Here is a 57671-nt window from a genome sequence, read left to right as displayed (position 1 = left end):
CAATTTATAATATGCGGGGAAACGATTGACAAATCTGTATCATGTACCCAAACATAGACATCATAGCCACGCAGATTTACGTAGGCTTGGATTAATACGTAAGTCGAGTAGCGTGATTTCTGCATAACGAATATTATGTTACTTAGGATAGTCGTCAACGTGAATTAAAATTATTGGTATTCACGTTGACGATCTGTGGCAACAATAGCGTTGTGTAGCCACAGCCTTTGGTATCTTATTTAACATAATATACATTATGCGAAATTATATTGATTAACAATTTGATATATATAGTTTTTTTTAAAAAATATCTATCTACTAAAGTGTTTTATGTGGTCGTGTTCATGAGCTTCAAATTTCTCAGGCAACACCAACTGCTGACACATCCAACAAAATTTATACTTGGACTCTATTTTTTTCATCAACCTAACAGCCGAATCTTCAGGACGATTAAGTAAAAATAAATAAATTTGATTTAATTCTTTTAATGTAAATTCCATACCTCACCTAAGAAATTTGTTTCAACCAAAGGAAAATTGCTGCCTCGTATCATCTACGCGAAAAGATGCCCCATTAAAAATGGATTTTATCCCGATTCATTTCAACAATATTCAACCATGCTTTCGTTGCCGGACTCATCGCTACAGTAATATTCCAAGCCATACTCAGTGTCCAATGTAATTTAGGTTCATTGAGGATTGCTGAACAAAACTTTTCTGAATCTAACTGATCACAATAGATTTTAGGTAAAATTGCGATCCCCATATTGAATTCTACCATTTTGGTAATAAAGTCCCATTGACTGCTTTTACAAACCACTTTGGGTTCAAAACCTACAGAGTTTGCAGCCTGAATAATCATTTTATTTAAGGTAAATGAATCCGCATAAAGTAAAAATTTTTCTTCTTTAAGTTCATTTAGATGAACAGTATTTCTTTGATTCCAATGAGAATTTTTCTTAGCCAATAAACACATTGGTGAATCTATAACAGGAATTGCCGCAAAACTTGGTCTCAAATTTCCCAGTAAAATGCCGACATCAATACTTTTCGCTGCAATTGCTTCTTCAATTCCATTGGCGCCAACTTCAAGAAATTTGAGTTGAATATCTGGGTAATTTTGGTGAAATAAAGCAATTAATGGACTGAGCAATACTGAACCTAATGGTGGTAAACCTATGGTTAATTTACCTTTTTTTAACTCTTGAACTTGATCAATATTATCGAATATCTGTTTTTGTTCATTTAAGATATTTAATGCATGTTGATAGACTAATTCTCCAATATAGGTGAGCACAACTTCCCTTTTTCTGCCCGCTTCACCCTTTTTAAACAATGCTGTTCCAAGTTCTTCTTCTAAATGTTTGATTGATTTACTAATGGTGGGTTGAGTCATAAACAATCTGTCGGCTGCAAGCGTAAAGCTTTCACAATTGACAATTTCCACAAAGATTTTAAGGTTTTTAATATCCACAAATTATTCCAATTCAGCATAATTATGGTTTAATTATTCATAATATGCAGCAATCTTTGCAACTAAAATAACACATCTTTTTAAAATATCAGCTTATAAATGTCTACGTATACGCAACACCATTCATTATCATCAATTTACAAAGTCATCTTACAGATTGGACTTTTGATCTTGATTTGGTGGATGGGTTCCATCATTCAAAAACAATTTAATCTACCGATCTCTGCCGCTGTGATTGGTTTGTTTATGGTTTTGATTGGACTCATGACAGGTATGTTTAAATTGAGTTGGATCAAATCTGGTTCAGATTTTATACTCGGTGAATTGGTATTATTTTTTATCCCATGTTTTATCGGTTTAATGAGATACAAAGACTTATTTATGACTGAGGGATGGCAACTTATTGTCGTCGTGGTATTGGGCACAATCTGTGTGATGGTCTTCACTGCATATAGTGTTCATCTTGGCTTTAAGTTAGAGAAAAAACTCAGCCAACGCACTGCTGTTAAAACAACACAAGTCGTACATGGAGAAAAATAATGTCTATTATTTCAATATTTTGTTTTATAATAACATTGCTTGCCTATGTACTGGTTAAACGACTTTATCAAAAGTTTCCTTATCTTGTTCTATCACCTGCAATTCTGGTTCCTACTGTTTTAATTGCAATTTTACTGACAACCCATATTTCTTATGATGCCTATATGCGGGACAGTCAATGGATCATATGGATGCTTGGACCTGCGACAGTGGCTTTTGCAATTCCCATTTTTGAATATCGAAAAATCATCAAAGCGCATATCATCTCGATTTCTATGGGTGTAATCATCGGTATGCTTGCAGGAATGCTCAGCGCTTTTTATCTAGCCAAGTTATTTAACTTCGATCAAACCACAACATATAGTTTAATGGCCCGTTCGATTTCCACACCCTTTGCCATGGAGCTGAGTACTCATATTGGAGGTTCAGTTGAACTGGTAATTCTATTTACCATGATCACTGGAGTCACAGGTATGCTCATTGGGGATGTGGTTTTAGGTTGTTTAAGACTTAAATCAAGTTTCGCACAAGGCGCTTCTTTGGGAAATGCAGCGCATGGATTTGGAGCCAGTAAAGCATATATGCGCCATAAAGATGAAGGTGTTATCGCAAGTTTAACCATGGTGTTAGCTGGTATTTTTATGGTATTGGTTGGACCGTTTATGGTTCACATAATCGTACATTTACTTGGCTAGCATTTTAAGAGAAATGGATTCCTCTCATGGATAAAAGGGATCCATTTTACTTTGATACTGCTTGCAAAGTTTTGGGTAAGTATTGAATCAACAATAATCCGAGCAATGCTGACAGCCCTGCAATGATAAAAACATATTCACCTGTCAATTGTTCCCAATAATGTCCAGCGAGAATACTTCCTGAGGCAACGCCAAGTCCCCAGATTGTGCTATATACAGCCTGCCCTCTGCCTTGTTGCTGTGCAGCAAAGTTTTGTAGAATGACTCGCATTGCGATGATATGAAATAGCCCAAAGCTGAATGCATGAAAACTTTGTGAAATGAATTGAAGTAAGAAACTTTCGGAAAATAGACCAGCGAATACAAAACGAATACTGGTCATGACCAAACATAAAGCCACTAAACTTCGCCATGAAAAGCGAGTGAGAAAAAAATTGGCGTAATTAAACATGATAATTTCAGCAATAACACCAACAGCCCACAAAAAGCCAATTTGTGTGGTATTAAATCCTGCGAGTTTTAAGTAATTACTGTAAAAGCTGTAGAATGGTGCTTGCGCAAAAAGCATAATGAATTCAATTGTAAAGAATGCGAGCACAACAGGTCTTTTAATTATAGGCCATACAGGGTCCAATATTTTTTGTGCACTTGGAGCAGAATTCGGTTCTTTAATTGAAAATGACCAAATAAAAGCACTAAAAGCGATACATAACAGCATGATAGGTAAATATTTAACATCAATAACGTCAAGAATTGCCCCTATACTGAATACACCTACGATAAACCCAATAGACCCCCACTTTCTTATTTTCCCATACTCTGCCGTGTGTTTATTTCCCAGCCAAAATAAAGTCACTCCTTCGAATTGTGCAAGAATTGCATTTTGAAAAAAGCTAAAAATCAGCATAAGCAATGCAATGGATTGCATATTGTTGGGAATAATGAAAATCAGCAACCAAATTGTCGCTTCCATCCAGGTTGCAATACGAACTAAAAGCATTCGCTTCCCTGTCTTATCGGCAATAAATCCCCAGATAAAAGGTGCAAATATTCGTGTTAATATCGCAATGGAAGACAATAAGCCTATTTCTTTGTAACTAAACCCTTGATCTTGAAGATATAAACTCCAATATGGTAAAAAAGTACCGACAATTGAATAATACCAAAAGTAAAATCCACTCAGTCTGTATTGAATAGGAAAAGCGCGCATATGTTTAGATTGCTATCTATTTTCAATATCTTAGCACAATCTAGTTTTGGCAAATTCAGTTAATGCTGTTCTTTTTGTAGATCCATATTGTCTGGAGCCTGCAATCCAAAATTAGCTGTTCAATGAGCATTCTCTCATCTTTTATCAACCAGCTTAAAGATCAATTGAAGTATGGGTACATGAATCATAGAATAAAAAACAGGGAAAATAGTGAATGCCATTGAGAATATCAGAATCAAATATGAATCAATGCGGTCATACCGTTTTTCTTAAAAACAAAATAACAAACATTTTTTACACCTGAGTCACTTAAATTTTTTTACATTACTGTTTTGTTTAATATGAATATATGAAAAGCCTTGAATAATTGGAGTCATAATAAAAATGATGAGCATTGAATCTAGCCCAAAGAAAGGCAGTGTGTGCCAGACATGTTTAAGAAATTTCTTCGTCCACTTTAGACGTCCTTATAAGATTGGCGAGCCTGTTGCAGCAGACTACAATGGTGAATTTGGTTTTGATTGGATTCGTGATGAGTATATATATCCATTAACTATTATCGATGCTGATGAAAATAAAAAAGATACTGTAATCAAAGATTATGATGCTGTTGTGCGACGCATACTTAACAGACAATTCGATGGTGGTAGAAGTGTATTTATTAATGAAGGACTTTATTTACCTGCTTGGCTATCCATTTTTGCAACAAATTGTCCAGGAACATTAGGCAGTGATCAAATCAATCGTCAAGGTGCCAATCTCGATATAGAGATTCATCAAAGTCCAGATGATGATAATAGTGCTTTGACTGATGATGGCACTATTTTAGTTTTTAAATCTTCAAATCCATGTCTAAAAATTTCAACTTTTGAAAAAAATCAACAGTCTCAAATAGTCGAAGAACCACTGGCTAATTTTATCAATTCAGGTCGAACCTCAGAACAGTTGGCAACACAAAAACGTTTTTCTTATAAAAAGAAAAAAGCCATTAATATTATTTGTTCTGGAGGTGCATTGAGCCAAAATGAATATATTCTGGTACAAGCAAAAAAGTCTGGAACAATAAAAGATGTTGGTATGCTTTTAGTTGCCAAGAATAAAGAAATTTTTGTGATTAAATTAATTATGGTTGATGTCAAAGTAAATGGAAAAATTCTAGAAAAGCCGAAAAACTATGAATGGGAATTAAAAAATAGGATATTTAACCAATGTTTAATGATTGCAGATGTGGTTAAAAAAGAAGTATTTGATTTAGATCGACTTGCTAAAACTGATTCCGAAGTTCGTGCATTTGTAAAAAAATGGTGGTCAACTAAAATCAAAATTGAAGATGAAACTAAAATTGGAGATAAAAAGCAGCAATATGTTCCAGTGAATGAATTTCATAAAAAAAATACAAAAAATGGAGAAGTCACTTATTTGGTTGAGGACAATAGTGAAAAATTCAAAGCTGAATTATTGAAGTTATATGAGACAAAAAACTTTAAATTATTGCCTATAAATTCAACCTACGAGTCCCACAGATATGTATTTTTTGCACCGATCGCAATGAGATATGAGCCTATTTATGAAAAGGTTTATGATCCTGTCCTCAAGAAAGATGTTATGACAATGGTTGAACCAGGATCAGTTATTGAAGGATCAGCAAGTTTTGAGGCTGATACTCGACTTTATAAACGGGAACCTGAAACAGAGCCGCTGTACAGAACAAAGGATATAGAATGGGGGAAATCTGTCGTTATATACGCTGATGCTCCACCCTACATGGATGTGATGGCGCATGAATTAAGCCACACATTAGGCTTATTACATACTTTTCAAGATTATGAAATGAAATTTCATAAAGGTTTTACGGACAATATTATGGATTATTCCAATACTGAAGATAAACGGGTTTCAAAATTTAATACCTATCAAACCATTTTTAGAAAAATTCAAGCAGATCAAATTACAACCCATCTGTTTACCCCGTCCAAACTATTTAAAAAATCGCCTTATTGAAGCTAAAAAGTTAGCTATTCAATATAGACTATCGAATATTCTTTAGAAATTATTTTTTGAGACTGGTAGTTTGATCAATTTTTTATTTTATTGAACATCTACCTGTATCTTGCAATATTTCCACTCAATAAGAGGCGTGTAAAAGTTTATGTGGCGAAATGTGAACTGGTGTCTAATTGAGTAAATGATATATGGATTAACAGCTTAAACTCCAACTTCATCTCACATTTATTGTCATTCTCAGCTGTAAAACCTCACTTTATTGTCTTAATTTCACAGCACAAGACCACTTTAGTGCTTCAATTAAAATGAAGTTTAGTTTTGTCAAAACTTCGACAAAAGTGTTAATATTTATAAAAATAACCAATAAAAACAATATACTAGTCAAGATAAATAATGTCATGTTTTTTATTTCAAGACATTACCATGTATCTATTTTTAAACCTTAGGTAAGTGTTTAGATGGTCTTGTAGTGTTTCCTTTTCATTTCGAGACTGACAGAAATCTTTAAGCTATGGTGAATACTCAAATCACATTTCAATAGGAAAGAATCAAATGACTTCTATCAATGTTGAGAGTATTAAAAATCATGCTGATGTTATCGCTGCGTGCGGAACTAAAGTCGGTGAAGTAGACCATCTCGTAGGTACAGATCAAATTAAGCTGACTAAACATGGAGATGGACATCATCATCTCATCCCAACCTCATGGGTGGGGCAAATCCAAGATCAAAAAATTATTCTGACCAAAGACTCTCAAGAAGTAAAAGATACTTGGGTAGAGGTTTAGGAGAACGGTATAAAGTTCTGTATAGTTAGGTATTTAATTAAAATATCTAACTATATGATCTACCCCCATAAAGTTGGACGGTTTGATTAAGCAAGTTTTAAGGGCTGAGTTCTGAAATCTACAGGGCTTAGTCCTTGTTAATTTAACCATGATTCCATCATGGCTGTAATAGTGAATGTAATCTTCCACAGGTACACCCTTTTCAATTTAATTTTTTATATTGGTCAGTAAAACACCGCTAAAACTCAAGATGCCTCCAATGAGCATTGACAGTGTGATTGGTTCATTTAGAAGCAGAAATGCCAGCAAAACAGCAAATAAAGGAACGAGATTGTTAAAGATGATTGTTCTCGATGTGCCTATTTTTGAGATGCCTTGTGCATACCAAACAAATGCCAATACCGTTCCTAAAGCCCCTAAATATAGAATACTCAGATAAGTACGAGCATGAAACGTAAATATTTGCCATGTCTGTATTTCAGCTATAAAACCTATCAGCAAGAAAACTAGTCCCCAAAGTGTTGAATAGGTTGTCATGATCAGTGGTGATAAACCTGTAGTTTTTTTACACAGTAGTGTGTATGCAACCCAACTGAGTACAGCACAACTCATCATTAATTCACCAGTTCCAAAAGAAGCATTCAACTGGGAAAAAATATGACCTTTGGTTACAACCAGCAGAGTTCCAAAAAATGCGAGAATAACACCCCAATAGTTAAGCGTAGAAAGTTTTTCTCTGAAAAGAACTCGTGCTGCAATAATGGTCAATATAGGTGAAAGGCTGACAAATAAAGCTGTTCGTCCTGCTTCCATATATGATAAAGCGCCAAAGAAAAAAATGTTATATGTACATACGCCTGTTAGCCCCATACTTGCAGTGAGTAAATGTTGCTTAAAATTGATCTTTTTAAATGATCCTTCGACTTTTATCAAAATTGCGACCAATAAAACCGAGGCAACGATAAAACGCATCAAAGCGGCAATTTGAGCGGGTACTTCAGAGACAGTCAAACGTCCTGCGATAAAGGTTCCTCCCCATAATACCGCTACACAGGTCAGTTTTAAATAAATTACAAAATCTGACCATACGAGTTGTTTTGAGTTCATGTGCAATGTTCAATTCAAATAAGCATTTTTGAATATTAGAACTAATAGTAAATCATGGCATAATGAGTATTTACTCATTATGCTAAGCACAATGATTCATGAAGGCAGATAAAAGAAGTGCAATAGAAAAGATGAAATTTTGTCTGATCATTTCTCAATAAAGGCTGAAATCAATTGATTTACTTCAGCAGGTTTTTCTGCATGCAACCAATGACCAGCCTCTTGTATGATTTCAACCTGACTGTGACTAAATTGTGATTGGATTGCATTAAAATGCGCCGGCTTTGAAATATAGGGAGAATTTCCACCTTTAATAAATAACGCAGGAACTGTATTTACGGGCTGATTTTGCCAATCTAAAATATCAGCATAATGATTAAATAATGCTTGCACATTGAACAGCCACTTCCCTTTATTGAAAGATTTCAATAAAAATTGAATAACCATTTCTTCTTCTAAATATTCGCGCATAAGTTCAGTGGCTTCTTTTCTTGACTCCAATTGCGCATTTTCAACGGCAAATAATGCTTTAAAAATTTGATCATGGTGATGTTCTTGATATGCAAAAGGTGTCATATCTAAAACTATCATTTTCAACATACGGTCCTGTGCAAGTTTCGCAAGTTTCATTGCAATTTTGCCACCCATTGAGTGACCGACAGTCACAAAAGTGTCAATATTGAGGTGGTCAAGTGTTTCCAAGACATCAGATGCCATGAATGTATAGTTCATTTCTGTTGAATGTTCGGAATGTCCATGGTTACGCACATCGAGTTGCAATATATTGAATTTTTCTTGAAAGGCACGGGCAATAATACCCAAATTACTTAAACTGCCAAACAAACCGTGAATCAAAACGAGTGTTTGTTGATTTTCAGTTGTAGATTGAACTTGATCGTATTGATAATTGAGTAACATTGAATCATCCGGAAATTTAGTATCTTGCCTTGCACTATCATGACAAGAACATAAATACAGAACAATTGTTTTATGTTCAGCTGAGAACAAGATGACTTAAAAAAGCAGATCATATTTTAAAATATTTTGTGCCTGGCATTCACCACCATAAATTACTTATTTTTGACCTAGCTTGTGTCTTGACGGCAAATTCAGTGCTAAATATAAACAAATAAAACTCATCTGCATCTAAAGTTGAATAAATAATAAAAAATAAACTTCATTCTGCTGTTGAGTCCGACTTGGAATTACCTATATGATCAGACACGAATATCTTCGTTTGATTTAGGACTTAAAACCATGTTCCAACATGTAGATCCTTATGCAGGTGATCCAATTCTTTCTTTAATGGAAGCCTTTGGTAAGGATGAACGGACACACAAAGTAAATTTAAGTATTGGTCTTTATTATAATGAGGACACTATCGTTCCTCAGTTAGATGCTGTAAAAGCGGCATTAAAGAATATTGAACCAAACAATAATCAGGTAAAGCTTTATTTACCGATGGATGGTTCGAAGTCTTATAATGAAGCAACCCAAAAATTAGTCTTGGGCGAAGACAGCCAAGCACGTAAAGATGGTCGTGCAGTCACTATTCAAACATTGGGTGGTTCTGGCGCGCTTAAAGTGGGTGCGGATTTTCTAAAAAAATATTTCCCTGAATCTGATGTTTGGGTCAGCCAACCGACCTGGGAAAACCATATTGCAATTTTCAATGGCGCAGGAATCAACTCGCATTTCTATCGTTATTTTGATGCTGCAAGCAATGGTGTTGACATCGAAGGCATGCTGGAAGATTTACAAAAAATTCCGGCAAAAGGTATAGTCCTTCTGCATCCGTGTTGCCATAACCCAACAGGCGCAGATTTAACTCCTGCTGAATGGGATCGTGTTATTGAAGTGTTGAAAGCACGTGATTTAATTCCATTCCTTGATATTGCCTATCAAGGTTTTGGTCAAGGTTTAGAAGAAGATGCTTATGCAATTCGCGCTTTGGATAAATCTGGATTAAATTTCATTGTCAGCAATTCATTCTCTAAAATCTTCTCGCTCTACGGTGAACGTGTTGGGGGGTTGACATTTATTTGTGACGATAGAGATACAGCACAGAAAGTTTTAGGTCAGCTTAAAGCCACTGTACGCCGTATTTACTCAAGCCCACCAACTACTGGCGCATTGGTTGTCGATAATGTATTGAATAATCCAACGCTGACTGAACAATGGCATGCTGAACTTAAAGAAATGCGTGAACGTATTATTCAAATGCGCGAACTATTGAAAGCAAAATTATCTGCTGCACTACCTGATCGCAATTTTGATTATCTCACAGCTCAACAAGGTATGTTCAGCTACACGGGTTTAACTGCTGAACAAGTGGATATCCTGAAAAATCAATATGCAATTTACTTGGTTCGAAGCGGTCGTATGTGTGCTGCAGGTTTAAACTTAAAAAATATTGATTATGTTGCAAGTTCTGTTGCAGAAGTGATTAAAGCAACGTCTTAATTTAAGGGTCAATGCACTGAGTCTGAAAATAAATCTCTGGTTTTTTAAAAAGCTGGGGATTTATTTCCAGCCTTCAGATGTAGTCATTTTGCATTGGCAGGTTGACATCTTGCTTTAATTTTATAAAATAGCTTTTCTAAATCCTGCTTTGAAAGAGTAACGCCAATGAAGTAAGTCATTTTCTCATCATTATTATTTTTAATTTTTGATGTGCAAAATAGATTCTACTCAAGGCAAAACTTATCTTTTGGTGCTAATACCACATTCACGATAAATAGAATAACTCCGTTATTTATAGCTTTATTTCATACTATTTTGCGCATCCTCAATATGAGGGTTCATACCATGCAACAGGCATGTATTATTTCCAATCTGAGTTTGGCATTCCCTGCTCAAACCATGTTTGATCAATTTAATTTTGTGCTTTATTCAGGTCAAACTTCAGCTTTAATTGGACGAAATGGTTTAGGTAAATCATTACTTTTTCAAATTTTACATTTACAGCGTCTTTCAAATATAGCGTATAGCGGTCAGATTTCGTGGCATATACAATATGACTACCTAGCACAATTACAACGTCTGGATACAGAAACTATTGCGCAAGCATTAGAAGTTGATGAGTTATATCATGCTTTTCAGCGTATTGAAGACAATAATGCCAGTTTTGAAGATTATGATCTGGTTGAAAATGCCTGGGATCTGCCACAGAAATGGCAGCAAATTTTGCAAAATGCACAATTACCCCTAGATTTAAATTATCCAATACAGCAATTGAGTGAAGGACAAAAAACCAAACTCGCCTTATGTCGTTTATTCTTAAAACCAGATCATTATTTGTTGTTAGATGAACCGAGTAATCATCTAGACGAGCAATCCAGACACTGGTTAATCGAATCAATCTTGGCCCATCCTGCCGGTGTGTGCTTGATTAGCCATGATCGACAATTGCTTGATCAAGTTCAGCATATTTATGCATTGACAGAATTGGGACTGCAACATGTTCATGGCAATTATACGGACTACTTCGAACTGCATCAGCAACATGTCAATGCCTTAACCCAGTCGATTCAACAAGAAAAACGTGAATTGAAACAGTTAAAACAACAGCAACATGCAAGTTTAATGAAAGCTCAGAAGCGTCAGCGTAAAGGCATACAACTGCGTGACTCAAACTCTCAAGCTAAGATTTTACTCGATTTTAAAAAGGAGCAAGCAGGACAAAGTTTTGGAAAATTACGTACTCAACAACTTCGTCAAATAGATCAATCGCAACGTGATTTACAAGACAAGCAAATCACTTTAGAAAAAATTAAACCACAAAAGTTTGACTTTCAATTGACCAGCAATCGACATGGTGAGATTTTGCGAATCAATCATTTAATATTGCCCTATGCATCGACACAAAAAATCAAACTGTCGCTGCGAGCAGGTGAAAAGCTTCAGCTTAAAGGTGCAAATGGAATAGGCAAATCAACCTTGTTAAAAATGATTGAACATCATCAAAATCATGACATCTTCGTGAATGGTGACTGTCTATATCTCGATCAGAACTTCAGTGTGTTAAAGGATGATCTCAGTGTAATAGAAAACCTAGCCATGTTTAATCCTGATATTTCAGAAGTTGAATGGCGAAAACTCTTGGGTCAATTGCGTATTCGCCGTGAAAAAGCACTGTTAAAATTGGCACAATTAAGTGGTGGTGAAAAGCTTAAAGTCGCATTATTAGCGATCAGCCATACAGCCAGAAGTATTGATTTACTTTTATTGGATGAACCTGAAAATCATTTGGATATCGAATCCAGAGCACTTCTTGCACAAGCGATTGCGCAGTTTCAGGGTGCAGTCATTTTGGTTTCACATGATGAATCCTTTGTTGAACAATGTGGAATAGAAACATCCTATTTACTTGATTCATGAGTTTTGGTTTTGAATCAGTAATTGGCAGATACAAAACGTTGATAAATTCTCCGCCAATGGCTTTTGCCATATGGCGGAATAGATTCAAGATATTTTAAATAATGTGCAAAAGCCAATTTAAAATTTGAAGTCGAGTTTCAAGTACATTGCACCAGATAAGCACTTACCTGTGATTGATCACACCAAAAGACATGACAAATTCAATTACTTACTAAATATACTTCTCCATTCCCCATATCTGGAAGGTCGCTATCAAAAGGCTATATATCTCGTATCAACACCAATACCCTCTTTATTAAAACATAGTGGTAACACAGAACTGTCTCTTATAGAATTTTTCTGAGATTAAATCTTTGAGGCATAAATTCATTGTTTTTGATTTTAATTGTCTCAAATATTTTTTTTCTCTTGAATATAATCAAATCTCATCTGAATCTATAATAATTCCCAAATGACCATCCATTGCAAATAAAACAGGTGAACTTTCAAGTTGATGGTATTTTTCTGTGTAATCTAAATCGATAATTTTACGTTCATCCTGAGACAGCCATAAAATTTGATCACCTTATACTTCACCCTAGGAAAAAAAGGCAGTTATATTTTCATCTATACAAATTGCAGACAAGACAGGAGCTCTAAAACCGATTTTTTGACCAATTCAAGTTTCATAAAATCACGCTTTGTTGATATTTTTTGTAATTTAATTAAGAACATGATTATTAAGTATGCATCTAATTGATAAGTAATATATCAAAATAAAAGGATGCATTGATCTTTCGAATATAAAATCTGACTATTTCCCTGAATTACTTTCGCTTTGATTGAGAAGTTCAAAACATAATTTATCAATATTTTTCGTTTTAGGATGAAAAGCAGAAAGATTGGATAAAACAATCACAGCAGTCTGATCTTTAGCATTAACAACCATAGATGATGAATAACCTCCTGTTCCTCCATTATGCCAGATTAAATCACTACCATTCGGTGATTTCAACAAATGCCAAGCTAAACCAATCTTCATATCTTGATTGATCTCAAAAGTCGGTATCCGGGTCAAAGCCAGTTCAGTATTTTTAGGGTCGAATTGCGCCATGGCAAAGTTTGCCAAATCTGATGTTGTAGATAATATGCCTCCCGCCCCGAATAAAACATCAAAATCCCAATTAGAAACAGTTTTTCCATCAGGATTTTGTCCTTTAACCAACTTATCTCCAAGATTATTTGAGCTTACAAATGAATTTTTCATTTGATATTGATCAAAAATTTTCTGCTGTAAAAGTGCCTGAAAACCGGTTCCTTGTGATTGTCCAAGTGTATAACCGAGTAATCCTGCTCCTAAGTTTGAATAAGCATATTTTTTTTGCGCTGTATTTTTGACTGCTAAGGAATCTTGAAGATATTGCTCAATCTGACTTTTCCCATAATTTTTATACGGATTATTTTCATCGCTTAGATCTATATTTTTAGGTAATCGCGCTAACCCAGAGGTGTGATTGGCTAAGTCGATAAAGTTCAGTTGAATATTATTTTTAAATTTTAAAGATGGATAAAATGAATTTATTTTATCCGTTAATTTAATTTGTCTTTCTTCCACAAGTGAGGCGAGCACTGTAGAGGTAAAAACTTTGGTAATAGAACCTATTTCAAATACTTTATTTTGATTTTCAATCTCTTGGAGTTTGTCATTGGTTTTAATTACACCATAATATTTGACTTTATCCTTTTCAATGATTGCAATCGAAAGCTGAGTATTATTCGGAAAATTTTGGGTATTGCTAAAGATAATATCTGAAATCTCTTTAGGGCATGTGTTCAGTACATTAGCCGTATTGCTTTTGATCTCTTTTAGCATGTCATTCGCTTTAAAAAGTAGTCCATTGATGTGATTTTGATGATCAAGCGAAATTTTGACAGTTAACTCCATTTTTTCAAACTTGGTTTTATAAAGTGCATAGCCGTCCTGCTGATCATTGAGAAACGCTTTGCTTTCAATTTTTCCCGCCTTGGCTTTCAATCCTGAAAAAAACTGTTGGTTTTTTTCCAACGGCAGCGCTTGTTGCATTTCAGCAGAATAATCATTAAAAATTTTCTCATACTGATCGGCATTATAGTTGTTTATAAGATTGTCCATGACAATTTTATAGTTTTCATTTTGTGCAAATATTGAAATTGAAGTCAAAATTAACAATAAGGTTAAAATAAGTCTCTTCATAGTGAGGAATAATAATAGTGAATATTTAGAGAGATGTTTATTAAAACATACTAAATAATGATTTCAAATCAAGAGATCTATTAATTTAATAAAAATTTTTAATTTTAATCATGATTATTATATATAATTATTTCATGTGAATTAAATAATATATTTTATTTAATAAATATCAACATGGTTGAATAATACAATATTTACTCAACCATAGCGCTATTTTAAATTTTGCGATTACCCACAACTTGCTTGAGTAATTTTTTTAGTCACTGGATCGACAGTAACTGTCACACGTTCTACACGATAATCCATTGTTACACCTTGATTTGGAGCAACTTTACGAACTATTGTGGCTTGTGTAAGCTGTTTAATTTTAGCTTCAGACATATCATTTTGACCAATCAATTGCGTCGCACGTTCAGCAATACAGGTGCTTTGCATATTTTGTGCTGATTGATCTTGCACAGCATTGGTCTGAATTGAAGAGCATGCAGAAATTGCTAAACTTGCAATACCCAAACCTATAATAGCGATATTTTTCATAAAGTGATCACTCTGAGTTGTTTGAATTAAAGGCATAACATAACAAAAAAAGATAAGTTTAGAATATTTTTATATAAAACTCATACATTTATCATGCAAATAAAAACCAGTAATACATCACGTATTACTGGTTTTTTTATTCAAAGTTATGGTTTTGTGCTTAGAAGTTAATTACGGTACGAATTGATTTTCCATCATGCATTAAATCAAATGCTTCATTAATATGATCCAAACCCATGGTATGCGTAACAAATGGTGCAAGTTGAATATCACCTTTCATTGCATCTTCTACCATGCCAGGCAATTGCGAACGACCTTTTACACCACCAAATGCCGTACCTTTCCAAGTACGTCCTGTCACCAATTGGAAAGGACGGGTGGAGATTTCTTGACCTGCACCTGCAACACCGATAATCACAGATTGCCCCCAACCACGGTGAGCACACTCCAGCGCAGAGCGCATCACGTTGACATTTCCAATACATTCAAACGAGTGGTCCACGCCCCAACCAGTCATTTCAACAATCACTTCCTGAACTGGTCTGTCATAGTCTTTGGGATTAACAAAATCAGTTGCGCCAAATTCTTCTGCAAGTTTAAATTTTTCGGGATTGGTATCAATCACGATGATACGCCCAGCTTTGGCCTGGCGTGCACCTTGTACAACGGCAAGACCAATACCTCCTAAGCCAAAAACGGCAACAGAGTCACCTGGCTGAACTTTTGCCGTGTTGTGTACGGCACCAATGCCCGTAGTTACACCACAGCCCAACAAACATACATGTTCAGGATTTGCCTCTGGATTGATTTTCGCCAAAGACACTTCTGCAACTACCGTATATTCGCTAAAGGTTGAGCATCCCATATAGTGATAAATCGGCTCTCCATTATATGAAAAACGTGTCGTTCCATCCGGCATAACACCCTTACCCTGTGTCGCACGGACTGCTGTACACAAGTTGGTTTTTCCTGATTTACAGAATAAACATTCACCACATTCGGCAGTATATAAAGGAATTACATGATCTCCTGGTTGAACTGAGGTCACACCTTCACCGACTTCGACCACAATACCAGCACCTTCATGCCCTAAAACCGCTGGAAAAACACCTTCAGGATCATCACCAGATAATGTAAACGCATCTGTATGACAAACACCTGTATGTGTAATCTTAACTAATACTTCACCTTTTTGTGGTGGGGCGACATCAATTTCTACAATCTTTAAAGGCTGTCCTGGAGCAAATGCAACTGCGGCTCGTGATTTCATCGATAAATTTCCTTATGGGTTTGCATCTTAACAGTTAGACTACAGTAACCTTTTTCACTTTACAGATTCAACCATTAACTTGATGATATGATTTAGTAAAATACAAATGATATTTTAAGAATGAATCATTTAAGAACGTCTATATCTACTGCTGTATTGGCTTTTTTAATTACTGGATGTAGTTTGCCTATGAATCAATCACAAAAAGACCTCCAACATACCCAAGTATATTTAGACCATTGGATTAAAGAACCTCAAGCAAAAAATATGCTGAGTCAAGGTTTAACCGCCTATCTCGCAATGAATGACGCTTTTCAAAGCATCGCCTCACGCATACACCTAATTAGAAAAGCAAAGTACACACTTGATTTGCAATATTATATTTGGGCTGATGACTTTATTGGCAATCTCATGCTACATGAATTACTCAAGGCAGCTGATCGTGGTGTAAAGGTCCGTTTATTGATTGATGATCAAAATGGAACCAAAATAGATCGACAATTAAGCGCACTGCAGACTCATCCCAATATCTCGATCAAACTCTACAACCCTTATAAGTTCAGACACTTCCGTGTAATGGACTACCTTTTTAGAGCACAACGTATCAATCATCGCATGCACAATAAATTGATTATTGCTGATGGCGCGATCGCCGTGACTGGTGGACGAAATATCAGCAGTGAATATTTTGATGCCAGTGAGTCTTTTCAATTCACTGATATGGATGTTTTGTTTTTTGGTCGCTCAGTGAATCGCGCCAACGAAGTCTTTACTGAATTTTGGAATTTTGAGCTGAGTTATCCAATCGAGCAATTTATTTCAAAAGGCACTGCACAGGATTTAATTGATTTAAGAAAAAGTTTTGAAAAACTTGAACAAGCTGAACACTCAACAGATGAAAAGGTAAACTTGGAGCAGAAAGAACTTGCCAATGAGTTGAATCAAAACAAAATCAATTGGGCTTATGCTGATTTTTTAGCAGATTCACCAAAGAAAAGCCTGGGACAAGCACAAGGCAATGAATTGATTTCTCATCAAATCCATCAACATTTGGGTGATCCAAAGCAAGAAATGGATTTGATTGCTGCCTATTTCGTTCCGACTCAAAATGGAACAAATTTCATCAATCAATTTCCAAAGAAAAATGTCAATGTTCGGATCTTGACGAACTCCTTTGTCGCAAATGATGTTGCTTTAGTTCATGCTTTTTACCAAAAATATCGTGTTGATCTATTAAAAAACGGTGCCAAACTCTATGAGTTTAAGCCCTATATAGAACGAAAGCGACGTACATGGTATGAAGTGATGACTGGAAATATCATTCCCAAAAAAGGCAAGAATAAATCCAGTTTACATGCAAAATTTATCAACATCGATGACAAAGTTTTTATTGGTTCCTTTAACTTAGATCCACGATCATTCAATATCAATACTGAGGTCGGTTTAGTGCTCAAGTCTGATCCATTACAAGAACAAATTTCTGATTTACTAGATCGCACGCTACTGACTGTCGCCTATGAGCTTCAACTGGATTCTCAAGGGAAACTGATTTGGCTGGACCACCAAGCCGATGGTAAGGTGATAGAACATCATGTTGATCCGGAAACCACCAGATTCCAAAGATTTATGATGTATAGTGTCTCCTACCTGCCACTTGAATGGATGATGTAAGTTTCCTGTAATGACATAATCATTACCTCAACATCTACAAAAGTCACTTTTATAAATAGCATTCAAACAAACACAGCCCTTTAATCTCTTTGACCAGTTCGATATCCGTATATCCTGCTTGTTTTATACATTGAAAATGCTCATGTTTAGACATATACAGTTCATTGTTCTGCATAGCTTCCTCGGCAAAGATATGATCACAGACCAGATAAATTGCATCATACTTTAATAGTTTTTTAATTTGTTGATGAAACTGGCTGGCATATTCTTTGTGACGTAATTCATGTAAAGCCTGATGGATTATGACTGCGTCGAATTTACCCAGTGAATTGTTCCAGTCATCTTGCTTAAAATCCTGTATCAGATATTCTGTTCTGCCCAACTCATCAGCAGATAGCCTACTTTTAGAAAGCTCATGCATTGGTTCTGAAAAGTCTAAAGCAGTATATAGAATATCTGGGCACTGACTTAATAAATGCTTTGCAAAGAAGCCTGGACCTGAACCAATTTCTAGAACATGAAAGCTTGACTCTTGCTGACCTTTAAACTGCTTTTCTTTGTATAAGTTCTGAATAAGACTGACATAATAATCAAAAAACTCATATCGCCATGGGCGTTTCTGATTCACCTCTTCAGCCCATCGTAAAGCATCTTGTGGATTTCTTAAATCAATTGGGCTTGGAACATCCTGAACACTCATTGTCCCTATATCCTTAAAAAATATGCAATTACTTTTTATTTAGGCATATTTTTCAAAGATAAGAAAAATAATTCTAAATAAGTTTGTAATAGTTCTTATCCAAGCGATTCAAAATTTTCGAAGTTATTTATTCAGCCTGATGCCACTATGAAATCAACTGTTTAATATGAACAGCATGAGTTAAAACTTATGGTTCATTATTCAAGGTTTAACTTTGAGCCTAGTGAATTTTTAATTGCTGGATTGCCATTTCTAAAGTATCAAAAACTCTTTTATCTACACATTGAGTGACATTAAAACGCATAAATTGCCCTGCTTCATCCATCTGACTAAATGAATTTCCTGGTGCCAGGATTACACCATGCTTTAAACAAAGCTTGGAAAGTTCAGCTGCCTGTATGCCTTTGGGTAAGGTACACCATAGAAAAATCCCAGCAGTAGGAATGATCCATGGTCGTATTCCCAATCGGGATAACTTCGGAATCACCTCATTAGTTAATTTAAGCAAATGTTTCTTAAGCCAATCCAAATGCTTTGGATAACTGCTGTCCATCAGAGCCTGATAAATAATTTCTGCGTTTAAAAAACTATGACTAAAATTAGTGGCTATTCTAAGATCGATTAAGCTTTCAACCAATTTCGGGTCAGCAATGATATAACCACAACGGACTGCTGCTGAAAGTGTTTTGGTAAAACTGCCGATTTGAATGACATGTTTAAATCCTGCAAACGACGCATATCTTGGTGCAGGTGTATATTCAAAATCCGCAAAAATTTCATCTTCAATAATCATCAGATCTGTTTGTTCTACTAACTTTGAAATTTGATACACCGTTTGTAATGAAATCACAGTACCTGTTGGATTGTGTATACCTGAGTTGGTTAAATATATTTTAGGTTTTAGTCTTAATGCTTGTTCAAATTTTTCTACATCTGGGCCATTTTTTGTAAACGGAATAGCAACTGCTTTGAGATGATGTGCTTTAATTAAAGCTCGAAAGTTAAAATAGCAGGGATCATCAATTAAAATTACATCACCTGCTGTCAGTAGGTATCTGAAAATAAGATCAATGGATTGCGTTGCTGAATCTGTAATCATAATTTGATTCAGTTGAGATTTTAGTTGATAAAGTTCCTTTTTCCTTGCGATGAGTTTACGTAATTCAAGGTGTCCATGAGGTATCGCATAATCAATTAACATCACTGCATCAGACTTTGCCGCCTGTTTTAAAGCCTTACGTACAGAATGCTCAGGCATCCAACTGGTTGGCAACCAACCACAACCCGGTTTGAGCACTTCATTTTTTGCCTCAAGGGATTGCCTTGAAATCCATAAAGGATCTATCTCACGTTGGTATTGCGTTTCAGGTTCTACAAATAAAATTTCATCTGTTTTCCCCAGCACATAATAACCTGAGCCAAGACGTGATTCCAAAACACCTTCCGCAACAAGTCTTGCATAAGCTTCTACAATAGTTGAAACAGAACAATTGAGTTGAGCTGCAAGCTGTCGTACAGATGGCAGACGTGAACCTGCAATCAAACTTTTATTGGAAATTTGATCTTTAATAATTTGAATGGTTTGTTCTATTTTGGTTTTAGCCATTGAGTAACCATGTAATTGATAGATTTATATTCAATATCTTTAAAACTGTACTGCTTTAAATAGCATAACAGTTTTTTAAAATTGTATGGTAGTGTCTATGGGTTTATAGATTAAATCAGCGTTAAATCATCATAAACTTAGTGAGTGATTTATGATGGATAAAACAAATATTGGCTGGATCAATGGCTTTATCGGCGTTGCAATTTTCGCTGGATCTTTACCTGCTACACGTATTGCGGTTATGGGATTTAGTCCAGAATTTTTAACCACAGCCCGTGCTGCAATTGCGGGTTTAATTGGATTACTTTTTCTTTTGCTTTTACGCCAAACCAAGCCCAATTTTGAACAATTTAAATCTTTAATCATTGTTGCCTTTGGTGTGGTGATTGGATTTCCATTATTTACAGCACTCGCACTGCAAACAGTATCCTCAGCACATGCGATTGTATTTGTTGGATTGCTTCCCTTATCTACAGCCATATTTGCTGTAATACGCGGCAATGAAAGACCTGCTCTGCAATTCTGGCTATTTGCCCTTATTGGCAGCGCCATTGTGATTGGATTTATGTTTTATGAAAATCGTAATTTAAGTTTTAGTTTGGGTGATCTCTATATGCTGGCATCAATTATCACCTGCGGATTGGGTTATGCTGAAGGTGGTAAACTTTCTAGAGAATTGGGTGGATGGCAAGTGATTTGCTGGGCACTGGTTGTATCTTTACCATTGATGCTGATTGGCAGTCTATATTATTTACCTACTAGCTTTGAGAACATTCACTGGCCAGAAACGTTGGGCTTAATCTATGTTTCCTTATTTAGTATGCTGATTGGTTTTATTTTCTGGTACAAAGGTCTAGCTCTAGGTGGAATTGCAACAGTGGGACAAATCCAATTGGTACAACCTTTTATAGGTTTGATGCTTGCCGCGCTATTGTTGGGTGAGCATGTGAGCATTGCAATGGTCATCGTATGCTTCGCCGTTGTGATCTGTGTAGCGATGGCAAAACGCTTTGCATAAAAATGATATCAGGCTTACTTAAAGTAAGCCTGTTTCTTTAAATAAGCTTTTGTAAGCTTCAGCTTTTTTATCTAGTGCTAAAGGATAAGCTCTGGATGAGGAAGGCATTCTATACAAAGTCAAATCTCTACCACAATACTGAACTTTTGAAGAATGCCCAATCTGAGGTTTTTCAGTTTCCGATGGCATTGATAACATCAATGTGTCCGTTGCTTTATCTCCTGTTGTCATAATGTTGTGACATTCAGGAATTTGTAGCAAAAGTTGAGATAAATCTGTAGGCGTTTCAATCTGTAAAAATTTATCGGAAGCATTGCCTTTCAAACGAATCACTTGATAGGCTGTGTCAAAAATCGCAATTCCCTTTTCAACTAAAAAATTACGAATCAAAGGCTCTTTAAAATTTTTGTTAGGTAAATCTAAAAAGTGATCTTTATTTTCAAAGAAAATAAGCCCAAAAATACGCCACATGTCATTTTGATAGTTGGGATAATAGAAGTCCATTTTCCAACGTTCTTTGGGTGGTGGAAAGCTACCCAGCATCAACAGTTTAGCATTTGATGGTAAAAATGGTTTAAGCGGATGGGTTTCTATACTAGATTCAGACATTTATAGATAAATAATTAAAATTATATGGCTATCTTAGCATTTTTGCTGTGCAGCATAAATGTCAATTTATGGCGTTTATGTGAGAAGACAAGCATAAATAAATTGTTTATCGCTTTATGTAGACCTTATAAAATATAAGAAACCACTCTTATGAGTGGTTTAGGTCTAGCATTAGCAAATACATGAAAGCTCAATAACCATTCGCTTTTAACTTATCTCTAAAAGGTTCTGCTTGAGCTTCTACGACTTCTTTCAATTCAGGCGTAATTTCAGCCCCCATTTCTTGCAACATTAACAATGCAAATTCAGTAGCACTTTCTGCAAAATCCTTATTATCGATCATGGTCTTAGATAATTTTATAGTTTTAGGAAAATCTGGAAAAAATTCGTTAAAATCCTTTTTATCTTCAATTCCTAAATAAATAAATCTTCTCCAATCATTGGTTTTAAGATCACGAACAAAAATAACATCTGCTTGGGTCTGCATATTTTTTTTGAAAATTTGATCCTGCGATCGTATTGGAACAACACAAACTTCTCCAATACTCGAGATATAATTTAATTTTGGTTTTAGTAATGAAAAATCAATATTTTTATAAGAATCATCTTTAGCTAAATCCTGTTGAGTCTTTACATCTTCTCTATATTTAGCATCGCTGATCCATTCACCGGATGAAAAAGTTTGTCCTTGATGTTTAGGCTTGAGTTTACGATCATATTCAATCTGATCATAATAATGAATGACATCATCAAGTGAACCATTTTTTAAGATTTGTATTTCTTTATCGCCTTGCTGCTTAAAAATCTCATAGCTTTTTTCGCATTGTAAATTTTCTGCAAAAGAAAGACTTGATGCTAAAGTTGTTAAAGCAATCATCATTAATTTTTTCATGAAATATCCCCTCTGTCTTTTGGGGAATACCATACGCATAATTAACTCAAAAATAAACTTTTGCTTAGAGATTTCTTCATCAATGATGCTTTTGGGTAAAATTCAACCTCATATAAATCAAATCAATTTAACCCGTCACACTTTCATAAGATGAAATTTCTAATAAAATATGTAAAGAACTTGAATTTGTAACTTTTTCAAGTTAAGGTAATAAAAATCATTGCACAAATTGATAATTTATTTAATAGTTAAGTTTTTAAAGAATTGTCGAAAGGCAACTTAACTCAATATTTATCAATAATTTTTTATTCACATTAAAAATCAATATATTATGAACAGTAAACTCGTTATCGCACTATCGTTGATCTTTGTTGTTACTGCTTGCAGCAAAACACCGGATCAGAATATGTCTAAACAAACCGATCGCCCTACTGTGACAGCACAATTTGAACAATCAGATGAAATGATTAGTAAATATCTCGATCAGTTGGATGATCCAAATACGACATTAGATGATAAAAAAAGAATTGTATGTGTAGATTATCCTAAGGAATATAAATCGAATTACATGCCAAGTTTGCTTAAACTGAATCCAGAAAATTATACTGAAGCGAAATTGCTTTCAGATCTAGACATTGCTTTAAGTTATTATAAAGAAAAGGAAAATATTCAATGTCCTTAAACTTCTGGAGTTTTTAACACATTGTGGACTTAAATTTGGTAAAAATACGTGATGTAACCTCTTTCGCCCAAAGTTGATAAATTTCCTGACTTGGATGAAATCTATCACTCGCCATTTGCAGATTTAATGTATTAAAATGCGCTAAATCAAAATGAATTAACTGGTAATTTTTATTATTTTCAATAAATTGGGCTAATTTCTTGTTCATTGTGCTTGAGTATTGTCCAAACAACCACGCCAATGGATTTGGCAAAGCTGGAAATAAATTCATTGGCGGTACACCAGTGACCAAAATCAATTGTGGTGTAAATTTGGACTCGATGGCAGCATAAAACTGTTTTTGTTGTTTCATCCATTTTTGGGGTGAACATAGTTTTGTGACATCATTGACGCCAACAGATGTAATCACAACATCAAATTCTTGGTTTGGTAATTGTTGCATTCTCTCCAAAACTTGCAAAGTGGTATCACCTGTCCTTGCTTCAAGTAGATATGTCACTTCGAAATCTGTACATAGTTCATTTAAAATTGACCCCAGCAATGCTTGTTGTTGATTTTCAACACCAACGCCTGCTGCGGCTGAATCACCTAAAATCAAAACCGATAAAGCTTGACCAGTACCCAAAACGCCATGGCGAATCCCTTTGGCTTCAGGTAACCGTGGTGTATTTTTTTTAACCCGATAGCCTTGAATAATTAAAGCAGGTACCAATACAAGTGTTGAAAATTTTAAAAACATAAGAATACCCAATAAATTCAACAGGTTTAAGATTCGTCAGAGTCAAAGGTAATTTAAATTGGTCTTGATTGTTCACATCATTCAGAAAGTAAATCAATGTATGCTCACTGTGATGAACTATAGATTTTGTTTTGCTAATAAATCCAAAAGACCCTGTCGGGTCTTTTACAGATCAAATGCGAGTCTAAGTATAAATGAAATGTATCAACCTAATTTGTTCACCAATTTTAATGGCAATACTTTCATCGCTAATCCTAGAGGTAACCATGGCCATTGTGGAACATAAGCCTTAACTGGTTGTTTTTCTATGGCTTTCACCAATAAATGTGATCCGGTTTCCACATCGACTTCAAAAGGAAGTTTTTTGGCACCTTCATTGATTTCAGTGCGGATATAGCCAGGGAAAATCGTCGATACCTTAATTTGAGTATCTATTAATTCAGCACGAATTCCTTCTGCCAAGGCAGCTACACCTGCTTTACTCGCGCCATAGGCAGTCAAATGTTTAGGCATACCACGAATAGCACTCATTGAAGAAATCACCACCAAGTGCCCAAACGTTTGTTCACGAAAAATCTCGACAGCCGCCTCACATTGTGCCAATGCTGATATGAAATTGGTTTCAACAGTTGCGCGGTTAATTTCGAATTTACCATTTCCAATGCGTCGTCCTTCACCAACACCGGCATTGACAATGATTCGGTCCAATGTTCCAAAATCCTGTTTAAATTCACGAAATACCTGAAAGACCTGTTCATAATTGGTTACGTCTAGGATTTTAGTGATAACTTTGACACCATATTTAGATTCCAGCTCTTGCTTTAAACTTTCAAGCCTTTCTATACGACGGGCACATACCGCTAAATTATACCCTTTTTGCGCAAATTCTCGTGCCATTCCTGCACCGATTCCTGAACTTGCTCCAGTAATTAAAATCGTTTTTGCCATGATAGATTCCTTCAACAATTTTTATATTTCTAAGCGCGAGCTTAAATCCAAGTCAATAACTGTGGATCTTCAACCTTAATAAAATGATGTTCATTTAAACTGAGCAATTGCGGTTCATTACCGACCAAACGTAATGTGGTAAGACTGGTATTGGCAATTGCCCAATTGAGTGCGAAAGTTTTGTTAGGACTCAGTTCCAAAAGTTTGCCTGCAACAACTGAAATTACTCCACCGGAGGTAAAAACAATTGCATAACGAGGTTTGGTTTTGGCTAAATCATCACACAGATTTTGTAGTGCACCTTCAACACGGTTTTTAAAATCTGGCCACGATTCATCATATTCATGATGGTATTCACCCCCTGTCCAGCGATTGATGGCGCCTTCAAAAATCCGGGCTAAATAAGCACGAGGACTTTTTTCTTTAGTCACATCTTGTTTGAGCAAATGTGGTTCATTGAATCGAGGATCATATTGAGCAAAAACCTGTTGATGGTTAAACTCATTCCAATTGCGGTCAGTGACAACTGCAACATCTGCAAAACTTTCAGCCAAAGCAAAGTGAGCTGTTTGTTGATGCCTTTGCATTGAACCTGCAACGGCATAAGGTGCTTCTTTCAAAATTTTATCGAGATATTGACCCAATAATTTTGCCTGTAATTCACCATTAGGGGACAATTTATCGTAACTTTCAGCACCAAATGATGCTTGCCCGTGACGTACCAAATAGATTGTGGTCATTTCCCTAAAATTTCCTTAAACTTCTCAATGTATTTCTGGGCAACTTCATTGGCTTCAATTTTCTGAATACCAATCAATTTTAAAGCGCGAATATGTAAAGCATGGATGACAATCCAAAAATCTTTAAATGCTGGATTATCCGTCTGTTTATGGTAATAACGATAGTAAATTTGCTGCGCAATGACTGCTAAACGAAAAATCCCAAAGACTTCATAGAAAGTCCAATTTTCAGGTTTTAATCCTGTTTTTTCCAAGTAATAATCCACAACTTGTTTTCGGCTAAACATACCTTTAAGGTGTGTGGGTTGTCTTCGGGTAGACTTAAAAATTTGATTGTCAGTATCTTCAACCCAGTATGCCAAAGCAGAACCTAAATCCATGAGAGGATCGCCAATGGTTGCCATTTCCCAATCCAATACACCAATCACCTGTGTTGGATGATGTGGATCAAGAATGACATTATCAAAACGCCAATCATTATGAATCACGCAACTGGTTGAGTCAGCAGGGATATTTTCGTTCAACCATTTACGGACAAATTTAAAACTTGGCACATTGAGGGTATGTGCTTTTTCATAACGACCATCCCATCCTTCAACCTGACGACGACAGTAACCATCGCCTTTCCCAAGTTTTTCCAATTCAGTGCCCTTAAAGGGAACTTGATGTAATTCAATCAGCTTATCGAGAACATTAGTACACAACTCTCGAACCTGTTGTTCATTAAAATTAAGTTCAGGGGGAAGTTTGGCACGGGGAATGATTCCTTCAATGCGTTTCATCACATAGAAATCGCATCCAATCACGGATTCATCTTGGCAAAGTGCAACCATTTCAGGTAAGACTGGATAATAGGGTGCGAGCCATTTCTGTACATGATATTCACGTGCCATATCATGAGCAGATTTTGCTTTTGTACCTTTAGGCGGGCGACGTAAAATTAAATCTGCATTACTATATTTTAAGCGATAGGTCCAATTGGAAGCACCACCTGAATACTGGGTGACTTCAACGGGACCTATAATTTCAGAGCCATTCTCAATCAACCAATTGCCGACTGCGCGAATGTCTAGTTCTTCACCTTCACGTACTTTTCCACCAACATCAATAACTGACATGCTTTTTCCCTGAATCTTGTATGTTTTAAATCAAAAAACTGTAAATAGTAAGCTGAGTTTGATTTTATGTACCGACTGTTTTATGTATAACATTTTTAAGATAAAACAGTCAGCACCAAACTATTAAACTGTTACTTTTTCTTTGAACCATATCCCCGTTTTTTTAATTCTAATTTTGCAATCATTCCTTTATGAACTTCATCAGGTCCATCTGCTAAACGTAAGCTTCGTGCTTGAGCAAAAAAACCAGTTAAAGGTGTATCCCGAGAAACGCCCATTCCACCATGAATCTGGATCGCCATATCCACCACTTTTTCAAGGACAGAGGGTGCAACCACTTTAATTGCAGAGATTTCAGTAAGTGCTGCCATATTACCCTGAGTATCCATTTTATAGGCAGCGTATAAAGTTAACAGTCGCGCCTGATCGATTGCTACTCGCGCTTCCGCAACACGCTCTAAATTTCCCCCCAACTTTAAAATTTCTTTACCAAAAGCGCTGCGACTCATACCTCGATCAATCATTAATTCAAGTGATTTTTCTGCAGCACCAATACAACGCATGCAATGATGGATACGTCCTGGTCCTAAACGACCTTGTGCGATTTCAAAACCTTGTCCTGCTCCACCGATAAAATGACTGACAGGAACACGAACATTATTAAAGCTTATTTCGCCGTGTCCATGTGGTGCATCATAATCGCCAAATACGGGTAACATACGATCTATCGTTACACCTTGAGTATCCACTGGAACCAGAACCATCGAATGTTGATGGTGTCGATCTTTGCTTGCGTCAGGCGTATGTGCCATAAAAATAATGATTTTGGCATTTGGGTCACCTAAACCTGAAGACCACCATTTACGACCATTTAAGACAATTTCATCACCATCCACCACAGCAGTTGCCTGCATATTCGTTGCATCTGAGGAAGCAACAGCAGGTTCTGTCATACAAAATACTGAACGAATTTTACCTTCCAATAGGGGTTGAAGCCATTGCTGCTTTTGTTGCTCAGAACCATAACGCCAAATAACCTCCATATTACCACTATCTGGCGCATTACAATTAAATACGGTTGGTGCAATTAAACTACGGCCAGACAGTTCCGCAATGTGAGCATATTCCTGCACAGACAAGCCAGCCCCCAGTTCTGGATCTGGCAGAAACATGTTCCATAACCCTGCATCTTTTGCTTTATTTTTAAGATTTTCCAATTGTTCCGGCCATTGCCATTTTGTCCAATCACCGCCTTGATTAAGAGAATGAACTTCATTCCAAAATTCAGTTTCTACAGGTTCAATTTCATTTTCTATAAACGCTTTGGTCCGTTCTACATATTCTTTTGCACGTGCTGAAAGCTCAAACATTTTTATCTTCCTGTAAAATATTTTGATCACTATCTGAATAACGACCCTTTACTTTACATTAGCTGAAAATCTATTATGAACCAAATGATTTAATTCAATACTGAACTATGAATATGACTCATAATAATGACCACCTAGACATATCGATTTTTAATCATGTTGATATTAATTTATATCCGCTTTTTATCAGTATCTATGAGCAAAAAAGCATTTCTAAAGCAGCAAAAATATTGTGCATCACCCAATCCGCTGCGAGTCATGCTTTACAGAGATTAAGACAACATTTACAAGATGATTTGTTTGTGCGTACAGGCAGTAAAATGTTACCTACGCCATTTGCAGAACAGATTTATCCGACTGTGAAGAATGCTTTGTTTACTTTTCAAAATATTTCAAAACAAAAACAACAGTTTGATCCCCATTCCATACAAACATTAAAAGTTGCAGTACATGATGAAATAGAACCCATTATTTTTCCTCAGTTGATACAGCATTTTCAAAAATTGAATTTAAACATCCAATTCTTGAGTACAAAATTGGATCGTAAAAATGTTGTTATGGATTTGGCTACACAACAGGTTGATTTTGTAATTGATTTAGAACAAAAGTATGCTGAAAAAATTAATTATCAAAATTTAGTCCGCGATGAATTTGTGATTTGCACTCAACATAAGCAAATGAATCAAGCGCTTTATTTCTCATCTCCACATATCGGCGTGTCTTCCCGCCGTACAGGGGTACTAATCGAAGATATCAATTTAAATAAAGAACAGTTTAGTCGACAAATCTTTTTACGTTGTCAACATTACTCAACAGCCCTTCAAGTTTTAGCTCAGTATCCCGATGCTATTTTAACCATCCCAAAACAAATCTTGGCACATTTATATACTGAAGATTGTATTCATATTTACGATGTACCTGTTGATTTACCTGTTTTGAATATGGGGATTTATTGGCATCAAGCATTAAATGAGAATTCCAGGCATGCTTTTTTGAGAGATGAAATTTTTAAAATATTTGCTTAGGCTATTTTGTTGATTTTTAATTCTTAAAATTTAGATGTGTACGGTATTGAAAATACAGCGACTGAAATACACGTGCTGAATAGTATTTGTAAAAGCAGGCATTGAAATTTTGATCGATGTATCTCTGAGATAAATAGATTATGTCTGTATTATCAATATCAAAGATTATCTAAATCTTGAAGCGCCGTTTTTAAAATTTATGATCAAAGCTTGAGATTTATTTATTTTTAAATTATAAATTTGCTTAGGCTATTTATCTCTCTTCTCTTTTGATTATTATTATTCTTGTTTATGATGATATTTTTGATTAAAATGCCGATGAAAATTTAGACATTTTTAATAAAAACAACGTATAGGAAACTTATGAACCCTTTTGAAACTCAGACTTCTACGTCTCAGCCTCACCCTACTTCGTTTACCCCCAATAAAGATAACCCCTTCTCACCTAAAGGGCGTTTTGGCCGCCTGTCTTATCTGGCTTGGTTGTTTATTATCAGCATGCTTTACACATGCGTACTGTTTATTATTGCTGGTCTTGCCGTTGTCGCGCTCATGCAAACAGGAAGTCAAAATCCTGCTGCTTTACTGGAGTCTGGCTTAGGCTATTTTGTTATTTTCCTTGCTGTAGCTGTAGTTATCGCTTTTACCGTGGTCAATATTTGTATCGCAATCCGACGTATACATGACTTAAATAAAAGTGGTTGGCTCTGGTTGTTATTTTTGATTCCGCTTGTGAATATTTTCTTTGGCATATATGTAATGTGCGCCAAAGGTACTGAGGGCAATAATAATTATGGTCCGCACCGACAGACAGAACAAACAGAAAAGTTACTCGGTAGCTTATATGCTGTTTTCTTAGCTATTTTTATTGTGGCTTATGGTTCGATTGCAGTATGGATGATTTCAATGCAAGGCAGCATGCCACAAAGCATGGATAGTATGGAAATGGCTGAGTATGATAGCGCTAAGCTGGAACAGGAACTTGCGCAAGCAGCTCAAGAGCTTGAACAAACAAGCGATGAGATCGAACCATCAGCACAAGATGCTGAACAAAGTACTGAAACAGAAAGCAAAAATGAAGACAGTCACTCCAATACGCAAGAAGTCAATCAAAGATAATGCTTTATGAGTGCTAAAGAGGTCTGATAGAGACCTCTTTTTTTATTGTTCAATGCTCCAAGCCTGATCAATATGTTCAAGCAATCTTTGATTCAATGCCTGTTGGTGGATTTGCCACTGACTAATCTCCAGCTGACTGGGTTCACGCTGCCCATCGGACTCGCTTAAAAAGCGTTTAAAACGGTTTTGATAATGAAAAGCAGAAACATCACCTGTGATATCAGCGCCTATTAAATTACCTGAACAGGCTTGAATCAAATTAACTAAATGTTTTTCTAAAAAGTGTCCTTGATCCCAATTGGTCATCACGACATCTTTAGAAAGCACGTCCTTGTCTATAGACAGATAAATAGGCAGATCAGTTTTTTGTAATTCTTCACTTAAAAAATCTGACATGAGTTGCTCAGGTTCTGCATAACTATGCCATGATGCCCCTGCGCCAATCCATTTGGTCCAATTCGCACTTTGCTGAATACTCCAATAATGCAATTTACCTTTATATAAAGGTGACCAATGATTTTCCCAGGCATGTTTTAAACTGATATCGTCTGAACTGATACCAATCACATCAATTCGGGCAATCTGAGTTAACCGACTCGCCCAATACACCCACGAACCACAATGTATACCAAATGGATAGCGCATATTATCGGGATGGTTGTCACAGACAATTAAATGAATCTGTCTATTGGGTTTTAAACGCTTCAAAAGAAGTTGGGTAAGGTGATGGTAATCACCACTCCCCAACAATACACAACCGAGTTGGTCGGGATGCTGTAACTGTTCTGCTAGACTTTTTTGCAGCTGTTCAAAGTGCTTCCATCGGCATCCGAATCGAATCTGTTCTTGCCAAGAGCGAAGATCTATATTTTGAGCTGCAGTAGGAATGCCGGCAGAATCGTCAAAATTGAGTACAACGTGTTGTCGACTGTTACTCATTATTTTGGCTCCTGTATGCTTTCATGCCAATGTGCATCAGCCTCAAATAAATGGCGTAATTTTTTAAGAATAAATCTTAAAACAGGTTGTTTAATCCAGACCAGATGGCGTGTAAAAGTAAATTTAGCACCTAATTGAGCCTTTACTTCCGGGTCAGTCCAACCCGCAATATAAAATTTTAAGTGATGTAGTTTGGCATAATCTAAATTGATGAACCAACTGATAAAATACAGATTATATTCAATGGCTAAGGGATAATTTAAACCAATATATTTATCGACCAGATTACCTTGGTACTCAAAACAAATATTGTATCCAACCAGAATGTCATCTTTCCAATATAAAAAAACTTTGCCGTCATTTCGCTCATCTTGCAAAATTCCATCAAAGAACTCAGCTGTTAATAAATCAAAATGTATTTCACTCTGATGGTATACATTTAAAAAAAGTGTATATAGATCTGCCCTAAAAGCTTGATCGTGAAACTGCACTGAGCCGGTATCGAGGATCTCAACGCGTAAGTCATCCAAGCTTTTTAATTTACGTTTTAAGTTCTTACGGCGACTTTTGGAAAATCTTGACAAATAGTCTTCTCGGTCAGCAAAATCAATGGGGACATAAGCCAAAGCCTGACCGTCAATGGAGAGAAAACCTTCACGCTCAGCGGCTTCAACAAAAGATTGACTATAAATATTTTCCCGAGTACTCAACAATGGAGAGTTTATAGGTAAATCTTTGATGATGGTTAAGCTCTGATTGTTTACACGGTTTTTTAACTTTTGGACGAAATGATCGATCTCCAGAGTGCTTGTCAAAGGTGTATATTCGGTAACAGTCGTACCAATAAAGCATGTTTTTAGATGCAATAACCGACCCCAATATGGATAGCCAAACGTAGATTCGATCTTCTTCTTTACAGGAATATCCAATGTGGTCAGTAGATTAAAATCTGTAATAAAAAAAGGCAAAAAATCTTTTGTATGGTGTACTTCAAACCTTTCAGGTGGATGCTGTACAAAAGCATCCACCAATGACTGCGGTTCAAGTTGATTAAGGTCGGTGTGCATTGTCTTTATTTAACCTAATGAATTACATCTCTTTTTTAGCACGCACTAACAATTGCTCCAAAAGCACCATGGCTTGATCTATTTCTGCACGTGAGATTTCTAAGTTTGGTGCAAATGTAATGACGTTTTTGTAATAGCCGCCCACATCTAAAACTAAACCACATTTCTCACCTTGATATTCCAGAGTACCTGAAAGACCAATATCCACCATCTTGTCCAATAATGCTTTATTTGGTGTAAAGCCGTCCGCCTGGCAAATTTCTGCACGCAGTGCCAAACCTAAACCATCCACATCACCAATTTCCGGGTGACGTTTCTGTAGTTCTTTCAAGCCTTCAAGGAAATATGCACCACTTTCCATGATTTGTTTTTCATAATCTTTCTCAGCCAACATTTTCATCACTTCAAGACCAACCGCCGTACCTAACGGATTTGATGCAAAAGTAGAATGTGTAGACCCTACAGGGAAAACTTCCGGATTAATCATTTCTTCTTTCGCCCAAACCCCTGCAAGCGGATTTAGACCATTGGTCAATGCTTTACCAAAGACCAATACATCTGGAGTAATGCCAAAATGTTCAAATGACCATAACTTACCTGTACGGTAGAAGCCCATTTGAATTTCATCTACCACCAATAAAATGCCGTGCTCATCCAATACTTTTTTCAATTCAGGATAAAAATTCATAGGCGGAATGACATAACCACCCGTTCCTTGAATCGTCTCGATATAGAACGCAGCGAATTCACTTTCACGAACTTTTGGATCCCAAACACCATGATATTCATTTTCAAATAAGCGTTTAAATTCAGCAACAAGCTTTACTGCATATTCTTCAGCAGTCATGCCTTTTGGACGTCTAAATGGATATGGGAATGGAATAAATTGAGCACGTTCACCAAAGTGACCATAACGACGGCGATAACGATAGCTTGAGGTAATTGAAGATGCGCCTAGCGTACGACCATGATAGCCGCCTTCAAAAGCAAACATGCGGCTTTTACCATGACAAAAATTACGTACTAATTTTAAAGAATCCTCAATTGACTGAGAACCACCCACGTTATAGTGAATACGCCCTTTAACCCCGGTTTTTTTCAACATGTCTTCAGCAATCACCTTGCTTAATTCAATTTTAGTCGGGTGTAAATATTGGCTGGCAATTTGAGGTAAAGTTTGAATTTGCTGAATCAGCGCCTGATCTAAACGTGGATTTTTATATCCGAAATTGACTGCAGAATACCACATCTGAAGATCAAGAAAAGGCGTACCTTGATCATTGTAAACATAGCTGCCTTTACAATCTGTAAAAATATTTGGCGGATTGACATAATGAACTGTATCGCCATAAGAACAATATTTTGCTTCATCTGCCAAAAGTTGAGCTTCATCTATTGTATTACGTTTAGGCATGGACTGACCTTCTGAAAAAAGATGGTTCTCTTTGATATTCATGTTGTTACCTTTTTTGAGCTTTTAATTTATCCAGTTTTGTATTGCAACAAAATCTGAGTTGAAGGATCGTAAGCAATCAAAACTTATATTTGATGCCTATGGAGGGATAAAAATCTGTATGTCTGTCAACCATTGGACTATGGATTTGTTCCTTTGATAGAAAGTCGACATTTACCGTGCCAAAAACACTCCAGTGTTTTGAAAATTCATAATCTGACGCTAGACTCACATATGGATGAATACTTGAATCGGGTTGATACGTTGGAATTCCCGTACGTTGTGTTTCTTCCGGTGTTACACCAAAGTAATATTGGTTATATTTAGCATCATTCCATTGCAGACCTATTTCAGGATAGAAAGACCATTTACCCTGCGTGATCTCAGCTAGATAAGATGCTGTAGCAACTGTACCTTTACTTCGAGAAAGGACATCAGTACCAATTTGAACTTTAAAACCACCAAAAGGCGTAATTCTCATATAACTGCCCCCTGCCATAACTGACCACTTACGACGTTCCAATCCAGCTAATACGCCGCTTGGATCATAGCTGTTGCCATCATAAGCAGCATTAAGACGCAGTTCATTGTGATCATCATTGAGCAGATAAATACCTGCTTCATCGCCTTCTATATAGAATCGACCATTATCATAAAACCCCGTAGGAAGTACGCTTTGATAAGTTCGCTTGCCTTTATAAGGTTGATAATCAATCGTGTAATTAGCACCAATGCTTAAAGCAGGTTGTTCGGCATCTTTTGCATATACAAAAGACGGACTAAGCAGAACACCGATCAGCGGTGTAAGTTTCACAATTTTAAAATGATCATTCATATGTAGTTCCATTCAGCGCATTTTCGCAATAATTTCAAAAGATCAAATTGCTCAATCAGCGATGTGCGCTCAATATGGATTTGCTTTCTTATGCGAAACTTAAAAAAAAGTAAAATCCCATTAACATTGTTTATTTTTGTTACACCAAACTTAATTTAAATCAAATTATGAATTTTAAAATTAAATTATTTAAAGCAGAAAATAATTATCTATTTGTTTTTTATAGTTTTTAACAAAAACATTGGATTACATTTAATTACAATAAACCAATGTCATCTTGCTGCCATTAGTTTTGCATAAGATTGAATTAAGAATCCAAAACTAATTTATCTGATAAGTTTAATAAAATAACACTGGTAAAACTGATTATGTTTTTGATTAATCCTCAAGAAAATACGAGCTCACAAAACCTTTGGCATATATTATGTGATTTTGATGGGACGATTAGTTTAACAGATACCACTGACCAACTGCTTGAAACCTTTGGTCTGGCAGGTTGGCAAGATATTGAAAAACAATGGGAAAAAGGATTAATTGGTTCTAAACAATGTATGCAGCAACAAATTGCCTTGTTACATATGAATCAACAAGCGTTATATCAGTGCTTAGATCAAATTGAAATTGATCAGGGTTTTTTAGATTTGGTCCAGTTGACCACCTTACATAAAATTCCACTGACCATTGTGAGTGATGGTCTAGACCTGGTCATCCGCTATATCTTATCTAAATATAATTTAGCGCATCTTCCAATTATCGCGAATCACTTGGTACAAGTGAATGAATATCAGTGGCGACTGGAGTTCCCCAATAGCAATATGGCATGTAAAAGTGCCAGTGGAACATGTAAATGTAAAATTGCCCAGAATCATCATCAAGAACATATCATTTTAATTGGAGATGGTCGTTCAGATTTTTGTCTCGCTGAAACGGCAGATTATGTCTTTGCAAAAAAATCGTTGATTCAACATTGTCGTGAAAAGCAAATTTTACATACCCCTTTTAAAAGAATCACAGAAATTCACCAGCCATTGGAAAAATTACTCAAAAGTGATTTTGAACTTGATTCAACTGTTATGGTGATCGCATGATTAAAGATCACTCTTTTTTTATCCAAGGTAATCGTACAGGTATTTTATTTATCCACGGTTTAACGGGAACCCCAAATGAAATGCGCAGTATTGCCAAACCCTGCCAACAAATGGGTTATAGTATTTTAGCAGCGCAATTGGCGGGGCATTGTGGGACGATGCAGGACTTAGTCTCTACCCAGTGGGAGGATTGGTATGCGAGTGTTTGTGCCGCAGCAGATCAATTAAAACAACATACCGATGAAATTTTTGTAGTTGGGCTGTCTATGGGTTCATTACTGGCACTGAAATATGCTTCAGAACACCCAGTCTCTGGGGTCGTGTGTTATAGCCCGACATTTAAATTTGATGGCTGGAGTATTCCGCAATGGTCCAAAATCCTTGCTCCAATCGTATTGCCCGTGGTTTCTCATTTAAATATTTTTAAAGATCGTGCATTTGATGAAACTGAACCTTATGGCATTAAGAATGAGCAATTGCGCACACGTATTGTTGAGGCCATGAAAAGCAATGACAGCAGTAAAGCAGGTTTACCAGGAAATCCGTGGCATTCTCTTTACCAAATGCAGCGCTTATCAAAAAATGTTCGTCAGAATTTAAATAAAATTACTGCTCCTACATTATGTTTGCATGCATTTAATGATGATATTGCGGACAAGAAAAATAGTCAGCTCATCTATGATAACGTCTCTGGTCAAAAACAATTGGTTTGGTTATATGAAAGTTATCATATGATCACGATTGACAACGATCGAAAACAAGTTATCGAAGAATCCCTCAACTTTATCCAACATTACCGTAAAGTTTTGAACAATAGTAATACTGTCCAGCAAACTCCAAACTCAAATTCTTTATCTTTTCATACTCAACAAGGTGAACTTGCGTGAATTTGACGGTTATTGTCGTTTGGATCATTACGATCGTCATAGATACAGTTGGACAATTGGCATTCAAAGCTGCAGCATCGGAACATAACCATCACAATGGTCTTGCACATTGGAAAGCGATGGCTATGCGGCCGTGGATCTGGATTGGGATAACAAGTTATATCATTGAGTTTATTACCTGGTTGGTTTTTTTGTCACTGGTTCCTTTGTCTGATGGTGTAATGCTTGGCAGTATCAATATTGTGGTCATACTGATCGCAGGACGTTTATTCTTCAATGAGAAACTAACATCGAATCGACTGATTGGCGTCATTTTAATCAGTTTAGGCGTTACAATTGTAGGATTGGGGACATGAGATTATTTTATATCGTGGGTTTTATCATATTGATGTCTTTTGATACCTTGGCCCAAATCAGTTTCAAATTTGCATCGATTCATGCAATGCCACTCACCTATGATATCGCTTGGTTAAGTAGAATTTTAACCCACTACTGGATTTATGGCGCAATTATCGGTTATATCGGGGCTTTTTTCACATGGATGACCTTACTGAAACATGCACCTGTTGGTCCCGCATTTGCTGCATCGCATCTCGAATTGATCAGCGTCACTCTCCTCTCCATTTGGTTATTCAATGAACCCTTAACATTAAGTAAAGTTATAGGTGCAACATTCATCTTGGTTGGTGTACTTTTTCTTGCAAAAGATGAATCTCAACAAACTCATATCGTTTCTGATATTTGATAGTCATGCTGATTTTTAAAAGCAACAAGGTAAATCAGAATAGGATCCACGATACTTAAGTATGAAAAAAGAAATCCCACCGACCAATGGTCTAACAGTCGAGTTAAGTGATCTTTTAAGTTTTCATTCATCCATGGATTTGGCTACTCGGTTAAGCCAGTTACTCAACATCCCAAAACCTGCTTTGACTTGTTCAGGAACAGTTGCGCTTATTGTTGCGTTACAAACCCTGCAAAAAAGACAACCCAACCGTCAAGAGGTCATCATACCCGCTTGGACATGCCCATTAGTGGCATTGGCCATTGAGAAAATTGGTTTGATCCCTATTTTATGCGACTTAGAACAAGCCAGTTTAAATTTGGATCTTTGTCACTTACAGCAACTGACGAATACCAATACATTGGCAATTGTTGTTACACATTTTGCAGGATTGGTATGTGACTTTAGCTTAGTTCAAGAAATAGCCCGACATTATCAAACCTTTATCATTGAAGATGCAGCTCAATCGATGGGTGCAACTGTGTCTCAACAAAGTGTAGGTTTGATTGGAGACATCGCATTTTTCAGTATGGCTTTTGGCAAAGGCTTGAGCAGTGCTGAAGGTGGTGTGTTGTTTAGTCGACACATCGATCTTCACCAAGATCTGATCAACAATGTGAAAAAATTGCCTGTTCTTCGCTCTTGGGAAATAAGACGCAGTTTGGAATTGATAGGTTATAGTTTTTTTTATCGACCTACTGCGTTGACATTTTTATATGGAAACCCTTTGCGTAAGGCATTAAATAATCATGATGAAATTGCTGCTGTCGGAGATGATTTTGACCTAAACAGTATTCCTGTACACCAACTGGGAAAATGGCGAAGTCAGGTTGCCATGCGTGCCAGTAAACGATTGCCCGAACATTGGCAACATGCCCGTACACGAGCAAAAAAAAGAATTGCACAGTTAAAACTCTTACCAAATCTGCATGTATTTGATGAGTTTACCAATACCCGTGCCACCTTTCCTTTTCTGATTTGCCATGTCGACAATCAAGTATTCACTGAAAAAATATTAGGTGAACTTTGGCAAGAAGGATTAGGCATAACACGGCTTTTTGTACGTTCAATTTCCCACTACCCCGCTTTATCCCACATTCAGGCCGATACACCGAATGCAATACAGTTTGCAGCACAAAGTTTTACCATCAGCAATTCTGTTTGGTTAGATGATCAGCATTTTCAAAGCATATTTAAAGTCCTAGAACGTATTCTTTCCTCATAAATTGATCCGAAAACCATAAAAAGAGATCAGATATAAATCATTTAAATAAAAATGAGGAATTTAATTCCTCATTTTGATCTATTGTATGTGTTGAAAATTTTAATATGCCAATTGAATCAGCATTCTAAAAAAACCAGCAATGATGGCTAAAGTTAAAAAACCACCCAACCATAACAAAATAAACCACTGAGTTTGAGAAAGTTTCAAAATTCACGACCTCGCTACTGACAATGCATCTGGTTAAAATCGACCAGATGATCAGTTTGATCACCCAGCCTTCAATGCTTAAAAGGCTACTGAATGAATCAGTGATAACCTTCATCTCCGATACGCACTTTGTCTCTAAACACCCAGTAAGAAAGCCCTGTATAAATCAAGATAATCGGGATTAAAATCAATGCACCTATCAAGGCAAATAATTGACTGCTTTCAGGTGCTGCCGCATCCCAAATCGTAACCGATGGTGGGATGACATAAGGCCATAAACTGATGATAAACCCGGTATACGCAAGGAATACCAAAGCCAGGGTATAGAGAAACGGACGAAGCTCACTGCGTGTTTTACATGCGCGCAAAATCAGAACCGTAAAGATCACCACCAAAATCGGTACAGGACTAAAATACATCAATTGAGGCTGGCTAAACCAACGTGCGGCAATTTCGGGATGAGCCATAGGTGTATAAATGCTCACGGCGCCAAAAATGACCAATAATGCAATCACCAGCTTGGGCATAAGCTGATACATACGATGCTGTAAATCAAGTTCAGTTTTAAAAATCAGCCATCCACACCCCAAAGCGGCATAAAGTATCACTACGCCTATACCGGTGAAGGCAGTAAATGGAGTCAACCAATCCAATCCTCCACCCGCATACATATGATTCTCAACTTTAATTCCTTGAATATAGGCGCCTAGAATCATACCTTGGAAAAAACTGGCAAGAATTGAACCACCAATAAAGGCTTTATCCCATAAATGCTTGGTTCTATTGGCTTTAAAACGAAACTCAAAAGCCACACCACGGAAGATCAAAGCCACAACCATCAGGATAATAGGCATATAGAGTGCTGATAAAACTGTGGCATAGACCATTGGAAATGCAGCATATAAACCTGCACCACCCAACACCATCCATGTTTCATTGCCATCCCAGACAGGTGCAACAGTATTCATCATTACATCACGTTCTTGCTGATCTTTAAAAAATGGAAACAGAATTCCAATTCCCAGATCAAAACCATCCAGTACCACATAAATAAATACGCCAATGGCAATAATGACAATCCAAATCAGAGATAAATCAATCATTATTTACCCTCCTGTTCATTTGAATCAACACTTTCATCGACACTTGTCAGTGGTCGTTTAGATGCAAGAATTACAGCTTCTTCACTATGCGCTGCACCTTCTGGTGTTGCGTGAATAAATTGCGGACCTTTATGCATCAGCTTCAGCATATAATAAATGCCTATTCCAAATACGATGCAGTAGACAACCACAAAAATAATCAGGGTTAAACCGACTTGTTCAGCAGATACTGGGGATAAAGCATCTTTAGTACGCATCACGCCATAAACAACCCATGGCTGACGACCCACTTCTGTGGTAAACCAACCAGCCAGCAAAGCGATAAAACCTGATGGCCCCATCACAAAGGCAAACCGGTGCAGCCATCTGTTTTCATACAACTTACCGCCCTTGCGTAAAAATAAAGCAAATGCTGCAAGTAAAATCATCAGCATGCCTAAACCGACCATGATGCGGAAACTCCAAAATACGACGGTCGAATTAGGACGATCTTCAGGGGCAAATTCTTTCAAGCCTTTCACTTCACCGTCCATGGTGTGGGTCATGATCAAACTACCCAAGTTAGGAATACCAATCGCATATTTGGTTTCTTCAGCCTGCATATCTGGAATCCCGAATAGATATAAAGGCATACCTTCCCCTTTATTGGTCTCCCAATGCCCTTCTATCGCAGCAAGTTTGGCAGGTTGATGCTTTAAGGTATTTAAACCATGGTTATCGCCAATCAGAACTTGTAACGGAGCAAGGATTAAAATCATCCACATCGCCATGGAAAATGAGGTTTTGACCAAAGCATCGCGGCGACCTTTAAGTAAGTGCCACGCTGCTGTTGCAGCAACCAATAATGCAGACACAAGGAATGCCGCAGCTGCCATGTGCGCTAAACGGTATGGAAATGATGGATTAAATACGATGGCGAACCAGTCTTGAGGAACGATAATGCCATTTTCAATCGTAAAACCTTGAGGCGTTTGCATCCAACTGTTTGAAGACAGAATCCAAAACATTGAAATACATGTACCTACTGCGACCATTGCAGTTGCAAAAAAATGTGCCCGTGGACCAACACGCCCCCAGCCAAACAACATAATTCCAAGAAAACCAGCTTCCAAGAAAAATGCACTGAGCACTTCATACGCCAATAATGGACCTGTTACAGAACCTGCAACACGTGAAAATTCACTCCAGTTGGTGCCAAATTGGTAGCTCATGACAACGCCTGATACAACGCCCATCCCAAAAGCCACGGCGAAAATTTTAACCCAAAATTTAAACAAATCTTGGTAAACGGGATTTTTTGTCTTGAGCCAACGCCATTCCAGAACTGCCAAAAAACTTGCCAGTCCTATTGAAATTGCAGGAAAAATAATATGAAAAGACACTGTAAAGGCGAACTGTATGCGTGCCAATTCTAAAGCCGTTAATCCTAAAGTCATGACATCACCTTATACATCGATAAAGGTTGAGTTTTGAATGCATCTCGCAATATTTTTTGTTTTGCCAGATCAGCATACGCCTGAAATTTATTCACAGTCTGTTGCTTTATGTTTTCATTTTGAACGGATAACCCTAAAAATTGCATGCAAGGGTCTGTTTCCTGCCATTTAAGGAAAACTGAATTTATCATGGTGATTCTCAACATCAAAGATTCTAAATAGCATGTCATTGTTTTACATGTCTAAAGTTGACACATGGAAGCAATGAATACATGAATGTGTTATGCAGAGAGAGTTGGTGGGGCTCGCCCCTGAGGAATGAGAAATAAACGCTGTAATTCAAAATAGACGTGCTGGAAGGCTTCCACATAAGCCAATAAGCGTATTTGGATACGCACCAATATTTCTTTTACGCCAATTTCAGGTGGCATCACTAAATTGCCATAAACCACACAATACTGGCATTGATGGTTCAGATCATGATGATCATGATCTGAAGATGCTGCCTGTTGTGTTTGGTCCAGATGTAAATAGTGATGAATAAAGCTAGAGTCTTGCTCGTGATGACTGTGCGCATGTGTTGGACGTAACAAAGATTGAGTGATGTCTTCACAGACCGGAGCAATTTGATATTGCTCAGGCAAAAGCGGCTGTAAAAAAACCGCAAGCTGTAAAAATACTGTTGCAAATGCCAGCAACAAACCACTGCGTCTTAACACAATTGATTGCTCATATTGAGAGAGATACGGAAAAGGAAAATGCTACTTGACTCGGTCATTCTTAACCTGTGGTCAATAATGACTGAATAAAAACCAAGCACATTACTCAACTTTTCTTATATTACTATAGTACATTTATTTTATTATTCAAAGTCTCTTTAGCACTATTTCAGCAATACTTTGCACTTTTTTTCATTTAGATTTTCTATATAAATCATCACTCAAATAGATACATTGATCAATTTTCAATCCATTCCAGACAAATGATCACTAGAGGTGCTGAACAGCGGATTCTAGCAACGGCTAAAACGGCGACGATACTCCAATGGAGTCAATCCTGTCTTCTTTCTAAATAATCGTCGAAATGAACTTGGATCAAGATAACCTACACTCTGCATAATCATATCAATGGATTGTTCGGTTTCCTCTAAACGCTTTTGAGCGGCTTCAATGCGAATTGCCTGAATATAACTGTTCGGTGGTAGGCCTAAAGCTGCTTTAAAGCGGCGAATCAATGTCCTCAAAGTCACATTAAATTGCTGTGCTAAAAAAGCAATACTAATCTGCTCTGAAAAATTAGCGTCTATCCATTGTTGTATGCGTTGCACCAACTCATCATGATGGTGATGAGAAATCCGAAGAATTGAATACGACAACTGACTACTGCGGCGATAATCAATCACAAAAGACTTCGCTGTTTGAAGCGCGATTTCAAAACCATAAAAATGTTCAATCAGATGCAGTCCGATATCGAACCACGCCAGTCCCCCACCGGCACAATAGATATGTTCAGCACGAGTAATCAATTGCTCGGTCTTTAAATTAACATTTGGATAACAGCGCTCAAATAGGTCTTTAAACCCCCAATGCGTTGTGGCTAGCCGATGATCTAGAATTCCGGCCTCTGCTAAGAAAAAATTACCTGTACACATGCCAACAATCTTCCACTGCTGTCGATCTGCATATCGAATAAAATCAATTACTCCCTGCTGTTGGCGAATGACCTGTTCAATAGCAGCACCAATCGTCGGAACAATAATCACATCCGTGCTTTGAATCGCATGAAAGGCAATATCCGTCTGAATCCGTATACCATTTATACATTGAATGGCGTTTCCATCCAAACTGGCGATTTGGACTTGAAATAGACGCTGAACATCTTGGTTTTGAATACGATTCCAACTGGCACCTGTCATTGAAAATAAATCAACAATACAGGTTAAAGCTGAAGCCAAAGCACCATCAAATCCAACCACGGTGATTTTAATCATGTCTTAAAAATGCGGTGACGACAATAATGTCATTTATAGCACTGTTGATGTCATTTCTGACAAGTCTTATGTTTACTTTTTTTGATTAAGCTCAATTCAGAATAAAACGATTTAAAAAGGAATTTTTATGTCTAAACTGATTCATACCAAAGATCTCAATTTTTTGCTCTATCAGGTTTTTGATGCAGAGAAATTGACAGAATTAAATCGATACAAAGAGCATGATAAAACGACATTTGACAGCGTTTTGAATATTGCTCAAGGCATAGCAACAGATTATTTTGCACCACATTATGCTAAAGCGGACCAAAATGAACCTATTTTTGATGGTACACGTGTAACGACTATTCCAGAAATTAAAACAGCATGGCAGCAATATGCTGCTTCTGGTTTATTGTCTGCACAGCATGATTATGAACTGGGTGGAATGCAGCTTCCTACTTTAATACATATGGCGTGTCATGCATTTTTTATGTCTGCCAACCCCTCTACAGCAGCATATCCGTTTCTCACTGCTGCGGCTGTAAACCTGATTCAAGCCTTTGCTGCACCTCTGTACAAGCAAACCTTTCTAGCGGCAATGCTTGATGGTCGATTTGCTGGAACAATGGCGCTCACAGAGCCAGATGTCGGTTCTTCTTTGGGGGATTTAACCACGAAAGCCACGCCACAAGCAGATGGCAGCTATCTCATCAAAGGTCAGAAAATGTTTATTTCTGGTGGAGATCAAGATATTACTGAAAATATTGTGCATTTGGTTTTAGCAAGAATTCAAGGTGCGCCGCAAGGTGTAAAAGGAATTTCGCTGTTTATTGTACCCAAGTTTAAAACGCTTTTAGATGGTTCTGTAGCGGAATCAAATGATGTCCATTTAAGTGGTTTATTACATAAAATGGGCTATAGAGGAACAACTTCGACTGTACTTAGTTTTGGTGAAAATGATCAATGCCAAGGTTTTCTTATTGGAAAAGCCGGTGATGGCTTAAAATACATGTTCAAAATGATGAATGAAGCACGTGTTGGTATGGGGCTAGGCGCAGCGATGATCGGATATCGTGGCTATTTAGAGTCTTTAGACTACGCAAAAACCCGACCTCAAGGTCGACTGATTGAAGAAAAAGATCCATTCAGTAAACCTGTCAATATTATTGAGCACAGTGATGTGAAGCGAATGTTATTGGCACAAAAATCTTATGTAGAAGGCGCATTGGCTTTATGCTTATTTGCCGCACGATTAATTGATGAACATCAGGCAGCTGACAATACCGACAGCGCTGTTCTTCTAGACTTAATTACACCAGTAGTGAAGTCATTTCCCTCCGCTTATGGTCCCAAAGCCAATGATTTAGCAATACAAGTACTTGGAGGTGCAGGTTATACAAAAGACTATCCTGTAGAGCAATGTTACCGCGATAATCGTCTAAATCCGATTCATGAAGGCACCCATGGCATTCAATCCTTGGATTTATTGGGGCGTAAATTATGGCAACATGATCAACAAGGCTTAAAATTACTGCTGCAGCGTTTTAATCAAACCCTAGATGAAGTCAATGATGATACTTCCCGAAAAATTGCCAATATATTCTGTAAACATTTAGCCACCATTGAAAAAACCACCAATATACTTGGCTCAGCACTTAAACAAGGCAAAACCAAAGAAGTACTTGCCAACTCAGCACTTTATCTCGACATGTTCGGAAAGGTATTGGTTGCATGGTTATGGCTGGAGATGGTCAATAAAGCACTAAAAGCTTTCAAAGATTCAACGCATCAAGAGGATATAAATTTTTTAGCAGGAAAAATTCAAGCAGCACGTTATTTTATGACGTGGGAACTTCCTGAAATCGAACATCAAGCCAAACGCTTGATCAGCTTTGATGATACCTGCTCAATGATGCAAAAAGACTGGTTTTAAATTCTGAAAAAAATCCATGAAAGCACCTTAACGGACCTGTCAAGGTGCTTTTTAAATATCCATCTAAGTCATTTAAAAACTTTAAAACGTACGGCATCATCCATATAAGTTTTTTCTGATGCATCAGCTTCAATTGAACCAAACACCAACTGTGCACGAAGTTTCCAGTTTTCAGGGATATCCCATTCAGCATGAACCTGTTCATCGACAATAGGATTATAGTGCTGTAAAGAAGCACCTATACCATCACTATTTAAAGCGGTCCATGTTGCAAACTGCGCAATGGCAGTAGAATGCTCAGCCCATACCGGAAAGTTATCGGCATACGAAGGAAACTGCGCTTGTAAACCTTTCACCACATCTTGGTCTTCAAAGAATAAAACTGTTCCAAATCCTGCAATGAAACTATCCATTTTCGATTCAGTTTTTAAAGCACTGGCTTCATCCTTAGCATAAGCTTTAAGTTGGGTTTTGACAAAATTCCAAAATTTTTCATGTTCAGCATTGAACAAAATCACTGCTCGAGAAGATTGTGAGTTAAAAGATGAAGGACTTTGCTTGATTGCTTGTTGAATGAGATCAGAAAGATATTCGGGAGATTGATGGACATGACGTCCAATTGCATAAATAGTACGGCGTTTATGAATTAAATCTAAAAAAACATTCGACATGACTTAAAATCCTTGGATATATCCTCGGGAAAATCCGAAAACACGAGAAAAATTATGAAGATATTTTAAAAAATCATTAATTTCAATGAATTGATAAAATCTAAAGTATTACAACATAAATAAGCTGTGCATGAATATCTGATTTCAATATAAGCTTTGAATTAAAACAAATCATCAACATGCAGTACTCTTGGATCGAATGCCAATGTTTTATCAGTCAATGAATTTAATTGTTTCAGAACAGCATGTTTGTTATTTACACAATTTTTCATGGTAAATACATATAAGTAGCGTATTTTTAAGTGGTGTCTCTACAACATTCTGCAATCAAGGCTTGTCAGCTTTTAAACTGTTTAAAAAAATCAATGAGTTATAAATGAAAGTCTTAAATTTAATGGGTCTTCTCTGTGCAATCTTTATTTTACTTTTTACAATCTATTCATTATAGCAGTTCAATCATAGCAAGCCACTGAAATAACGTCATTATAAGTTCAACAAGAACAGGGCTGACTGCCCTTGTGAACACTGATGCTGTTTCGACATTTAATTAAAAATGTGCATTTAATACCTTTGCAGAAACTGTATTTTTCCAAAGCTCACGTAATGTCGGCAAATAGAATTTTTCACCCAGATCAACCAACTCTGCGTCAATCAAGGCATGTATTTCATGCATAAATAAATAATCTAATTCGACTGTAGATAATTGCTGTTGCTGTTTGGCAAATTCTTTACGCTTGACTTGTGCCTGTTTCAACAGTTGATCTGCAAAATCTTTGGTTTTATATTGACTGATCGCTTGTAAACGCAGTTCGATTACTCCCCAACCTGTCAATAGTTTTTTGAAGGTTTCAAAGTCATCACTGGTCGATTCCCATGTCATTTTTTCTAGATCTTCATCTTCAGGAAGTACAGGAAGTAAGATTTCCATTACACTTGGAAAAATCTTTTTGAAATTTAAAATAAATTTAACAGGATGTTCACCAGGATAATCTTTAAACTGAACATGCTTCTGGACATCTGTTAAATAAATAGACAACATTAAAAAATCCTTAGTTAAGACGCTGTTTCAATTCAATTATTTATAAAAATACAAATAAGTAAAAAACAGCAAAAAATGCATTCTAGCAATTATAACAGCATATTCAATTCTAATTTAAGTAGAAAAAACTATTTCAGCTACTCTATAGGATTTAGAATCACGGTTTATTTTTAATCCCACCACATGCTCGCGCTAAAAATCGATCGGTTTGAACCCGCTCTTTCAAAAGCATGTTCCATGACAATTTAAGGAACTCTTCAAAAATCTTTTTCTCAATTAAAAATGCCTCTCTTCAGCTCAAGCAAAATATATTAAAATTTCACATAAAACATCAATTATCTATAAGCATTCCCTATAATTTACTGTAAAGCTTTTTAAAAAATCACCTTCTGCATTGTTTATTTGATAAATAAAATTACCGCCTGTAGTTTTTTTAAAAACTTCTGACTCTAGTAAGTCATCTTTTTTACATATATTTTGTTTAATCAAACGCTGATATTTTTGTTGATCAAATTTTTTTGTTAAATCTTCTATGGACTTGATATCTTTCAAATCTGACTCAATCCATAATCCATTGCTAATCAGCATAATTCTGGAAACGATAAAGTCACGATCTGATTGATTCGTGGGAATGTTCTTAAAATTATGATTGATTGCTTTGACCAACTCATTATATAACTTGAGATTAACGATATTGAACTGCTCATCTACTGCTCCACTTTGCAAAAAAGGTTGATCTAATGGGCTCTGAGCTTTTAATTCAGCACTCATCAATAGCGCTGCCAAGAAAAATAGATAATACATTGTTTATTCTCATTATTTAAGTCATTGTTTAAACCAGTATTCTATTCCTATAAGGTCTATTATGGAATATTTATAATCCATGTAAAAGGCATGATGAAGCGATTTACATCCAGCCGCCATCATGACTTCTCCCCAGTCTTAGACAGCTATTCCAACTGTTTTACTGCGTTTTCTTTATTAAAGAACATCTGTATAGTATCTCTGACCATTGAAGAGAGTGGTCAACACGACAATAAAGAAAGTGGATACTGACCTGCAGGAAGCAGGTCTATTTTTTATCATTTATAAGAAAAGTAACATTAATTTCATTGAAAAAATCATTGATGTTTACATAAAAATATATGATTGAGATCGTTTTATGTAACAATCAACACTCCCTCCCGAAAAAAGAGAATCAAAGATGGAGTCTGTTCGACTTTTATATGTCAGTAAAATAGCTACCGTGGATTCCGGTTTAAAACAAAATTTAATCAATATCTTAGATGAAGCAATAGATTTTAATTATCGTAATGGCGTTACTGGCGTGCTCTATTATGGACATGGATATTTTGTCCAATGTCTAGAGGGAAATCAAAGCATCATTGATGATTTGTTTTATAATCGAATTGTCAAAGATAAACGGCATATCAATTGCGAAATCTTATATTATGCAAAAAATCAGACAAACTTATTTTCACAATGGACGATGAAATTTTCGCCAATCAATAAAAAGATTTCAGCGTTTTTTTTGCAATATCATCTAGAAGAATTCAATCCTTATTTACTTACTGCCGAAACAACAGAAAAATTTATATCTATTTTGGCTTGTGAACCTGAATATCATGTCAATGAGTTTGTCGCTTAGCTAATGTTTACAAGAGAACCACCTCATGATTTCTAATCATTGAGGTGCTTTTCAGACTGACCTTAAATTATTCTCTCTTCATCTATTTTGAGTTGTCGCTGTCTTTCCTCTCGATTGATTCGTTCAAGTACTTTGTCCAATATTGGAAGGCATATTGATATTTGGAAAAAAGCGGAAAACATTAAAACCAGCGCTGGTTTTAATTCAATTTGTTCTGCTGTGCCAAACAGCTTGTCATAGAGGCTTTGTCCAAACGAAAAAAAGTTAATACCGTAAACAGAATAAAACTGAATTTTAAAAAATTATCGAAACTTTTTCCATTGAACATTTTATTCATTATTATTAAGAATACATTTCACTATCATATTTATGAGCGATAAGGATAAAATATCCATAACTTTTTCAAGCTATTTAGATCTACAGCGCAGGATCTTTCAAAATTTTCTTCAAATTTAACTCGCTACGTAAAGTTTCATTCACTTACGCTTATAAAGCGCTCAAACAACATTTATTCACACAATAGAGAAAATATTCGTTCATCATAAAAACAAGTACTTAATTAATTTAGAGGTTAATTAATATGTCAATCGATAACAATCATTCTCCAACTGAAGAAAGAATTGAGAAAGCACAAGAAAAGCGTCGTATTCCGAAATATATTTTATTTATAGTTGCTCTATTTTTAGTTGCTATTATTGTTTACATGCTATCTACATGGCGTGGTTAACAGGGAACTGGACAGGAGTGCAATCTATTCGCAACATTGATTACATGTACCTATAAAAGTGGCTAAGCTGGCTTAGCCAATTTTATATCTTCAGCTGTTTATTTTACGTTTGGATGCACCATTTTTTCAGGTTGAACCACTTCATCAAATTGCTCGGCAGTCACAAATCCCAATTCTACCGCGACTTCCTTTAAGGTCTTATCCTGTTTATAAGCAGTTTTCGCCACTTTTGCTGCATTTTCATAACCGATCACAGGATTAAGGGCTGTCACGAGCATCAAAGAATTATGCAAGAAGAAATCAATTTTTTCACGATTTGGCTCTATGCCCACAGCACAATGCTCATCAAAACTGTTGCAAGCATCACCGAGCAATTGAATCGACTGTACAAGATTGTACGCAATCACTGGCATATATACATTGAGTTCGAAATTACCCGCCGCACCTGCAAAATTGATTGTTGTATCATTGCCCATTACTTGTGCCACGACCATCGTCATCGCTTCACACTGTGTAGGATTCACTTTACCCGGCATGATACTTGAGCCTGGTTCATTTTCAGGAATACGTAACTCACCCAAGCCACAACGAGGACCACTCGCCAACCAACGTATATCATTGGCAATTTTGTTAAGACTCGCAGCTAAAGTCTTTAGTGCGCCTGAAGCGAATACAGCAGCATCACGCCCTGCGAGTGCTTCAAACTTATTGGGATTGGTTATGAATGGAAGACCTGTCAATTTTGCTAATTCTTCCGCCGCTTTTTCCGCATAGTCAGGATGCGCATTTAAACCGGTACCCACTGCCGTACCACCCAATGGTAGCTCATACAACCAAATCAAAGCTTGCTGCAAACGTTTTAGACCATGATCAAGTTGCGATACATAGCCACTGAACTCTTGCCCAAGTGTCAGAGGTGTAGCATCTTGTAAATGTGTGCGACCAATCTTAACAATATCATTAAATTCTTCGGATTTACGATTTAAAGTATCACGTAAACGTTTGACTGCTGGAATGAGTAATTCATTGATTTGCAATGCTGCTGCTACGTGAATCGCGGTTGGAAATGAATCATTGGTAGACTGGGCACGATTGACATGGTCGTTGGGATGAACTGGTTTCTGCGAACCTAAAGGATTACCGAGTTTTTGGTTGGCAATATTGGCAATCACCTCATTACAGTTCATATTGCTTTGTGTACCCGATCCCGTTTGCCAAACCACTAGAGGAAATTGACTGTCCCAATGACCAGCAATGACTTCGTCAGCTGCTTCTACAATATATTGTGATAATTCTTGCGGAATTTGATTGAGGCTCGCATTGCTAATCGCTGCGGCTTTTTTAACAAGCCCCATTGCTCGAATCATAGGACGTGGCATATGTTCGGTGCCGATTTTAAAGTTTTCTACACTTCGTTGAGTCTGTGCTCCCCACATTGCCTCACCGGGAACTTCAACTTCACCCATCGTGTCGTGTTCAATACGTGTCTGCATTTTCAACCTCTTAATCGTCCGAATTTTATTTTCAAGTGACAGCTTATAATATGATCATCTTTAGACAATGAATACAAGCCGTTACCCCAGCGAAATCCTATGCTAAACAAATAGACCCTCAATGTAAATGATAATTATTTACATTGCTATATTTCTTACTCATCAATAATTATGCAGCGTATTTTGGTAAAAACGCCACTCATCTTGAATCATTTGTTGAAGTGGGCGTTTTGCCTCCCACTTTAAAATATCGAGGGCTTTATGACTATTCGAAGCCACCTGATCAAGCTCATCAATCTCGTAAACTGCATCTATTTGATGTATTTTCTGTGCAGTCACGTCCTCAATCGTATTGATTAAATCTTGGATTGAGCTTACAGTCCCTGAAATATCAAAGCTTTCACAGACATTATTTTGCTCATGCAACCAATAGATACTGGACTGAATAGCATCACAGACATCAAGTACATGTACAAAACTACGCTCAGTGGTTTTGTCTTCCGTATCGGCATGACGATGAACTTCAATCAAGTCACGCTGTTGTGCCGCGACCTGCAATGCTAATGGAACAATATTTTTTGGTAATGGCGTGACAAACTCCCCCAGTACACCATGCTCAAAAGCTCCAACCACATTTGATAATCTTAGAATCGCAATTTTCCATTCTTGATCAGTTCTAAACGTGTCCTTGATGATTTCTTCAATCATTTGTTGAGATTTGATATAAGGATTCGGATAAGAATAGTTAAAAGCAATTTCTTCGTTTAGATTTAAACTCGATTGCGCATAGACCATAAGGCTAGAAAGATGAACTAAACTTCTCACCCCTGTACGTTGCATGGCCCGCAAAAGGCTCATAATACAACTGACATTGTCGTTATAATATTCAAGTGGCTTGAGATTAGATTCTTCAATGGATTTGAACCCGGCACAATGTACCACGGTATCTATTGAATATTGTTCAAATACTTTATTTAACGCAGGGGTATTACGTATATCAATTTTAACAAATGGAATATACATTCCTGTAATAAATTCCAAACGCTCTAAACACTGCAGATTTGCATTGGCTAGATTATCAACAATGACGACCTCTTGCCTTTGAGCTAGCAAACTTAAAACCACATGCGAGCCTATAAAGCCTAAACCACCAGTCACTAAAATCATTGTATACTACCTATCATTATCAAGTTTGAATGTTGCAAACTGTCCATTCTCCAAGTGAATCGCCATCAAATGAGTACTTTATTACTAATCACTGCTGCTCCAAGTTCAATTCATGCATGGCATGCATTGGGGTTAGCTCAGGCTTTAAAAGCAAAAGATCAAGAATTTCGTGTGTTCTTCTATCAAGATGGTGTACAAGTTGCCAACAACTTGCAATGGATTCCTGATGATCAACGTAATTTATCTGTAGAGTGGCAAAAACTCGCAATTCGACTTCCTGTCTGTGTGAGTGCCGCCCTAGCGCGTGGAATAACAGATCAAGAAAATGCTAAACGCCATCAAATTCAAACACATAATCTTGCAAAAGGTTTTGATCTTGTTGGACTTGGAGAACTTGCAGATGCAGTCCAATCTACAGATCGTCTCATTCAATTCTAAGTTGATCTTCCCATTAGAGTGTTGCATTTAAAAGGTAATTTGTGTGAATACTGTACTCGTGGTTTTAACCCAAGCAAACTTAACCAATCTGCAAGTTTATGAAAGCTTGTCTGCAACTATGGTTCTTGCTACTTTTGGTTGCAAAGTCAAAGTGTTACTTAAAGATGCCGGACTAAGTTTGTTAAAATCCGAATTGGATTTTGAAGCTCTAAAACAGGCATTTAAACTTGCGTCGAACATGGTCGATAGCTTTGAATTTTATGATCTAACCCCAGTTTTAGTAGAGAATATGAATAAAAGCAACGCTTTTGTTACTCAATCACAACAAGAGTTAGCATTCATCGATCTGAATAGTGAATTTATTCAGTCCTTTGACCATGTTCTGTATTGGTAAAATGATTAAGGTAATTACGAATGTCTGATAAAACACTTTACTTAATTCAATCATGCTTTTCCCAAACAGATCGAATTTTAACCCAACTTGATCAAATGTATTCTCCCCATGATCATATCATTTTAATGGGGGACGCCGTGCTATACGCACATGACGATCGCTTAGAACAGAAGAAAAATATCTACATCATAGAAAATGATGCGGAAATTCTCCCAGAAAAATGCCCAAATCACATTCAATTAATCAACTATGCACATTTTGCAGAACTGGTTTTGGACTTCACACGCTGCATCAGTTTAAAATAAACCCTCAATGTGGTTTTTATTATCTTCCCTGTAATTTTTTTATTTATCATTTAAATTACATCATTTAGGTTGTTTTATGGGTTTAGAATTAGATCAAGACGGTCACTTAGTTGATTATACGATTTGGAATGAAGAGGTTGCTCAAGCGCTGGCACAAAGTTTAGAACTCAAGCTTACTCCCTGGCATTTCGAAATTTTATATGCGGTTCGTCAATTTTACACTCAATTTGGCCACTCTCCTGCAACTCGCCCATTGATTAAATTTTTAATGAAAAGCGTAAGTCCTGAAATTGATAATGCTGTGTTGCAAAATAAGTTTAATACAGGACTGGTTGCTCGTCATTTAAGTCGCTTGGCAGGCATTCCTAAACCTGCAAATTGTTTATAAATCAATTTATATATTGATTCGTTCTACTTCGTCGTTAAGTAGAATGAATCATTGATATGATGTTTTATATCTTAGATAAATACATTATTTCACTCTATTTCTAAGTAAATCCCATTGGTATTTGAAAAAATATTTCAATGATAAATTGGGATTGGCTATAGCTTTAGACTTGTTATTATTCTTTTCATTATCATCACTTTTTCTATGATCATAATCTAAAAAATTAGCTGTTGTGCCTCGTAAAAACTGAAAACTCGATCCTTTGGCAGTTAATTTCTGTGCTTCAAATATATGATCTAGTCCAAAACGATGTCCCAACTCATGTACGACCACTTGATTAAATATATTCTGTGGGCATTTTAATAAAACAACACTTTCTCCCCCACTACCAACGCCTTCTTTTTTTGAAACATTTGTTACAAAAACATAGTTTTTTATTGCTAAATTTTTATCTTGATATTTTTTATAAAATTTACTTAAATCACTTAAAAAATAACTGGTATCATTGATATTAAGTTTATTTAAAGAAATATTTACATCGACATCATTTTTACGATATTTTCTAAAATCAAACTCTGAAGCATTTGTCATTTCTACATTAATTAAGGCTTGGTTAAATGATCTATTTTTTAAAAAATCCTCATAATCATGCGTACGTTTTTGGCTTAGGCCATCAGTCACTACATCTACAAAAACAACTTTTAAAGTTGGAATTACCGCATTATGGTAAATCATCAGCTTCCCTACTTTCTCTTGCGCCTCACCTTTTATTGCTGTAACGATGATTTCTCCATGTTTTTGTAAAGGACCTACACACTTAATCTTAACGATCTCGGATGCTAGATAATAAGTCTCTTCTTCTCTTTTATTCTCTTCACCTAAATCTCGGGTCATTTTATTTGCGTAAATAAAATCTTCGATACTGAACTCTGTTGGCTCAATAACAATATGAGGATTCGAAACCTCAAATTTAATCTTGGAACCATCATTATTTAAGGAAAAATTATTTTCTGAATTTAATAACTTTAACTCTAAATTTAACCTCACCTCACGATTCAAAGAATTAGAATGGTCCATATTTTCCTGTGAAAATGGGTAGATCGCCAACCACGCAGGAATATATTCAGTACCAAATGGGCTAATTTTACTGATTTGATCACTGGTATAAGTCGCTTTTAATGAGGCTATAGAACCACTGACTAAAGCGACTTTTTTTCCAAATTCTGCTGCGGTATTGGCTCTAAAATAGGTTAACTTTTTAAAATATTCGGGTCTGTACCAATCAAAACCATAACTTCCATCATAGATATTATCTTCACATCTTCGAAAGTGAATTGTGAACTTCTGTAAGCAACTATCACATGTTTCTCCAACTGTAGGGCTTGATCCAATTCCCATATCATCGCTCCGTATTACATTTTCCTAAGCTATTAAAATATTTTTTCATTTAAATAATTATCATCTATTAAGTACTTATAACTTTTAATTAAAATAAAAGATTATTCATTGTTAATGATCTCAATGTTAGTTTCACAAAAAGTTATTGTTTAGCTTTAAACTCAAATTTTTAATTCAAGTTTTAATTATATATTTTTTTATCCCATATGGTATAAATTTCCCACACCTTCACATACATCAATATATCAAAATAATAGATGATATTGAATGTCTGTTAAAAATACCATTTAAGATGGAATTACAGCCTAAACGATGCTTATTTTTTAAAGATATTTCAGCTTTATGTTTTATTATTACATGGCTGACCTTTTTATCGTTCAGATTTAAGTAAGGCTAGATTCACACAAGTCAATCATGCCTGTTTATTTTTCTCTAAATATTGAAAAAATGCGGGTGTAATTGAAGGCTTGACCTGACGTGCCGTAATGGCCTGCTGGCATTCAGAACAGACCAAAACTGCAGTAAACTGGTGTCCACATGCCGTATGCTCAAATGCCATCGGTGCACCTAAGCCTTCATCCATCCACTTATCTGCCCATGTCACCATTGTCAGTAAAATTGGATAAAGCTCTAGGCCCTTCTCCGTTAAACGATACTCAAAACGCTCTTGTCGCTCAACATAGGGAACTTTGATCAATATTTTATGTTCAACCAAACGTTTTAAACGCTCCGCGAGTACATGACGAGTGACACCTAAATTTGCTTGAAAATCATCGAAACGACGCATTCCCATAAATGCATTACGAAGAATAAGCATCGTCCAACGATCACCTAAAACTGACAACGTGCGCGCAATTGAACAAGGTTGATTGCCTACTTCTTCCCATTTCATATAAACGTCCAAATAACCTATTAGCATCTAAAATTACTTATTTATACTATGGAAGAAACACGACAAGAAAGATAGTATTTTTAAAGAGAATTTTTTATCTGGTGTTACTTTAATGAATAAAATTTTATCTAACCGATCAACACTTTATAAGGCGTACAATCTGCTTAAATGATCAATTGTCTTCCGATGAAGATGTAATTCATTGCATGACGAATTCAAAAGATTACATGTTGTTCAATATTAAAAAGCGCTTGATTGAGCAAAGCTTTAAACGCAGTAAAAGCCCAGTATTGGACTTTTATTGCATATGTATATTTACTTATTGAACAATTTGTCAATTACACCAAATTTTTTAAAGATCTTAGCACGACGTTTTGGATAAATATTGGCTTTGCTCAAATCGCCCTTATAATGGTCAAATACACGTTTATCCATGATCTTGAACCACCATGATGGAATCATCGCCGGCAACAACATACTCGCATAACCACTTGGTAACTCAGGGGCTTCATCAAAATGACGTAATGCCTGGAATGGGCGTGTAGGATAAGCATGATGATCTGAATGACGCTGTAACTGATACAAGAACAAATTCGTCACAATATTATTATTATTCCAGCTGTGTTCTGGCATGGTACGTTCATATTTACCTTTTTCATCCTTTTGACGCAATAAACCATAGTGTTCGATGTAGTTAATGATCTCAAATAAACCAATACTATATGCGGACTGCGTAGCCAAATATGGCAATATACCTTGACCAAATAATCCCACCATTGATGAATGGAATGCCGCAGTCATGCTCCAGCCTTGCAACAACTCATTGTCTTTACACCAAAACCCAAGCCCTTTGCGTTTAAGGCGGTTGGTTTCAATTTCGATTGCGGATTTAAATGATCCGATGACTGTACGTGGTAAAAACTCATAAAAAGTCTCACCCATCTGTGAAGAAGCTGGATCTTCTGGAGTTGCAGCACGCTTATGGTGTCCATAAGGATGTTCAATACGGAAATGATTATATCCGGAAGGAACTAAAGCCAAATGTGACAAAATATGATCCATACGATCATGTTTATGACTGAGTTCATGCGCCGTATTGATGGCAATCCCGTTAATCGCACCCATTGAAATACCCAAGAGTATCTTATCAAGCAATGAAGTTTGCTTACGGCCAACCAAATAGCAAGCATACACATTTGCTGCATATTGAATAGGGATAAAAGATTTAACTAATCGAGAATAATAAGGATCTTGTTCGAGTAATTTGACATCTTCAGCCGTTGGATTGTTTTGGTCTTTACCAATTAAAGAGTCAATAGCTGGAATAATCACATGTAATACAATCGGACCACCCAATGCAAAAACTTTTTTAAGTGGCTTAGGTGCAACATGATAGCCCGCCAAAATACCCAAGCCAATCACTGGCAGTGATGGACTAATCATCCAAAGATAACGCTTCTTATCAAGTGCCAAACCTGATTTCGGTTTTATTTCTAGCAATTGCTGTTCAGTCAATTGAACTGGTGCATTCATGGCTGTATCTTCCCTATCTTTCTACTTATCTATATATTTAAATAAAGATCACTTGAAAGACAGTTGCAAGCGTCCATAAAACCTATGAAAAAGTCTTTGGCATCTTCAACACAGGGATTGTCCTTTACGCACATGTTTTAATTACATCACAGCTTTTTATTATTTGAAAATAGGAAATTTAAACCATAATTATGGATG

General features: G+C 36.3%; 57 protein-coding genes (1 of these 57 cut by a window edge). 24 read left to right on the top strand and 33 right to left on the bottom strand.

Annotation, left to right across the window (positions count from 1 at the left end; genetic code table 11):
• Window positions 1-573 precede the first annotated feature (573 nt).
• Window positions 574-1473 (bottom strand): LysR family transcriptional regulator, encoded by a 900-nt coding sequence (locus IMO47_RS18365; RefSeq protein ID WP_196077543.1) that lies wholly within the window; start codon window positions 1471-1473, stop codon window positions 574-576.
• Between the two features lie 99 nt (window positions 1474-1572).
• Here IMO47_RS18365 and IMO47_RS18360 point away from each other — a divergent pair, with 99 nt between their 5' ends.
• Both IMO47_RS18360 and IMO47_RS18355 read left to right on the top strand, forming a co-directional pair.
• Window positions 1573-2013 (top strand): CidA/LrgA family protein, encoded by a 441-nt coding sequence (locus IMO47_RS18360; RefSeq protein WP_196077542.1) that lies wholly within the window; start codon window positions 1573-1575, stop codon window positions 2011-2013.
• Window positions 2013-2708 (top strand): LrgB family protein, encoded by a 696-nt coding sequence (locus IMO47_RS18355; RefSeq protein ID WP_196077541.1) that lies wholly within the window; start codon window positions 2013-2015, stop codon window positions 2706-2708. The genes IMO47_RS18360 and IMO47_RS18355 overlap by 1 nt, the downstream gene beginning before the upstream one ends.
• A gap of 46 nt (window positions 2709-2754) precedes the next feature.
• Here IMO47_RS18355 and IMO47_RS18350 read toward each other — a convergent pair whose 3' ends face one another.
• A complete protein-coding gene (locus IMO47_RS18350; protein WP_196077540.1) occupies window positions 2755-3918 on the bottom strand; it encodes an MFS transporter in 1164 nt (387 codons plus the stop codon).
• 384 nt (window positions 3919-4302) lie between these two features.
• On the opposite strand from IMO47_RS18350, the gene IMO47_RS18345 reads away from it, so the two are divergent.
• On the top strand, window positions 4303-5919 hold the full coding sequence (locus IMO47_RS18345) for a hypothetical protein (protein ID WP_196077539.1): 1617 nt from the start codon (window positions 4303-4305) through the stop codon (window positions 5917-5919).
• A 555-nt stretch (window positions 5920-6474) separates the two neighbouring features.
• Window positions 6475-6708: a DUF2171 domain-containing protein gene (locus tag IMO47_RS18340; RefSeq protein WP_196077538.1), complete on the top strand. Its 234-nt coding sequence runs from the start codon at window positions 6475-6477 to the stop codon at window positions 6706-6708.
• A 207-nt stretch (window positions 6709-6915) separates the two neighbouring features.
• Here the strand turns inward: IMO47_RS18340 and IMO47_RS18335 are convergent, their stop codons facing one another.
• Both IMO47_RS18335 and IMO47_RS18330 read right to left on the bottom strand, forming a co-directional pair.
• Window positions 6916-7815 carry a DMT family transporter gene (locus IMO47_RS18335; RefSeq protein WP_196077537.1) on the bottom strand — a complete coding sequence of 300 codons (900 nt, stop codon included), beginning with the start codon at window positions 7813-7815 and terminating at the stop codon, window positions 6916-6918.
• Window positions 7816-7962: 147 nt separating this feature from the next.
• Complete coding sequence (locus IMO47_RS18330) at window positions 7963-8733, bottom strand: alpha/beta fold hydrolase (RefSeq protein WP_196077536.1); 771 nt, start codon at window positions 8731-8733, stop codon at window positions 7963-7965.
• 339 nt (window positions 8734-9072) lie between these two features.
• Between IMO47_RS18330 and IMO47_RS18325 the strand changes: the two genes are divergently transcribed.
• On the top strand, window positions 9073-10278 hold the full coding sequence (locus IMO47_RS18325; protein WP_196077535.1) for an amino acid aminotransferase: 1206 nt from the start codon (window positions 9073-9075) through the stop codon (window positions 10276-10278).
• Window positions 10279-10623: 345 nt separating this feature from the next.
• Window positions 10624-12195, top strand: coding sequence for an ATP-binding cassette domain-containing protein (locus IMO47_RS18320; RefSeq protein WP_196077534.1), 1572 nt, complete (start codon window positions 10624-10626; stop codon window positions 12193-12195).
• Between the two features lie 793 nt (window positions 12196-12988).
• On the opposite strand, the gene IMO47_RS18315 is transcribed toward IMO47_RS18320, so the two are convergent.
• The 3 genes from IMO47_RS18315 to IMO47_RS18305 form a co-directional block, all read right to left on the bottom strand.
• Window positions 12989-14326 (bottom strand): serine hydrolase, encoded by a 1338-nt coding sequence (locus IMO47_RS18315; protein WP_196081034.1) that lies wholly within the window; start codon window positions 14324-14326, stop codon window positions 12989-12991.
• Between the two features lie 309 nt (window positions 14327-14635).
• Window positions 14636-14944 carry an I78 family peptidase inhibitor gene (locus tag IMO47_RS18310; protein ID WP_196075013.1) on the bottom strand — a complete coding sequence of 103 codons (309 nt, stop codon included), beginning with the start codon at window positions 14942-14944 and terminating at the stop codon, window positions 14636-14638.
• A gap of 160 nt (window positions 14945-15104) precedes the next feature.
• Complete coding sequence (locus tag IMO47_RS18305) at window positions 15105-16214, bottom strand: S-(hydroxymethyl)glutathione dehydrogenase/class III alcohol dehydrogenase (protein WP_196075012.1); 1110 nt, start codon at window positions 16212-16214, stop codon at window positions 15105-15107.
• Window positions 16215-16403: 189 nt separating this feature from the next.
• Here IMO47_RS18305 and IMO47_RS18300 point away from each other — a divergent pair, with 189 nt between their 5' ends.
• Entirely contained in the window at window positions 16404-17885 is a 1482-nt protein-coding gene (locus IMO47_RS18300) for a phospholipase D family protein (protein ID WP_196075015.1), read from the top strand.
• 49 nt (window positions 17886-17934) lie between these two features.
• Here the strand turns inward: IMO47_RS18300 and IMO47_RS18295 are convergent, their stop codons facing one another.
• Together IMO47_RS18295 and IMO47_RS18290 are read right to left on the bottom strand one after the other, a co-directional pair.
• On the bottom strand, window positions 17935-18585 hold the full coding sequence (locus IMO47_RS18295) for a class I SAM-dependent methyltransferase (RefSeq protein WP_196075011.1): 651 nt from the start codon (window positions 18583-18585) through the stop codon (window positions 17935-17937).
• Between the two features lie 220 nt (window positions 18586-18805).
• A complete protein-coding gene (locus IMO47_RS18290; protein WP_196075010.1) occupies window positions 18806-20191 on the bottom strand; it encodes a PLP-dependent aminotransferase family protein in 1386 nt (461 codons plus the stop codon).
• Window positions 20192-20345: 154 nt separating this feature from the next.
• On the opposite strand from IMO47_RS18290, the gene IMO47_RS18285 reads away from it, so the two are divergent.
• Complete coding sequence (locus IMO47_RS18285) at window positions 20346-21209, top strand: DMT family transporter (protein WP_196075014.1); 864 nt, start codon at window positions 20346-20348, stop codon at window positions 21207-21209.
• 18 nt (window positions 21210-21227) lie between these two features.
• Here IMO47_RS18285 and IMO47_RS18280 read toward each other — a convergent pair whose 3' ends face one another.
• The gene (locus IMO47_RS18280; RefSeq protein ID WP_196075009.1) at window positions 21228-21818 is read right to left on the bottom strand and encodes a uracil-DNA glycosylase family protein; all 591 of its coding nucleotides are present in this window, start codon (window positions 21816-21818) and stop codon (window positions 21228-21230) included.
• Between the two features lie 190 nt (window positions 21819-22008).
• Window positions 22009-22710 (bottom strand): hypothetical protein, encoded by a 702-nt coding sequence (locus IMO47_RS18275; RefSeq protein ID WP_196075008.1) that lies wholly within the window; start codon window positions 22708-22710, stop codon window positions 22009-22011.
• 331 nt (window positions 22711-23041) lie between these two features.
• Here IMO47_RS18275 and IMO47_RS18270 point away from each other — a divergent pair, with 331 nt between their 5' ends.
• On the top strand, window positions 23042-23392 hold the full coding sequence (locus IMO47_RS18270; protein ID WP_196077835.1) for a hypothetical protein: 351 nt from the start codon (window positions 23042-23044) through the stop codon (window positions 23390-23392).
• 13 nt (window positions 23393-23405) lie between these two features.
• Here the strand turns inward: IMO47_RS18270 and IMO47_RS18265 are convergent, their stop codons facing one another.
• The 5 genes from IMO47_RS18265 to IMO47_RS18245 all read right to left on the bottom strand — a co-directional run bounded on the left by IMO47_RS18265 (window position 23406) and on the right by IMO47_RS18245 (window position 28307).
• Window positions 23406-24131, bottom strand: coding sequence for an SGNH/GDSL hydrolase family protein (locus IMO47_RS18265; RefSeq protein WP_196076546.1), 726 nt, complete (start codon window positions 24129-24131; stop codon window positions 23406-23408).
• Window positions 24132-24335: 204 nt separating this feature from the next.
• The gene (locus IMO47_RS18260; RefSeq protein WP_196076545.1) at window positions 24336-25079 is read right to left on the bottom strand and encodes an SDR family oxidoreductase; all 744 of its coding nucleotides are present in this window, start codon (window positions 25077-25079) and stop codon (window positions 24336-24338) included.
• A 41-nt stretch (window positions 25080-25120) separates the two neighbouring features.
• The gene (locus IMO47_RS18255; protein WP_196076544.1) at window positions 25121-25819 is read right to left on the bottom strand and encodes a histidine phosphatase family protein; all 699 of its coding nucleotides are present in this window, start codon (window positions 25817-25819) and stop codon (window positions 25121-25123) included.
• Window positions 25816-26937, bottom strand: coding sequence for a phosphotransferase family protein (locus tag IMO47_RS18250; protein WP_196076543.1), 1122 nt, complete (start codon window positions 26935-26937; stop codon window positions 25816-25818). Before IMO47_RS18250 ends, IMO47_RS18255 begins: the two co-directional genes overlap by 4 nt.
• A gap of 131 nt (window positions 26938-27068) precedes the next feature.
• Window positions 27069-28307 (bottom strand): acyl-CoA dehydrogenase family protein, encoded by a 1239-nt coding sequence (locus tag IMO47_RS18245; protein ID WP_196076542.1) that lies wholly within the window; start codon window positions 28305-28307, stop codon window positions 27069-27071.
• Between the two features lie 107 nt (window positions 28308-28414).
• Here IMO47_RS18245 and IMO47_RS18240 point away from each other — a divergent pair, with 107 nt between their 5' ends.
• Window positions 28415-29332: a LysR family transcriptional regulator gene (locus IMO47_RS18240; protein ID WP_196076541.1), complete on the top strand. Its 918-nt coding sequence runs from the start codon at window positions 28415-28417 to the stop codon at window positions 29330-29332.
• A gap of 363 nt (window positions 29333-29695) precedes the next feature.
• Window positions 29696-30451, top strand: coding sequence for a DUF805 domain-containing protein (locus tag IMO47_RS18235; RefSeq protein WP_196077334.1), 756 nt, complete (start codon window positions 29696-29698; stop codon window positions 30449-30451).
• Between the two features lie 42 nt (window positions 30452-30493).
• On the opposite strand, the gene IMO47_RS18230 is transcribed toward IMO47_RS18235, so the two are convergent.
• From IMO47_RS18230 to IMO47_RS18215, 4 genes are all read right to left on the bottom strand, one after another.
• Window positions 30494-31390, bottom strand: coding sequence for a hypothetical protein (locus IMO47_RS18230; RefSeq protein WP_196077335.1), 897 nt, complete (start codon window positions 31388-31390; stop codon window positions 30494-30496).
• Window positions 31390-32457, bottom strand: coding sequence for a GNAT family N-acetyltransferase (locus IMO47_RS18225; RefSeq protein WP_196077336.1), 1068 nt, complete (start codon window positions 32455-32457; stop codon window positions 31390-31392). Before IMO47_RS18225 ends, IMO47_RS18230 begins: the two co-directional genes overlap by 1 nt.
• Before the next feature lie 22 nt (window positions 32458-32479).
• Entirely contained in the window at window positions 32480-33913 is a 1434-nt protein-coding gene (locus IMO47_RS18220) for an aminotransferase class III-fold pyridoxal phosphate-dependent enzyme (protein ID WP_227552334.1), read from the bottom strand.
• 76 nt (window positions 33914-33989) lie between these two features.
• Window positions 33990-34745: a MipA/OmpV family protein gene (locus tag IMO47_RS18215; protein ID WP_196077337.1), complete on the bottom strand. Its 756-nt coding sequence runs from the start codon at window positions 34743-34745 to the stop codon at window positions 33990-33992.
• Window positions 34746-35113: 368 nt separating this feature from the next.
• On the opposite strand from IMO47_RS18215, the gene IMO47_RS18210 reads away from it, so the two are divergent.
• From IMO47_RS18210 to IMO47_RS18190, 5 genes are all read left to right on the top strand, one after another.
• The gene (locus IMO47_RS18210; RefSeq protein WP_196076414.1) at window positions 35114-35833 is read left to right on the top strand and encodes an MtnX-like HAD-IB family phosphatase; all 720 of its coding nucleotides are present in this window, start codon (window positions 35114-35116) and stop codon (window positions 35831-35833) included.
• On the top strand, window positions 35830-36720 hold the full coding sequence (locus IMO47_RS18205; RefSeq protein ID WP_196076413.1) for an alpha/beta fold hydrolase: 891 nt from the start codon (window positions 35830-35832) through the stop codon (window positions 36718-36720). Before IMO47_RS18210 ends, IMO47_RS18205 begins: the two co-directional genes overlap by 4 nt.
• Entirely contained in the window at window positions 36717-37076 is a 360-nt protein-coding gene (locus IMO47_RS18200) for an EamA family transporter (RefSeq protein WP_196076412.1), read from the top strand. The genes IMO47_RS18205 and IMO47_RS18200 overlap by 4 nt, the downstream gene beginning before the upstream one ends.
• Window positions 37073-37465: an EamA family transporter gene (locus IMO47_RS18195; protein WP_196076411.1), complete on the top strand. Its 393-nt coding sequence runs from the start codon at window positions 37073-37075 to the stop codon at window positions 37463-37465. Before IMO47_RS18200 ends, IMO47_RS18195 begins: the two co-directional genes overlap by 4 nt.
• A 61-nt stretch (window positions 37466-37526) precedes the next feature.
• The gene (locus IMO47_RS18190) at window positions 37527-38729 is read left to right on the top strand and encodes a DegT/DnrJ/EryC1/StrS family aminotransferase (RefSeq protein ID WP_196076410.1); all 1203 of its coding nucleotides are present in this window, start codon (window positions 37527-37529) and stop codon (window positions 38727-38729) included.
• A gap of 99 nt (window positions 38730-38828) precedes the next feature.
• On the opposite strand, the gene IMO47_RS18185 is transcribed toward IMO47_RS18190, so the two are convergent.
• From IMO47_RS18185 to IMO47_RS18165, 5 genes are all read right to left on the bottom strand, one after another.
• A complete protein-coding gene (locus IMO47_RS18185) occupies window positions 38829-38936 on the bottom strand; it encodes a DUF2474 domain-containing protein (RefSeq protein ID WP_196076409.1) in 108 nt (35 codons plus the stop codon).
• Window positions 38937-39034: 98 nt separating this feature from the next.
• Window positions 39035-40039, bottom strand: a complete 1005-nt coding sequence (gene cydB, locus IMO47_RS18180; protein WP_196076408.1) for a cytochrome d ubiquinol oxidase subunit II — start codon at window positions 40037-40039, stop codon at window positions 39035-39037.
• Window positions 40039-41475 carry a cytochrome ubiquinol oxidase subunit I gene (locus tag IMO47_RS18175; RefSeq protein ID WP_196076407.1) on the bottom strand — a complete coding sequence of 479 codons (1437 nt, stop codon included), beginning with the start codon at window positions 41473-41475 and terminating at the stop codon, window positions 40039-40041. The genes cydB and IMO47_RS18175 overlap by 1 nt, the downstream gene beginning before the upstream one ends.
• A gap of 281 nt (window positions 41476-41756) precedes the next feature.
• A complete protein-coding gene (locus tag IMO47_RS18170; RefSeq protein ID WP_196076406.1) occupies window positions 41757-42194 on the bottom strand; it encodes a DUF2946 domain-containing protein in 438 nt (145 codons plus the stop codon).
• A gap of 293 nt (window positions 42195-42487) precedes the next feature.
• Window positions 42488-43465 (bottom strand): helix-turn-helix domain-containing protein, encoded by a 978-nt coding sequence (locus IMO47_RS18165; RefSeq protein ID WP_196076405.1) that lies wholly within the window; start codon window positions 43463-43465, stop codon window positions 42488-42490.
• A 127-nt stretch (window positions 43466-43592) separates the two neighbouring features.
• On the opposite strand from IMO47_RS18165, the gene IMO47_RS18160 reads away from it, so the two are divergent.
• Window positions 43593-45380 (top strand): acyl-CoA dehydrogenase, encoded by a 1788-nt coding sequence (locus tag IMO47_RS18160; RefSeq protein ID WP_196076404.1) that lies wholly within the window; start codon window positions 43593-43595, stop codon window positions 45378-45380.
• Window positions 45381-45448: 68 nt separating this feature from the next.
• Here IMO47_RS18160 and IMO47_RS18155 read toward each other — a convergent pair whose 3' ends face one another.
• From IMO47_RS18155 to IMO47_RS18145, 3 genes are all read right to left on the bottom strand, one after another.
• Window positions 45449-46051 carry a nitroreductase family protein gene (locus IMO47_RS18155; RefSeq protein WP_196076403.1) on the bottom strand — a complete coding sequence of 201 codons (603 nt, stop codon included), beginning with the start codon at window positions 46049-46051 and terminating at the stop codon, window positions 45449-45451.
• A 547-nt stretch (window positions 46052-46598) separates the two neighbouring features.
• Window positions 46599-47090 (bottom strand): hypothetical protein, encoded by a 492-nt coding sequence (locus tag IMO47_RS18150; RefSeq protein ID WP_196076402.1) that lies wholly within the window; start codon window positions 47088-47090, stop codon window positions 46599-46601.
• Window positions 47091-47429: 339 nt separating this feature from the next.
• Window positions 47430-47861 (bottom strand): hypothetical protein, encoded by a 432-nt coding sequence (locus tag IMO47_RS18145; RefSeq protein WP_227552335.1) that lies wholly within the window; start codon window positions 47859-47861, stop codon window positions 47430-47432.
• A gap of 433 nt (window positions 47862-48294) precedes the next feature.
• Here IMO47_RS18145 and IMO47_RS18140 point away from each other — a divergent pair, with 433 nt between their 5' ends.
• Together IMO47_RS18140 and IMO47_RS18135 are read left to right on the top strand one after the other, a co-directional pair.
• Complete coding sequence (locus tag IMO47_RS18140; RefSeq protein ID WP_196074592.1) at window positions 48295-48738, top strand: BLUF domain-containing protein; 444 nt, start codon at window positions 48295-48297, stop codon at window positions 48736-48738.
• Window positions 48739-49318: 580 nt separating this feature from the next.
• The gene (locus tag IMO47_RS18135; RefSeq protein ID WP_196077782.1) at window positions 49319-49465 is read left to right on the top strand and encodes a hypothetical protein; all 147 of its coding nucleotides are present in this window, start codon (window positions 49319-49321) and stop codon (window positions 49463-49465) included.
• A gap of 98 nt (window positions 49466-49563) precedes the next feature.
• On the opposite strand, the gene fumC is transcribed toward IMO47_RS18135, so the two are convergent.
• Entirely contained in the window at window positions 49564-50958 is a 1395-nt protein-coding gene (gene fumC, locus IMO47_RS18130; RefSeq protein ID WP_196075266.1) for a class II fumarate hydratase, read from the bottom strand.
• Window positions 50959-51120: 162 nt separating this feature from the next.
• Complete coding sequence (locus tag IMO47_RS18125) at window positions 51121-52125, bottom strand: NAD-dependent epimerase/dehydratase family protein (protein ID WP_196075265.1); 1005 nt, start codon at window positions 52123-52125, stop codon at window positions 51121-51123.
• Between the two features lie 69 nt (window positions 52126-52194).
• On the opposite strand from IMO47_RS18125, the gene tusD reads away from it, so the two are divergent.
• The 4 genes from tusD (at window position 52195) to IMO47_RS18105 (ending at window position 53650) form a co-directional block, all read left to right on the top strand.
• Complete coding sequence (gene tusD / locus IMO47_RS18120; protein WP_042087054.1) at window positions 52195-52563, top strand: sulfurtransferase complex subunit TusD; 369 nt, start codon at window positions 52195-52197, stop codon at window positions 52561-52563.
• Between the two features lie 43 nt (window positions 52564-52606).
• Entirely contained in the window at window positions 52607-52957 is a 351-nt protein-coding gene (locus IMO47_RS18115; RefSeq protein ID WP_196075264.1) for a hypothetical protein, read from the top strand.
• A gap of 20 nt (window positions 52958-52977) precedes the next feature.
• Entirely contained in the window at window positions 52978-53262 is a 285-nt protein-coding gene (locus tag IMO47_RS18110) for a DsrH/TusB family sulfur metabolism protein (RefSeq protein ID WP_196075263.1), read from the top strand.
• A gap of 76 nt (window positions 53263-53338) precedes the next feature.
• On the top strand, window positions 53339-53650 hold the full coding sequence (locus IMO47_RS18105) for a TusE/DsrC/DsvC family sulfur relay protein (RefSeq protein ID WP_196075262.1): 312 nt from the start codon (window positions 53339-53341) through the stop codon (window positions 53648-53650).
• 84 nt (window positions 53651-53734) lie between these two features.
• Here IMO47_RS18105 and IMO47_RS18100 read toward each other — a convergent pair whose 3' ends face one another.
• From IMO47_RS18100 to IMO47_RS18090, 3 genes are all read right to left on the bottom strand, one after another.
• Window positions 53735-55048, bottom strand: a complete 1314-nt coding sequence (locus IMO47_RS18100; RefSeq protein ID WP_196077781.1) for a hypothetical protein — start codon at window positions 55046-55048, stop codon at window positions 53735-53737.
• A 412-nt stretch (window positions 55049-55460) separates the two neighbouring features.
• Window positions 55461-55940: a helix-turn-helix domain-containing protein gene (locus IMO47_RS18095; RefSeq protein WP_196076866.1), complete on the bottom strand. Its 480-nt coding sequence runs from the start codon at window positions 55938-55940 to the stop codon at window positions 55461-55463.
• A gap of 315 nt (window positions 55941-56255) precedes the next feature.
• Window positions 56256-57473 carry an alkane 1-monooxygenase gene (locus IMO47_RS18090; RefSeq protein WP_196076865.1) on the bottom strand — a complete coding sequence of 406 codons (1218 nt, stop codon included), beginning with the start codon at window positions 57471-57473 and terminating at the stop codon, window positions 56256-56258.
• 191 nt (window positions 57474-57664) lie between these two features.
• Between IMO47_RS18090 and IMO47_RS18085 the strand changes: the two genes are divergently transcribed.
• Window positions 57665-57671 carry the 5' end (the start) of an AraC family transcriptional regulator gene (locus tag IMO47_RS18085; RefSeq protein ID WP_196076864.1) on the top strand. Its footprint extends 914 nt past the window's final position, so the window shows 7 of its 921 coding nt (coding positions 1-7); it begins with the start codon at window positions 57665-57667; its stop codon lies beyond the right edge, outside the window.

Origin of the sequence: Acinetobacter sp. Res13-Abat-PEC15-P4-01, from assembly GCF_015676285.1 — a bacterium.
GTDB lineage: Bacteria > Pseudomonadota > Gammaproteobacteria > Pseudomonadales > Moraxellaceae > Acinetobacter > Acinetobacter nematophilus.
The sequence above is the reverse complement of the archived record's forward strand: the minus strand, read 5'-3'. Positions and strand labels throughout refer to the sequence as shown.

What these genes read in the sequence shown, in the direction of transcription:
- IMO47_RS18320 (WP_196077534.1), top strand. Translation starts at nt 10,624, where the DNA reads ATGCAACAGGCATGTATTATTTCCAATCTGAGTTTGGCATTCCCTGCT.
- IMO47_RS18355 (WP_196077541.1), top strand. Translation starts at nt 2,013, where the DNA reads ATGTCTATTATTTCAATATTTTGTTTTATAATAACATTGCTTGCCTAT.
- IMO47_RS18155 (WP_196076403.1), bottom strand. Translation starts at nt 46,051, where the DNA reads ATGTCGAATGTTTTTTTAGATTTAATTCATAAACGCCGTACTATTTAT.
- IMO47_RS18290 (WP_196075010.1), bottom strand. Translation starts at nt 20,191, where the DNA reads ATGGCTAAAACCAAAATAGAACAAACCATTCAAATTATTAAAGATCAA.
- IMO47_RS18165 (WP_196076405.1), bottom strand. Translation starts at nt 43,465, where the DNA reads ATGATTAAAATCACCGTGGTTGGATTTGATGGTGCTTTGGCTTCAGCT.
- IMO47_RS18245 (WP_196076542.1), bottom strand. Translation starts at nt 28,307, where the DNA reads ATGTTTGAGCTTTCAGCACGTGCAAAAGAATATGTAGAACGGACCAAA.
- IMO47_RS18105 (WP_196075262.1), top strand. Translation starts at nt 53,339, where the DNA reads ATGGGTTTAGAATTAGATCAAGACGGTCACTTAGTTGATTATACGATT.
- IMO47_RS18135 (WP_196077782.1), top strand. Translation starts at nt 49,319, where the DNA reads ATGTCAATCGATAACAATCATTCTCCAACTGAAGAAAGAATTGAGAAA.
- IMO47_RS18160 (WP_196076404.1), top strand. Translation starts at nt 43,593, where the DNA reads ATGTCTAAACTGATTCATACCAAAGATCTCAATTTTTTGCTCTATCAG.
- IMO47_RS18270 (WP_196077835.1), top strand. Translation starts at nt 23,042, where the DNA reads ATGAACAGTAAACTCGTTATCGCACTATCGTTGATCTTTGTTGTTACT.
- IMO47_RS18095 (WP_196076866.1), bottom strand. Translation starts at nt 55,940, where the DNA reads ATGAAATGGGAAGAAGTAGGCAATCAACCTTGTTCAATTGCGCGCACG.
- IMO47_RS18340 (WP_196077538.1), top strand. Translation starts at nt 6,475, where the DNA reads ATGACTTCTATCAATGTTGAGAGTATTAAAAATCATGCTGATGTTATC.
- IMO47_RS18225 (WP_196077336.1), bottom strand. Translation starts at nt 32,457, where the DNA reads ATGCACACCGACCTTAATCAACTTGAACCGCAGTCATTGGTGGATGCT.
- IMO47_RS18310 (WP_196075013.1), bottom strand. Translation starts at nt 14,944, where the DNA reads ATGAAAAATATCGCTATTATAGGTTTGGGTATTGCAAGTTTAGCAATT.
- IMO47_RS18325 (WP_196077535.1), top strand. Translation starts at nt 9,073, where the DNA reads ATGTTCCAACATGTAGATCCTTATGCAGGTGATCCAATTCTTTCTTTA.
- IMO47_RS18350 (WP_196077540.1), bottom strand. Translation starts at nt 3,918, where the DNA reads ATGCGCGCTTTTCCTATTCAATACAGACTGAGTGGATTTTACTTTTGG.
- fumC (WP_196075266.1), bottom strand. Translation starts at nt 50,958, where the DNA reads ATGCAGACACGTATTGAACACGACACGATGGGTGAAGTTGAAGTTCCC.
- IMO47_RS18210 (WP_196076414.1), top strand. Translation starts at nt 35,114, where the DNA reads ATGTTTTTGATTAATCCTCAAGAAAATACGAGCTCACAAAACCTTTGG.
- IMO47_RS18190 (WP_196076410.1), top strand. Translation starts at nt 37,527, where the DNA reads ATGAAAAAAGAAATCCCACCGACCAATGGTCTAACAGTCGAGTTAAGT.
- IMO47_RS18250 (WP_196076543.1), bottom strand. Translation starts at nt 26,937, where the DNA reads ATGTCAGTTATTGATGTTGGTGGAAAAGTACGTGAAGGTGAAGAACTA.
- IMO47_RS18360 (WP_196077542.1), top strand. Translation starts at nt 1,573, where the DNA reads ATGTCTACGTATACGCAACACCATTCATTATCATCAATTTACAAAGTC.
- IMO47_RS18260 (WP_196076545.1), bottom strand. Translation starts at nt 25,079, where the DNA reads ATGGCAAAAACGATTTTAATTACTGGAGCAAGTTCAGGAATCGGTGCA.
- IMO47_RS18275 (WP_196075008.1), bottom strand. Translation starts at nt 22,710, where the DNA reads ATGAAAAAATTAATGATGATTGCTTTAACAACTTTAGCATCAAGTCTT.
- IMO47_RS18240 (WP_196076541.1), top strand. Translation starts at nt 28,415, where the DNA reads ATGAATATGACTCATAATAATGACCACCTAGACATATCGATTTTTAAT.
- IMO47_RS18110 (WP_196075263.1), top strand. Translation starts at nt 52,978, where the DNA reads ATGTCTGATAAAACACTTTACTTAATTCAATCATGCTTTTCCCAAACA.
- tusD (WP_042087054.1), top strand. Translation starts at nt 52,195, where the DNA reads ATGAGTACTTTATTACTAATCACTGCTGCTCCAAGTTCAATTCATGCA.
- IMO47_RS18230 (WP_196077335.1), bottom strand. Translation starts at nt 31,390, where the DNA reads ATGAGTAACAGTCGACAACACGTTGTACTCAATTTTGACGATTCTGCC.
- IMO47_RS18140 (WP_196074592.1), top strand. Translation starts at nt 48,295, where the DNA reads ATGGAGTCTGTTCGACTTTTATATGTCAGTAAAATAGCTACCGTGGAT.
- IMO47_RS18235 (WP_196077334.1), top strand. Translation starts at nt 29,696, where the DNA reads ATGAACCCTTTTGAAACTCAGACTTCTACGTCTCAGCCTCACCCTACT.
- cydB (WP_196076408.1), bottom strand. Translation starts at nt 40,039, where the DNA reads ATGATTGATTTATCTCTGATTTGGATTGTCATTATTGCCATTGGCGTA.
- IMO47_RS18150 (WP_196076402.1), bottom strand. Translation starts at nt 47,090, where the DNA reads ATGTTGTCTATTTATTTAACAGATGTCCAGAAGCATGTTCAGTTTAAA.
- IMO47_RS18195 (WP_196076411.1), top strand. Translation starts at nt 37,073, where the DNA reads ATGAGATTATTTTATATCGTGGGTTTTATCATATTGATGTCTTTTGAT.
- IMO47_RS18315 (WP_196081034.1), bottom strand. Translation starts at nt 14,326, where the DNA reads ATGGACAATCTTATAAACAACTATAATGCCGATCAGTATGAGAAAATT.
- IMO47_RS18295 (WP_196075011.1), bottom strand. Translation starts at nt 18,585, where the DNA reads ATGAGTGTTCAGGATGTTCCAAGCCCAATTGATTTAAGAAATCCACAA.
- IMO47_RS18175 (WP_196076407.1), bottom strand. Translation starts at nt 41,475, where the DNA reads ATGACTTTAGGATTAACGGCTTTAGAATTGGCACGCATACAGTTCGCC.
- IMO47_RS18215 (WP_196077337.1), bottom strand. Translation starts at nt 34,745, where the DNA reads ATGAATGATCATTTTAAAATTGTGAAACTTACACCGCTGATCGGTGTT.
- IMO47_RS18335 (WP_196077537.1), bottom strand. Translation starts at nt 7,815, where the DNA reads ATGAACTCAAAACAACTCGTATGGTCAGATTTTGTAATTTATTTAAAA.
- IMO47_RS18205 (WP_196076413.1), top strand. Translation starts at nt 35,830, where the DNA reads ATGATTAAAGATCACTCTTTTTTTATCCAAGGTAATCGTACAGGTATT.
- IMO47_RS18300 (WP_196075015.1), top strand. Translation starts at nt 16,404, where the DNA reads ATGAATCAATCACAAAAAGACCTCCAACATACCCAAGTATATTTAGAC.
- IMO47_RS18255 (WP_196076544.1), bottom strand. Translation starts at nt 25,819, where the DNA reads ATGACCACAATCTATTTGGTACGTCACGGGCAAGCATCATTTGGTGCT.
- IMO47_RS18265 (WP_196076546.1), bottom strand. Translation starts at nt 24,131, where the DNA reads ATGTTTTTAAAATTTTCAACACTTGTATTGGTACCTGCTTTAATTATT.
- IMO47_RS18090 (WP_196076865.1), bottom strand. Translation starts at nt 57,473, where the DNA reads ATGAATGCACCAGTTCAATTGACTGAACAGCAATTGCTAGAAATAAAA.
- IMO47_RS18280 (WP_196075009.1), bottom strand. Translation starts at nt 21,818, where the DNA reads ATGTCTGAATCTAGTATAGAAACCCATCCGCTTAAACCATTTTTACCA.
- IMO47_RS18285 (WP_196075014.1), top strand. Translation starts at nt 20,346, where the DNA reads ATGGATAAAACAAATATTGGCTGGATCAATGGCTTTATCGGCGTTGCA.
- IMO47_RS18345 (WP_196077539.1), top strand. Translation starts at nt 4,303, where the DNA reads ATGATGAGCATTGAATCTAGCCCAAAGAAAGGCAGTGTGTGCCAGACA.
- IMO47_RS18125 (WP_196075265.1), bottom strand. Translation starts at nt 52,125, where the DNA reads ATGATTTTAGTGACTGGTGGTTTAGGCTTTATAGGCTCGCATGTGGTT.
- IMO47_RS18145 (WP_227552335.1), bottom strand. Translation starts at nt 47,861, where the DNA reads ATGAGTGCTGAATTAAAAGCTCAGAGCCCATTAGATCAACCTTTTTTG.
- IMO47_RS18100 (WP_196077781.1), bottom strand. Translation starts at nt 55,048, where the DNA reads ATGGGAATTGGATCAAGCCCTACAGTTGGAGAAACATGTGATAGTTGC.
- IMO47_RS18305 (WP_196075012.1), bottom strand. Translation starts at nt 16,214, where the DNA reads ATGAAATCACGAGCCGCAGTTGCATTTGCTCCAGGACAGCCTTTAAAG.
- IMO47_RS18220 (WP_227552334.1), bottom strand. Translation starts at nt 33,913, where the DNA reads ATGAATATCAAAGAGAACCATCTTTTTTCAGAAGGTCAGTCCATGCCT.
- IMO47_RS18330 (WP_196077536.1), bottom strand. Translation starts at nt 8,733, where the DNA reads ATGTTACTCAATTATCAATACGATCAAGTTCAATCTACAACTGAAAAT.